48 protein-coding genes and 1 pseudogene are annotated in these 57,671 nt (G+C 59.9%); 22 read left to right on the forward strand and 27 right to left on the reverse strand.

Annotated features, from left to right (window positions below; translation table 11 throughout):
• Both cysS and ACIP66_RS08315 read right to left on the reverse strand, forming a co-directional pair.
• Positions 1-783: pseudogene (gene cysS / locus ACIP66_RS08310) on the reverse strand (cysteine--tRNA ligase); the annotation flags it as partial.
• Positions 784-805: 22 nt separating this feature from the next.
• On the reverse strand, positions 806-2,503 hold the full coding sequence (locus tag ACIP66_RS08315; RefSeq protein ID WP_008082132.1) for a glutamine--tRNA ligase/YqeY domain fusion protein: 1,698 nt from the start codon (positions 2,501-2,503) through the stop codon (positions 806-808).
• Between the two features lie 249 nt (positions 2,504-2,752).
• On the opposite strand from ACIP66_RS08315, the gene ACIP66_RS08320 reads away from it, so the two are divergent.
• Positions 2,753-3,259 carry a peptidylprolyl isomerase gene (locus ACIP66_RS08320; protein WP_053121679.1) on the forward strand — a complete coding sequence of 169 codons (507 nt, stop codon included), beginning with the start codon at positions 2,753-2,755 and terminating at the stop codon, positions 3,257-3,259.
• Complete coding sequence (lpxH, locus tag ACIP66_RS08325) at positions 3,256-4,002, forward strand: UDP-2,3-diacylglucosamine diphosphatase (RefSeq protein ID WP_400647035.1); 747 nt, start codon at positions 3,256-3,258, stop codon at positions 4,000-4,002. The genes ACIP66_RS08320 and lpxH overlap by 4 nt, the downstream gene beginning before the upstream one ends.
• A gap of 168 nt (positions 4,003-4,170) precedes the next feature.
• Here the strand turns inward: lpxH and ACIP66_RS08330 are convergent, their stop codons facing one another.
• The 7 genes from ACIP66_RS08330 to ACIP66_RS08360 form a co-directional block, all read right to left on the reverse strand.
• Positions 4,171-5,700, reverse strand: coding sequence for a DHA2 family efflux MFS transporter permease subunit (locus tag ACIP66_RS08330; RefSeq protein ID WP_053121684.1), 1,530 nt, complete (start codon positions 5,698-5,700; stop codon positions 4,171-4,173).
• A 138-nt stretch (positions 5,701-5,838) separates the two neighbouring features.
• Positions 5,839-7,041, reverse strand: coding sequence for an efflux RND transporter periplasmic adaptor subunit (locus ACIP66_RS08335; protein WP_212544715.1), 1,203 nt, complete (start codon positions 7,039-7,041; stop codon positions 5,839-5,841).
• A 15-nt stretch (positions 7,042-7,056) separates the two neighbouring features.
• A complete protein-coding gene (locus ACIP66_RS08340; RefSeq protein ID WP_400647040.1) occupies positions 7,057-8,526 on the reverse strand; it encodes an efflux transporter outer membrane subunit in 1,470 nt (489 codons plus the stop codon).
• Positions 8,516-8,998 carry a MarR family winged helix-turn-helix transcriptional regulator gene (locus ACIP66_RS08345; RefSeq protein WP_053121689.1) on the reverse strand — a complete coding sequence of 161 codons (483 nt, stop codon included), beginning with the start codon at positions 8,996-8,998 and terminating at the stop codon, positions 8,516-8,518. The genes ACIP66_RS08340 and ACIP66_RS08345 overlap by 11 nt, the downstream gene beginning before the upstream one ends.
• Before the next feature lie 625 nt (positions 8,999-9,623).
• Positions 9,624-13,298 carry a translocation/assembly module TamB domain-containing protein gene (locus tag ACIP66_RS08350; protein WP_400647043.1) on the reverse strand — a complete coding sequence of 1,225 codons (3,675 nt, stop codon included), beginning with the start codon at positions 13,296-13,298 and terminating at the stop codon, positions 9,624-9,626.
• On the reverse strand, positions 13,295-15,022 hold the full coding sequence (locus ACIP66_RS08355) for an autotransporter assembly complex family protein (protein WP_159813937.1): 1,728 nt from the start codon (positions 15,020-15,022) through the stop codon (positions 13,295-13,297). The genes ACIP66_RS08350 and ACIP66_RS08355 overlap by 4 nt, the downstream gene beginning before the upstream one ends.
• 66 nt (positions 15,023-15,088) lie before the next feature.
• The gene (locus tag ACIP66_RS08360; RefSeq protein WP_053121694.1) at positions 15,089-15,739 is read right to left on the reverse strand and encodes an N-acetyltransferase; all 651 of its coding nucleotides are present in this window, start codon (positions 15,737-15,739) and stop codon (positions 15,089-15,091) included.
• A gap of 299 nt (positions 15,740-16,038) precedes the next feature.
• Here ACIP66_RS08360 and xthA point away from each other — a divergent pair, with 299 nt between their 5' ends.
• Complete coding sequence (xthA, locus tag ACIP66_RS08365; protein ID WP_053121696.1) at positions 16,039-16,851, forward strand: exodeoxyribonuclease III; 813 nt, start codon at positions 16,039-16,041, stop codon at positions 16,849-16,851.
• 154 nt (positions 16,852-17,005) lie between these two features.
• Positions 17,006-18,340: a substrate-binding domain-containing protein gene (locus tag ACIP66_RS08370; protein ID WP_400647048.1), complete on the forward strand. Its 1,335-nt coding sequence runs from the start codon at positions 17,006-17,008 to the stop codon at positions 18,338-18,340.
• A 130-nt stretch (positions 18,341-18,470) separates the two neighbouring features.
• On the opposite strand, the gene ACIP66_RS08375 is transcribed toward ACIP66_RS08370, so the two are convergent.
• On the reverse strand, positions 18,471-19,700 hold the full coding sequence (locus ACIP66_RS08375) for an acyl-CoA dehydrogenase (RefSeq protein WP_212551218.1): 1,230 nt from the start codon (positions 19,698-19,700) through the stop codon (positions 18,471-18,473).
• A 185-nt stretch (positions 19,701-19,885) separates the two neighbouring features.
• On the opposite strand from ACIP66_RS08375, the gene ACIP66_RS08380 reads away from it, so the two are divergent.
• The 3 genes from ACIP66_RS08380 to ACIP66_RS08390 all read left to right on the forward strand — a co-directional run bounded on the left by ACIP66_RS08380 (position 19,886) and on the right by ACIP66_RS08390 (position 22,410).
• A complete protein-coding gene (locus ACIP66_RS08380; protein ID WP_007917233.1) occupies positions 19,886-20,821 on the forward strand; it encodes a LysR family transcriptional regulator in 936 nt (311 codons plus the stop codon).
• Positions 20,822-20,972: 151 nt separating this feature from the next.
• Positions 20,973-21,368 carry a MerR family DNA-binding transcriptional regulator gene (locus ACIP66_RS08385; RefSeq protein ID WP_400647051.1) on the forward strand — a complete coding sequence of 132 codons (396 nt, stop codon included), beginning with the start codon at positions 20,973-20,975 and terminating at the stop codon, positions 21,366-21,368.
• A gap of 142 nt (positions 21,369-21,510) precedes the next feature.
• Positions 21,511-22,410, forward strand: coding sequence for a hydroxymethylglutaryl-CoA lyase (locus tag ACIP66_RS08390; protein WP_400647054.1), 900 nt, complete (start codon positions 21,511-21,513; stop codon positions 22,408-22,410).
• Positions 22,411-23,079: 669 nt separating this feature from the next.
• Here the strand turns inward: ACIP66_RS08390 and ACIP66_RS08395 are convergent.
• The gene (locus ACIP66_RS08395; RefSeq protein ID WP_400647057.1) at positions 23,080-24,777 is read right to left on the reverse strand and encodes an AMP-binding protein; all 1,698 of its coding nucleotides are present in this window, start codon (positions 24,775-24,777) and stop codon (positions 23,080-23,082) included.
• A gap of 294 nt (positions 24,778-25,071) precedes the next feature.
• On the opposite strand from ACIP66_RS08395, the gene ACIP66_RS08400 reads away from it, so the two are divergent.
• From ACIP66_RS08400 to ACIP66_RS08415, 4 genes are all read left to right on the forward strand, one after another.
• On the forward strand, positions 25,072-26,235 hold the full coding sequence (locus ACIP66_RS08400) for an isovaleryl-CoA dehydrogenase (RefSeq protein ID WP_053121705.1): 1,164 nt from the start codon (positions 25,072-25,074) through the stop codon (positions 26,233-26,235).
• A 97-nt stretch (positions 26,236-26,332) separates the two neighbouring features.
• On the forward strand, positions 26,333-27,937 hold the full coding sequence (locus ACIP66_RS08405; protein ID WP_400647060.1) for a carboxyl transferase domain-containing protein: 1,605 nt from the start codon (positions 26,333-26,335) through the stop codon (positions 27,935-27,937).
• 118 nt (positions 27,938-28,055) lie between these two features.
• Positions 28,056-28,871 carry a gamma-carboxygeranoyl-CoA hydratase gene (locus ACIP66_RS08410; protein WP_400647063.1) on the forward strand — a complete coding sequence of 272 codons (816 nt, stop codon included), beginning with the start codon at positions 28,056-28,058 and terminating at the stop codon, positions 28,869-28,871.
• Complete coding sequence (locus tag ACIP66_RS08415) at positions 28,871-30,820, forward strand: acetyl/propionyl/methylcrotonyl-CoA carboxylase subunit alpha (protein WP_400647066.1); 1,950 nt, start codon at positions 28,871-28,873, stop codon at positions 30,818-30,820. The genes ACIP66_RS08410 and ACIP66_RS08415 overlap by 1 nt, the downstream gene beginning before the upstream one ends.
• A 40-nt stretch (positions 30,821-30,860) precedes the next feature.
• Here ACIP66_RS08415 and ACIP66_RS08420 read toward each other — a convergent pair whose 3' ends face one another.
• Positions 30,861-31,520: a LexA family protein gene (locus ACIP66_RS08420; RefSeq protein ID WP_400647068.1), complete on the reverse strand. Its 660-nt coding sequence runs from the start codon at positions 31,518-31,520 to the stop codon at positions 30,861-30,863.
• 131 nt (positions 31,521-31,651) lie between these two features.
• On the opposite strand from ACIP66_RS08420, the gene ACIP66_RS08425 reads away from it, so the two are divergent.
• A complete protein-coding gene (locus tag ACIP66_RS08425) occupies positions 31,652-31,990 on the forward strand; it encodes a DUF6124 family protein (protein WP_400647071.1) in 339 nt (112 codons plus the stop codon).
• Between the two features lie 164 nt (positions 31,991-32,154).
• On the opposite strand, the gene ACIP66_RS08430 is transcribed toward ACIP66_RS08425, so the two are convergent.
• Complete coding sequence (locus ACIP66_RS08430) at positions 32,155-32,496, reverse strand: hypothetical protein (RefSeq protein ID WP_400647073.1); 342 nt, start codon at positions 32,494-32,496, stop codon at positions 32,155-32,157.
• On the opposite strand from ACIP66_RS08430, the gene ACIP66_RS08435 reads away from it, so the two are divergent.
• Positions 32,468-33,619, forward strand: coding sequence for a M14-type cytosolic carboxypeptidase (locus ACIP66_RS08435; protein ID WP_400647076.1), 1,152 nt, complete (start codon positions 32,468-32,470; stop codon positions 33,617-33,619). The two genes, ACIP66_RS08430 and ACIP66_RS08435, sit on opposite strands and share 29 nt — an antisense overlap.
• A 92-nt stretch (positions 33,620-33,711) precedes the next feature.
• Here the strand turns inward: ACIP66_RS08435 and ACIP66_RS08440 are convergent, their stop codons facing one another.
• Positions 33,712-34,257 (reverse strand): cytochrome b, encoded by a 546-nt coding sequence (locus ACIP66_RS08440; RefSeq protein ID WP_400647078.1) that lies wholly within the window; start codon positions 34,255-34,257, stop codon positions 33,712-33,714.
• Entirely contained in the window at positions 34,254-35,360 is a 1,107-nt protein-coding gene (locus tag ACIP66_RS08445; RefSeq protein WP_212551225.1) for a catalase family peroxidase, read from the reverse strand. Before ACIP66_RS08445 ends, ACIP66_RS08440 begins: the two co-directional genes overlap by 4 nt.
• Positions 35,361-35,517: 157 nt before the next feature.
• Between ACIP66_RS08445 and ACIP66_RS08450 the strand changes: the two genes are divergently transcribed.
• Positions 35,518-36,024: a sigma-70 family RNA polymerase sigma factor gene (locus ACIP66_RS08450; protein ID WP_053121724.1), complete on the forward strand. Its 507-nt coding sequence runs from the start codon at positions 35,518-35,520 to the stop codon at positions 36,022-36,024.
• On the forward strand, positions 36,021-36,758 hold the full coding sequence (locus ACIP66_RS08455) for an anti-sigma factor family protein (RefSeq protein WP_400647082.1): 738 nt from the start codon (positions 36,021-36,023) through the stop codon (positions 36,756-36,758). The genes ACIP66_RS08450 and ACIP66_RS08455 overlap by 4 nt, the downstream gene beginning before the upstream one ends.
• Positions 36,759-36,870: 112 nt before the next feature.
• On the opposite strand, the gene ACIP66_RS08460 is transcribed toward ACIP66_RS08455, so the two are convergent.
• The 7 genes from ACIP66_RS08460 to ACIP66_RS08490 form a co-directional block, all read right to left on the reverse strand.
• Positions 36,871-37,842: a spore coat protein U domain-containing protein gene (locus ACIP66_RS08460; RefSeq protein ID WP_400647085.1), complete on the reverse strand. Its 972-nt coding sequence runs from the start codon at positions 37,840-37,842 to the stop codon at positions 36,871-36,873.
• Positions 37,839-40,196, reverse strand: a complete 2,358-nt coding sequence (locus ACIP66_RS08465; protein WP_400647088.1) for a fimbria/pilus outer membrane usher protein — start codon at positions 40,194-40,196, stop codon at positions 37,839-37,841. The genes ACIP66_RS08460 and ACIP66_RS08465 overlap by 4 nt, the downstream gene beginning before the upstream one ends.
• A gap of 127 nt (positions 40,197-40,323) precedes the next feature.
• Complete coding sequence (locus tag ACIP66_RS08470) at positions 40,324-41,100, reverse strand: molecular chaperone (RefSeq protein ID WP_400647090.1); 777 nt, start codon at positions 41,098-41,100, stop codon at positions 40,324-40,326.
• Positions 41,101-41,134: 34 nt separating this feature from the next.
• Positions 41,135-41,635, reverse strand: a complete 501-nt coding sequence (locus ACIP66_RS08475) for a spore coat U domain-containing protein (RefSeq protein WP_212545730.1) — start codon at positions 41,633-41,635, stop codon at positions 41,135-41,137.
• A gap of 4 nt (positions 41,636-41,639) precedes the next feature.
• On the reverse strand, positions 41,640-42,176 hold the full coding sequence (locus ACIP66_RS08480) for a spore coat protein U domain-containing protein (RefSeq protein WP_053121735.1): 537 nt from the start codon (positions 42,174-42,176) through the stop codon (positions 41,640-41,642).
• Between the two features lie 20 nt (positions 42,177-42,196).
• On the reverse strand, positions 42,197-42,730 hold the full coding sequence (locus ACIP66_RS08485) for a spore coat U domain-containing protein (protein ID WP_400647093.1): 534 nt from the start codon (positions 42,728-42,730) through the stop codon (positions 42,197-42,199).
• A 78-nt stretch (positions 42,731-42,808) separates the two neighbouring features.
• The gene (locus ACIP66_RS08490; RefSeq protein WP_400647153.1) at positions 42,809-43,312 is read right to left on the reverse strand and encodes a spore coat U domain-containing protein; all 504 of its coding nucleotides are present in this window, start codon (positions 43,310-43,312) and stop codon (positions 42,809-42,811) included.
• 269 nt (positions 43,313-43,581) lie between these two features.
• Between ACIP66_RS08490 and zapE the strand changes: the two genes are divergently transcribed.
• Together zapE and ACIP66_RS08500 are read left to right on the forward strand one after the other, a co-directional pair.
• Positions 43,582-44,712, forward strand: coding sequence for a cell division protein ZapE (gene zapE / locus ACIP66_RS08495; protein WP_400647096.1), 1,131 nt, complete (start codon positions 43,582-43,584; stop codon positions 44,710-44,712).
• A gap of 180 nt (positions 44,713-44,892) precedes the next feature.
• The gene (locus ACIP66_RS08500; RefSeq protein ID WP_400647099.1) at positions 44,893-46,206 is read left to right on the forward strand and encodes a leucine-rich repeat-containing protein kinase family protein; all 1,314 of its coding nucleotides are present in this window, start codon (positions 44,893-44,895) and stop codon (positions 46,204-46,206) included.
• Between the two features lie 102 nt (positions 46,207-46,308).
• Here the strand turns inward: ACIP66_RS08500 and ACIP66_RS08505 are convergent, their stop codons facing one another.
• Positions 46,309-47,013, reverse strand: coding sequence for a YebC/PmpR family DNA-binding transcriptional regulator (locus tag ACIP66_RS08505; RefSeq protein ID WP_053121745.1), 705 nt, complete (start codon positions 47,011-47,013; stop codon positions 46,309-46,311).
• Between the two features lie 221 nt (positions 47,014-47,234).
• Here ACIP66_RS08505 and ACIP66_RS08510 point away from each other — a divergent pair, with 221 nt between their 5' ends.
• Positions 47,235-48,620, forward strand: a complete 1,386-nt coding sequence (locus ACIP66_RS08510; RefSeq protein WP_400647102.1) for a type VI secretion system Vgr family protein — start codon at positions 47,235-47,237, stop codon at positions 48,618-48,620.
• A 118-nt stretch (positions 48,621-48,738) separates the two neighbouring features.
• Here the strand turns inward: ACIP66_RS08510 and ACIP66_RS08515 are convergent, their stop codons facing one another.
• Together ACIP66_RS08515 and ACIP66_RS08520 are read right to left on the reverse strand one after the other, a co-directional pair.
• On the reverse strand, positions 48,739-50,136 hold the full coding sequence (locus ACIP66_RS08515; protein ID WP_400647156.1) for an FAD-dependent oxidoreductase: 1,398 nt from the start codon (positions 50,134-50,136) through the stop codon (positions 48,739-48,741).
• A 67-nt stretch (positions 50,137-50,203) separates the two neighbouring features.
• Complete coding sequence (locus ACIP66_RS08520; protein WP_400647105.1) at positions 50,204-51,529, reverse strand: MFS transporter; 1,326 nt, start codon at positions 51,527-51,529, stop codon at positions 50,204-50,206.
• A gap of 285 nt (positions 51,530-51,814) precedes the next feature.
• Here ACIP66_RS08520 and ACIP66_RS08525 point away from each other — a divergent pair, with 285 nt between their 5' ends.
• Positions 51,815-52,687 carry a LysR family transcriptional regulator gene (locus tag ACIP66_RS08525; RefSeq protein WP_053121752.1) on the forward strand — a complete coding sequence of 291 codons (873 nt, stop codon included), beginning with the start codon at positions 51,815-51,817 and terminating at the stop codon, positions 52,685-52,687.
• A gap of 122 nt (positions 52,688-52,809) precedes the next feature.
• A complete protein-coding gene (locus tag ACIP66_RS08530) occupies positions 52,810-53,538 on the forward strand; it encodes a CatB-related O-acetyltransferase (protein WP_400647108.1) in 729 nt (242 codons plus the stop codon).
• Position 53,539: 1 nt separating this feature from the next.
• Here the strand turns inward: ACIP66_RS08530 and ACIP66_RS08535 are convergent, their stop codons facing one another.
• On the reverse strand, positions 53,540-54,400 hold the full coding sequence (locus tag ACIP66_RS08535) for a LysR substrate-binding domain-containing protein (protein WP_400647111.1): 861 nt from the start codon (positions 54,398-54,400) through the stop codon (positions 53,540-53,542).
• A 112-nt stretch (positions 54,401-54,512) separates the two neighbouring features.
• On the opposite strand from ACIP66_RS08535, the gene ACIP66_RS08540 reads away from it, so the two are divergent.
• Both ACIP66_RS08540 and phnX read left to right on the forward strand, forming a co-directional pair.
• Positions 54,513-55,622 carry a 2-aminoethylphosphonate--pyruvate transaminase gene (locus tag ACIP66_RS08540; protein ID WP_400647114.1) on the forward strand — a complete coding sequence of 370 codons (1,110 nt, stop codon included), beginning with the start codon at positions 54,513-54,515 and terminating at the stop codon, positions 55,620-55,622.
• Between the two features lie 145 nt (positions 55,623-55,767).
• Entirely contained in the window at positions 55,768-56,595 is an 828-nt protein-coding gene (gene phnX / locus ACIP66_RS08545) for a phosphonoacetaldehyde hydrolase (protein WP_159815329.1), read from the forward strand.
• Between the two features lie 122 nt (positions 56,596-56,717).
• On the opposite strand, the gene ACIP66_RS08550 is transcribed toward phnX, so the two are convergent.
• Positions 56,718-57,371, reverse strand: coding sequence for a hypothetical protein (locus ACIP66_RS08550; protein WP_400647118.1), 654 nt, complete (start codon positions 57,369-57,371; stop codon positions 56,718-56,720).
• Between the last annotated feature and the right edge of the window lie 300 nt (positions 57,372-57,671).

The raw sequence follows: 57,671 nt of genomic DNA on the forward strand, positions 1-57,671 counted from the left end.
GCGACTCAAGCCGCAAAGCATCCCCGCGCTGGCGTAGCTCTAGCCGGTGGCCGCTTCGCTCTGGGCGATTTCGTTTACGTGGTGCGGGAACTCGAGGTCGCTGCCGCCGCCATGAATGTCGAAGGTCTCGCCGAGGCAGCAGGTGGACATCACCGAGCACTCGATGTGCCAGCCCGGACGCCCGGCGCCCCACGGCGATTCCCAGCTTGGCTCGCCCGGTTTGGTGGCTTTCCACAGCACGAAGTCCAACGGATCCTGCTTGGCTTCGTCGACTTCAATACGCGCGCCGATGCGCAGGTCTTCGATCTTTTTGCGCGACAGTTTGCCGTAGCCCATGAACTTGGCGACGCGGTAGTACACGTCGCCATTGCCCGGGGCGTAGGCGTAACCCTTGTCGATCAAGGTCTGGATCATGCTCAGCATGCCCGGAATATGATCGGTGGCACGCGGTTCCATGTCCGGCTTGAGGATGTTGAGGCGCGCCTCGTCCTCGTGCATCGCGGTGATCATGCGCTCGGTCAGCGCGTCGTACGGCTCGCCGTTTTCGCGGGCACGATTGATGATCTTGTCTTCAATGTCGGTGATGTTGCGCACGTACGTCAGGTTGTAACCGCTGAAGCGCAACCAGCGGGTCACCAGGTCGAACGCGACCATGCTGCGGCCGTGGCCGATGTGGCAGTAGTCATACACGGTCATCCCGCAGACGTACATGCGCACATTGTTGCCATCCAGCGGTTTGAAGACTTCTTTGCTCTTGGTGAGCGTGTTGTAAATCGTCAGCACTTTTAATTTCCTTGACGCTGAATCACTGGCCCCACGAATCACGCAGGGTCACGGTACGGTTGAATACCGGTTGACCTGGTTTCGAGTCCTTCAAATCGGCGACGAAGTAGCCTTCGCGCTCGAACTGGAAACGGTCTTCCGGCTGTGCATTGCCAAGCGATGGCTCCGCACGACAACCGGTGAGTACCTGCAGCGAATCAGGGTTGATGTTGTCGAGGAAACTTGCGCTGTCTTCGGCCTTCTCAGGGTTCGCCGAGCGGAACAGACGATCGTACAGACGCACTTCGCACTCGACGCTGGCCGCGGCCGGTACCCAGTGGATCACGCCTTTGACCTTGCGGCCTTCCGGGTTTTTACCCAAGGTTTCCGGGTCGTACGAGCAACGCAGTTCGACGATGTTGCCGTCGGCGTCCTTGATCGCTTCGTCGGCACGGATCACGTAGCTGCCGCGCAGACGCACTTCGCCGGCGGGCTCGAGGCGCTTGTAGCCCTTTGGCGGCTCTTCCATGAAGTCGTCACGGTCGATGTAGATTTCCCGGGCGAACGGCAGCGCGCGCACGCCCATGTCTTCTTTCGGGTGGCGCGGCAGTTCGAGGTTCTCGACCTGGCCTTCCGGGTAGTTGGTGATCACGACTTTCAGTGGACGCAGGACGCACATGGCACGCGGCGCGGTGTGGTCGAGGTCATCACGGATGCTGAATTCGAGCATGCCGAAGTCAACCACACCGTCGGAACGGTTGGTGCCGACCATTTCGCAGAAGTTGCGGATCGATTTCGGCGTGTAGCCACGGCGGCGGAAACCCGACAGCGTGGACATGCGCGGATCGTCCCAGCCATGCACGTGCTTTTCATCGACCAGTTGCTTGAGCTTGCGCTTGCTGGTGATGGTGTAGTTGAGGTTCAGACGGCTGAACTCGTACTGACGCGGGTGCGCCGGCACTGGCAGCGCGTCGAGGAACCACTCGTACAGCGGACGATGGCTTTCGAATTCCAGGGTGCAGATCGAATGAGTGATGCCTTCGATGGCGTCCGACTGACCGTGGGTGAAGTCGTAGTTCGGGTAGATGCACCACTTGTCGCCGGTCTGGTGGTGATGGGCGTGGCGGATGCGGTACATGATCGGGTCGCGCAGGTTCATGTTCGGCGAGGCCATGTCGATCTTCGCACGCAGCACGCGGGCGCCGTCCGGGAACTCACCGGCGCGCATGCGGGCGAACCAGTCGAGGTTCTCTTCGACGGAGCGGTCGCGGAACGGGCTGTTTTTGCCCGGCTCGGTCAGGCTGCCACGGTATTCCTTGGCTTGCTCCGGGGTCAGGTCGTCGACGTAAGCCTTGCCAGCCTTGATCAGCTCAACGGCCCAATCGTGCAACTGGTCGAAATACTGCGAGGCGTAGCGCACTTCGCCGGACCATTCGAAGCCCAGCCATTTGACGTCGGCTTCGATCGCGTCGATGTATTCCTGGTCTTCCTTGGCCGGGTTGGTGTCGTCGAAACGCAGGTGCGTGACGCCGCCGAACTCCTGGGCCAGGCCGAAGTTCACGCAGATCGACTTGGCGTGGCCGATGTGCAGGTAGCCGTTGGGCTCAGGCGGGAAACGCGTGACGATCTGGGTGTGCTTGCCCGAGTCCAGGTCTGCCTGGATGATCGGCCGCAGGAAATTGACCGGCACGGCGGGGCCGGACTTGGCATTCGAGGTAGGGTCGACAGTGGGCTTGCTCATAGGATCCTTGACTTACAGGTGCGCGGCCGCAGTGGGGGCCAGACAAAACAAAGCCGCTATCATAGCCGATGCTGTCAAGGGGCTGACAGAGCAGGCCCTATAAAGGCATGCATTTAATCGCCGGGATTTGAAAAACTGCCTCGAAATTCGCGCCTGTCACGCTAAACTGCGCACCTTGGCCCACGCTGGCTGAACCGGTTTGGGGGCTCGATGTCCCAAAACCACGAATTCCTCTAAAGAGAAGCGATCATGACTCAAGTCAAACTGACCACCAACCATGGCGACATCGTCATCGAACTGAACGCTGACAAGGCGCCGATCACCGTCGCCAACTTCATCGAGTACGTGAAAGCCGGTCACTACGAAAACACTGTTTTCCACCGTGTCATCGGTAACTTCATGATCCAGGGCGGCGGTTTCGAGCCAGGCATGAAAGAAAAGAAAGACAAGCGTCCAAGCATCCAGAACGAAGCTGACAACGGTCTTTCCAACGACAAGTACACCGTTGCCATGGCCCGCACCATGGAGCCGCATTCGGCTTCCGCGCAGTTCTTCATCAACGTTGCCGACAACTCTTTCCTCAACCACAGCGGCAAGAACACTCAGGGCTGGGGTTACGCGGTATTCGGTAAAGTGACCGCCGGCACCGACGTTGTCGACAAGATCAAAGGCGTGTCGACCACCATGAAGTCCGGCCACCAGGACGTACCAGCAGACGACGTGATCATCGAGAAAGCCGAGATCATCGAAGCGTGATATTGCTGATTTCAGACTTGCATCTGGAAGAGGAGCGCCCGGACATTACCCGGGCGTTTCTGGATTTGCTCGCCGGACGCGCCCGCTCGGCGAGTGCGTTGTACATTCTTGGCGACTTCTTTGAAGCGTGGATTGGCGACGACGCCATGACGCCCTTCCAGCGTTCCATCTGCCAGGCCCTGCGCCAATTGAGCGACAGCGGCACGGCGATTTTTCTGATGCACGGCAATCGCGACTTCATGCTCGGCAAGGCGTTCTGCAAAGAAGCCGGCTGCACCCTGCTGAAAGATCCGAGTGTCGTGCAGTTCTACGGCGAGCCGGTGCTGCTGATGCACGGCGACAGCCTCTGCACCCGCGACGTCGGCTATATAAAGCTGCGCCGCTATCTGCGTAATCCGATCACCCTGTTTATCCTGCGCAATCTACCGCTGAGCAGCCGCCATAAACTGGCGCGCAAACTGCGCAATGAGAGCAAGGCGCAGACGCGGATGAAGGCCAATGACATTGTCGATGTCACGCCGGAGGAGATTCCGCGGATCATGCAGGAGTTTGGGGTGAAAACCCTGATCCACGGCCACACCCATCGCCCGGCGATTCACAAGTTGCAGATCGGTGATGAAGCGGCGAAGCGGATTGTGCTGGGGGATTGGGATCGTCAGGGTTGGGCGTTGCAGGTGGATGAGAGCGGCTATGCGCTGGCGCCGTTCGATTTCGCCCCACCGCTGGCATTGCCGCACGGCTGAAGATCGCCACCCCCTCACCCCAACCCTCTCCCGAGGGAGAGGGAGCCGATTTGTGGGCTTTTCAAAACCTGAGTTCGACTCGGTATTGCAAGTCGGTGTAGTTCAAACATCCATCTCGGTCAGTCCCCTCTCCCTCCGGGAGAGGGTTAGGGTGAGGGGCTTTTGACCTCAGTGCCCCGAAGCGGCAGGCCCTGCCTTGGCGGCAAACGGTGGCTTCGCCAGCCACACAATCAAAATCAATCCCATAAACCCCCACCCCAGCAGCGTGAAGTAATCCACGGTCGACAGCATATACGCCTGACTGGTCAGCACATGATCCAGCTGCGCATACGCCGGGTTGCTCGCCCCGCCCAACTGGTTCAGCGCCTCCCGCGTCGCCGGCTCGTACGTGCTGATGCTCTCGCTCATATACGCATGATGCTGGTCAGCCCGACGAATCCAGATCCAGGTAGTCAGCGAAGCCGCGAAGCTACCACCCAACGTCCGCAAAAACGTCGCAAGACCGGCGCCATCAGCAATCTGGTTCGGCGGCAAGTCCGACATCAGAATGCTCAGGGTCGGCATAAAGAACAGCGCCACGCCAATGCCCATGAACAGTTGCACCAGCGCGATATGCTGGAAATCGACTTCGTTGGTGAACTCGGCGCGCATGAAGCAGCTCAAGCCAATCGCCAGGAACGCGATGCCGGCCAGTAATCGCAAGTCGAACTTGTGCGCGTACTTGCCGACAAACGGCGACAGCAGCACCGGCAGAATCCCGATCGGCGCCACGGCCAGACCGGCCCAGGTCGCGGTGTAGCCCATTTGCGTCTGCAACCACTGCGGCAGAATGAGGTTGATGCCGAAGAACCCGGCGTAACCCAACACCAGCACCAGCGTGCCGATGCGGAAGTTGCGGTAAGCGAACAGCCGCAGATTCACCACCGGGTGGCGGTCAGTCATTTCCCAGATCACGAACACCGCCAGCGCCACCACGGAAATCGCCGCGCCGATGATGATGAAATTCGACTCAAACCAGTCGAGGTCGTTGCCCTTGTCGAGGATCACCTGCAAGGCGCCGACGCCGATGATCAGCGTGATCAGACCGACGTAGTCCATCGGCTGACGGCTGGTTTCCACCGGACGTTTGGCCAGTTGCGAACGCACCACCATCACCGCAAAAATCCCGATCGGCACGTTGATGAAGAAGATCCACGGCCAGCTGTAGCTGTCAGTAATCCAGCCACCGAGAATGGGGCCTGCAATCGGCGCGACCACCGTGACCATCGCCAGTAACGCGAGGGCCATGCCTCGCTTCGCGGGGGGATAGACCGCGATCAACAGGGTTTGCGTCATCGGATAGAGCGGCCCGGCGACCAAGCCTTGCAGGACGCGAAAGCCGATCAGTTCTGGCATCGACGTCGAGATACCGCAGAGAAACGAGGCCAGCACGAACAGAATCGTGGCCCAGAGAAACAGTTTCACCTCACCGAAACGCCGACTGAGCCAACCGGTCAACGGCAGCGCAATCGCGTTACTCACGGCAAACGAAGTGATCACCCAAGTGCCCTGCTCCGAACTCACTCCGAGGTTGCCGGAAATCGTCGGCAACGCCACGTTGGCGATGGTGGTGTCGAGCACTTGCATGAACGTCGCCAGCGACAGACCGATGGTGCTGAGCAACAGGCTGGGCGGCGTGAAAGAAGCGTTATTGCTCATTGTGAATCCTATGGAACCTGATGGTCGCCGCAGCCCTGTAGGAGTGAGCCTGCTCGCGATAGCGGTGTATCAGTCGAGGAAATTGGGTCTGACACACCGCTATCGCGAGCAGGCTCACTCCTACAAAGTCAGTGCAGGTCAGCGTTGCGCGGTTTTGCTCGCCGCAGCGCTGTTGTCGTGGATCAGTTGCGCGATCATCGCGTCGGCGTCGGCCAGTTGCTGATCGTAGATATTGGTGGTGAACGAGGCCTTTTGCGGTGGCTGCTGCGCCAGCATCGGGCCGCTCTGGTCGTGCAGGTTCACTTCAACGTTGGTCGACAGACCGACGCGCAGCGGGTGCTTGGCCAGTTCTTCGGCATTGATGTGGATGCGCACCGGCACACGCTGAACGATCTTAATCCAGTTACCGGTGGCGTTCTGCGCAGGCAGTAGCGCAAACGCACTGCCCGTACCGGCGCCGAGGCTGTCGACGGTGCCGCTGTATTTCACATCGCTGCCGTACACATCGGATTCAATGTCCACCGGCTGACCGATGCGCATGTCGCGCAGTTGGGTTTCCTTGAAGTTGGCGTCGATCCACAGTTGATCCAGCGGAATCACCGCCATCAGCGCAGTACCCGGTTGCACACGCTGACCAAGTTGCACGGTGCGCTTGGCCACGTAACCAGTGACCGGCGCGATCAAGGTGCTGCGCGCATTGGTCAGGTAAGCCTGACGCAATTCAGCGGCGGCTTGCATCACGTCCGGGTGCGAAGAGACCACGGTGTCATCGACCAGCGCGCTGGTGGTTTTCAATTGCTGTTTGGCATTGGCCAAGGCGTTTTGCGCCGAGGTCAGATCATCGCGAGCGTGGGACAGTTCTTCCTGAGAAATCGCACCGCCAGCGGCAAGGTTCTTCCGGCGATTGAAGTTGTCCTGCGCCTTCTGCACTTCGGCCTGTTGCGCGTTGACCTGGGCTTTCATGCCATCCACGTTGCTGTACAGACCGCGCACCTGACGCACGGTGCGTGCCAGTTTCGCTTGCGCACTTTGCAGGCCGACTTCAGCGTCGTTGGGGTCGAAGTTGATCAGCACCTGACCTTCGTGAACCAGATCACCATCGTCAGCACCGATGCTGACCACAGTGCCGGTGACCAGCGGGGTGATTTCCACAACGTTGCCGTTGACGTAGGCATCGTCGGTGCTTTCATTAAAGCGCCCGATGAATTCGTGATACGCCCACACGCCAGCGCAGGCGAGCAGGACGACAACGGCCAGCACCACCAGCATCACTTTGCGTTTGCGCGGGTTGCCGTTGTCCGGGGTGTTGTCTTGAGCTTGAGTGTTTTCGGCAGTGGCCATGACAATTACCTTGAATTAGTTGTGCGGCGTGGCTGGGGTGGCGTTGGCTGCGGTCAGGGTCTGCCCCTGGAAGCCGCCGCCCAGCGCTTGCATCTGTTGAATCGACAGGTCGATCTGCTCGGCAGTGAGGTTGGCCAGTTGACGCTGGGCCTGCAGCAATTGCTGCTCGATGCTGAGCACGTCCAGGTAGTTGCCGATGCCGGAACCGTAACGCTGGACGACGGTGTTGTAAGAATCCTGAGCAATCTCGGTGGCGTGTTGCTGCGCGCCGATTTGCCGGCCGATATCACGCAACTGATTGATCGTGTCGCTGACATCGCCCAGTGCTTGCACCAGATTTTTGTTGTACTGCGCCACTGCCAGATCGTAATCGGCGTCACGCGCATCGAGATTGGCGCGCAGGCGTCCGCCGTCGAAGATCGGCACCGAAATGGTCGGGGCAATGTTGAAGAAGCGACTGGCCGAACCAAACATCGCGTCACCCAACAAAGATTCGGCACCGGCCGAGGCCGACAGGTTCAAGTTGGGATAGAAGCGGGTTTTCGCCGAGTCGATGTCTTTGCTCGCCGCTTCTACACGCCAGCGTGCGGCGACCAGATCCGGACGACGACCGAGCAGCTCGGCCGGCAATACCGACGGCACTGCGACAGCACTGGCTTGCAGGACTTTCGGCCGGGCAATTTCATTGCCGCGATCCGGGCCTTTGCCGAGCAGTACGGCCAGCGCAATTTTGGCGCTGTTCAGGCGCTTTTCCGCGTCGATCAGGTTGGCCTCAGACGTGGCTTCCAGACTTTGCGTTTGTTGGTATTGATACTGGCTGTCAATCCCGGCGCTCAGGCGACGCTGGCTCAGGTCGAGCATTTGTTTGGTGCGTTTGAGGTCGTCGTTGGACAGGTCATAAACGATGTGCGCCTGACCGAGATCGCTGTAAGCGCGAGCGACGTCGGCAGCGAGGGTCAACTGTGCCGCCTGACGATCGACTTCGGCGGCGCGGGCCTGACCGAGTGCCGCTTCCCAGGCATCGCGCTGGCCGCCCCACAGGTCGAAGTTGTAATTGAAACCGGCACTGACGTTACGCACGGTGGCGTAGGCATCGCCCTGCCCCAGCGGATCCTGATCCTTGGCCAGACGCGAACGGCTGATGCCGGCGCTGGCGTCGAGGGTCGGATAGCGTTCGGCATCGGCGGCATAGGCGGCGGCGCTGGCCTGGTGGGCGCGTGCTGCGGCGATCTGCATGTCCGGGCTGTCGTGCAGGGCTTCGCGGATCAAGCCGTCGAGTTGCGGATCGCCGAGGCTGGTCCACCAATCGCTTTTCGGCCATGCGGCTGGCGACAGGGTCACGCCGTTGAGGGATTGGCCGACTTTCAGGTTTTTCGCATCAAGGTTCTGGCCTTGAGTGTCGAGGCCGCTGTAGTTGGCGCAACCGGCGAGGATCATCGCCGACAGCACCAGCGTCAGGCTGCTGCGCAAGGTTTTACCGCTCATTGTGTTCACCTAACCGCTGGAGAGTGATCGGGTCACCGGCTGCCAGCAGGATTTTCTTGAGGATGTATTCCAGGGTCTTCAACTCGTCCGGAGTGACGGCGCCCGCCAGTTCATTCATCGCGTTGGCGCCGATGTGTGGCAGGCGATCGGCCAGTAACTGGCCTTGCTCGGTCAGGGTCAGTTGCACCTGACGGCGATCGCCTTCGCTGCGTTGGCGAGCCAGAAAACCTTTCTGCTCCAGACGATCGAGCATGCGCGTCATCGAACCGCTGTCGAGCGACAGATGCCGGCACAGTTCGGCCGGGGTATCGACGCCGTACTGGGCCATGATGATCAACACCTTGAACTGCGCGGCGGTGATGCCGTGGGGTTCCATGTGGGTGTCGATGATCCGGTCTTTGAGCAGCGCAGCACGGCCAAGCAACAGGCCGAGATGGCAGTGTTTGAATTCGTCCGGGGTGAAATGCTTCATTTGCTCACCTAATAACTGCCTAGGCAGTGAATGTATGTCGAGATGTTACTGCCTAGGCAGCGAATGTCAACGCAATAGTTAGGTTGCTTAGCAATTAGTTGACCAGTGGGCTTGGTTTTTGTGTTGCCCCGCGCGCACGCCTTCGCGAGCAAGCCCGCTCCCACCTGGATCTCCGTTCGATACAAATTTTGCGTCTGTTGGAGATCCCCTGTGGGAGCGAGCTTGCTCGCGAAGGGTACGACTCGGTTTAGGACGGAGCGCGGTCTAGAAATCGCGCTTGTAGAAGATATCCAGCGAGCTCGCGGCTTGGTTTTTGTGTTGCCCGCGCGGACGCCTTCGCGAGCAAGCTCGCTCCCACCTAGATCTCCGTTCGATACAAATTTTGCGTCTGTTGGAGATCCCCGGTGGGAGCGGGCTTGCTCGCGAAGGGTGCGACTCGGTTTAGGAGGGAACGCGGTTAGAAATCGCGCTTGTAGAAGATATCCAGCGAACTCGCAGCTTGGTTTTTGTGTTGCCCGCGCGGACGCCTTCGCGAGCAGGCTCACTCCTACAAGGGAACGCATTCCAAATGTAGGAGTGAGCCTGCTCGCGATTGAAGCGACTCGGTTTTGGAGGGGAGCGCGCTCTAGAAATCGCGCTTGTAGAAGATATCCAGCGAACTCGCGACGCCGCTCGCCGCTTCGACATACACCTTTTTGCTCAGCTTGTAGCGCAAGGCAATGGTGCTGGCCGGTTCAAACACGCCAACGCCATAACGCAAACTGAGCTTCTCGGTAATGTTGCCGCTGGCCACTACGCTGGTGGCATCGCCGCTGCCCGCCGTGTCGAGCTGAAAGTCCTGAATCCCGAGATCCTTGGCCAGGCTGCTGGTCACCCCGGCACTGCCCATCAAGCCCAGCCCCAACGCCGCTTGCGCGAGCATGTTGTTGTCTTCGCCGTTGGTGCTCAACGGACGGCCGAGTATCAGATAGGACAGTGCCTGCTCCTGGCTCATCGCCGGTTCGGAGAAGATCTGCGTGGTCGGCTGTTCGGCGCTGCCGCTCAGGCGAATACCGGCGATCACGTCGTCGGTCTGGCGAATCGCTTCGATGTCCAGATACGGCTGATCGATGGGCCCGGCGAACAGCAGGCGCGCACGCCGCACGGACAAGCGCTGACCGTAAGCACTGTATTTGCCATCGTTGAGCCACAGCTCGCCACGGGTGTCCATGTTGTCGCCGATGTGCACATGCCCCTGCACATTGGCGGTCAGGCCAAATCCGGCGAAGGCGAGTTTGTCGTCGCCAACCTCCACATCGATGTCCATTTTCATGGCCATCGGCGGTTTACCCGCTTCGGTCTGCGCGCCGACGATGATCGTGTCGTCAGAGACTTTCACCGTCGATGGCGGCAGTTCACGCACGGTGATTTCGCCTTTCGGCACCCGCACTTTACCGGCGATTTTCAGCTCATCGCCGGCCATGGAAATTTTCAGATCCGGCGCCATTTCGAGTTTGGCGTACGGTTCGACAGTGACCGGCAACTGCGTGCCTTTCAGCGCCAGATCGACCACCAGCGCCTGACCCCAGGCGACGTTACCGTTCAAGCTGCCCTGCCCGCTCTTGCCGCTTTTCCAGCCGCCGTCCAGACGCACCGATTCACCGGCGATCAATGCGGTGAGTTGCAGATCCTGCAGCTCCATCGGCAACTCGGCGCCGGACACTTCGCCGTCACTGAGTTGCACCGTGCCGTTGACCAGCGGCGCCAGCAGGCCACCGGAAATCGTGCCGCTGCCGTTCAGGCGCCCGGTGAGTTTCTCGACCATCGGCACAAACGGCCGCGCCACCGACAGATCCAGACCGGTGAGGCGGAACGAGCCGCTCAGCGGTTTGTTTTTCGGCAGTGGATTGAGCTGCGCCTGCACCATCAGTTCGCCGAGCTTGCCGCCGACGAAGTTGAGATCAGTGTCGACGCGCTTCGGTGTGAGTTTGCTGGTGAGCTTGAGCGTCTGGTACGGGAAGACCAGCCACTGATCCTTTTCTTTCATGCGCAAAGTGCCGCCGCTGGCATCGACGCTGATCACACCGTTCGGGCCGCTCGCCGGCAAGTCCAGTTGCAGATCGGCGTTGAGCTTGCCCTGCCAGGCGAAGTCTTTTGGCAACCATTGCGCGAGGCTTTCAATCGGGAACTGCTTGAGGTGGTAGCGCAGTTTCGGCTCAGGCATCAGCCGCTGATCTTCGCCGCACAGGCTCGCGCCGCCGGACAGCCAGCAATGCGCGCCGAAGTTGATTTTGCCGTCAGCCAGACGCTCGAGTTTGGCCGGGTTTTGCAGCTTCCAGTCCTGGCCACCGGCCTGAATATCACCGCTGGCCAAACGGCCGCGCCAGTTGCCCTTGTCCAGATTGCCGTCGAGACCGAGGGCCAGTTTCAGCTTCGGCCCGAGCAGGTCGAGGCTGAGTTTCTGGCTCTTGATGTCGCCTTGAGCGCTGGCGGTCAGCGTGCCCAAAAACGTATCACCGGCCTGAATGCCGCTGCCCTTGAGGTCGATTTTCGCCCGTTGCGCACTGTCGAGGGTGGCGTCGAGGTTGAGGCTTTGCAGGCGATTATCCTGGAACGCCAGTTGCGAACCTTGCAGACCGAGTTTGCCCTGCGGGGCTTTCAGCGTGCCGGCGACATCGACGCGGCCGTTGATCTGGCCGCGCAATTCTGGCCAAAGCTGAGCCAGACGCGCCAGTTTGATGTCGATCTGCCCAGTGAGTTTCTGTTGCAGGCTGCCCTTGCCGTTGATGCTGTTGTCGCCGAGGCGGATTTGCAGGGCATTCAGGTTCCACTGTTCGCCAGCGCCGTCGGCCTTGGCTTGCAGGATCGTCGGTTGCCCGCGCAGCTTGCCTTTGAGGTCGAGGTCAGCGGTCAGGCTCAGGCGCTGGTTTTTCATCTCGCCTTTGCTTTTCAGCGGCCCGGCCAAGGTGCCCGGTAATTCGGCAACCCAGTACGCCGGGTTCAGCGCCGAGAGATCGAGCGCCGTGTCCCAGGCGATGCCGTCGGCGAACTGCACGTTGACGTGCCCTTCAGCCTTGCCCTGCCCGGCTGCCATTTTCAATTGCGGCAAAGCGATCTGCTTGAGGTTGCCGCTGAACGGACTGCTCAGAGTGAACGCGCCCGCCGGGCCATCCAGTGCGGCGGCGAAGTTGCCGAGGTATTGACCGTCGGTGTAGGAGACTTCGCCAGTGAAGGTACGCAAAGCGACTTGCGGCTCGTCGATTTCGTTATAGAGCCGGTGCCACGGGAAATCCTGCCAATTGATGTTGGCTTGCGCCGTGAGGCCTTTGCTCCAGTCAACGCTGCCGGTGAGTTTGAGGCTTTGCTTGTCGTTGGCGCTCAGGTCGAGGCCGGCGATTTGCGCGCCGCTGGCGTCGACTTTGCCCTTCAGCAACAACGCGACCGGGCCTTGATCGGCGGGCAGCGCAGCGTTGCCGTTTAACTGGTAACCGTTTTTCAGGTCGCCTTCGGCGGTCAGCAGCAGTTGATTAAGTTGCAGGGTGTCCGGCAGATCGGCGCTCGGTTTGAACCCGTCGCTGGTGATACGCAGCTTGGCTGGCAGGTTTTCCACCAGCGGTTGCAACTCGCCGCTCAATTGGCCGTCGAGGTAGCCACGACTGTCGGCGTGCAGGTTGAGGGTTTTCAGCAGGTCGCCGTCGATTTTTAGCGCCAGTGTCCATTGGCCCTTATCCGGCGATGGCAACGTCAGGTCACCGGCGATGTTCAACGGCCAGTTACCGCTCGGCGCGAGGGTGCCGGACAGGTTCAGGCTGAGGTCGTCGCGCTGCAATTTGATGCTGTCGATCTGCATGCCTTGCGCCGTCCAGTGCGCCGCCAGTTGCAAACCTTTCAGTTGCTCGCTGCCGTTAAACAGCAGACTGCCGACCTGCACGTCGCCCAGCTCGATCGCTACCGGCAATTGCAAATCCGGCAGTTTGATCGGGCCGCTTTCAGTGGTTTCTTCACTCGGCGGAAATTGCAGGACGACCTGATCAGCCTTGAGCTGTTCGATGCACAGAGTCATGCGCGTCAGGCACAGCGGCGACCAGGCGAAAATCGCCTTGTTCAGCTCGACGCGGCTGGTGTCTTGCTGCCAGAGCAGATGATCGGCGCTCCACTGACCGCCGAGGCGACCCTGAAAATTCTCGACGCTGAGGCCCGGCACCAGACCCAACACCCAACGGCTGCCGGCCTGCGTGCCGAGCACCGTGGCGACGCTCAATACAATCAACAACACCAGCGCCAATAGCGTGAGTGCCGTTATTTTCAAACCACGCTTCACAGCTCAGGCCCCATGGAAAAGTGCAGCCGGATGCCGCCGTCGTCGTCGAGTGCATGGGCCAGATCGAGGCGGATCGGCCCGACCGGCGAGACCCAGCGCACACCAATACCGACCCCGGTCTTGAGGTTCGGCAGTTCGAGTTTATTGAAAGAGTTGCCCTGATCGACGAAGGTCGCGACCCGCCATTTTTCCGCGATCGAGTATTGATATTCAACGCTGCCGGCGACCATGTAACGGCCACCGATGCGATCACCCTCGGAGTTCTCCGGGGACAGGCTCTGGTAGTCGTAACCGCGCACGCTCTGATCGCCACCGGCGAAGAAGCGCAGCGACGGCGGCACCGATTTGTAGCCGTTGGTGGCGCTGCCGCCGACCTGCACGCGACCGAGCAAGCGGTGTTTGTCGAACACCGTGGTCAGGCCTTTGACCAGCGCGGTGCCATATAGAAGGTTGTTATCCGAACCGAGGCCTTCCTTCGCCACTTTGCTTTCGAAGCTCAGGCGATAGCCGTTGTGCGGGTCGATGCGGTTGTCGCTTTTCAGGTACGAGTAGCTGATGCCAGGCATCAGCAAAGTACTCAGGCCTGAGTCGTCTCCGAGTTCGTACTCTTCGCGCTGCCATTTCAGGGAGATCACCCGCTGCCAGCCGCTCGGCAATTTGCTGTGCCATTCCGGTCCGAAGGTCAGCAGCTTGCTCAACGTGTCGGAGCCGTCGATGTCTTCAAATTGATAGCCGCCGGCCCAGCGCAGTTTGTCGGTCAGTGGCGGGTCGAGCGGGATATCGTAGAACAGCCCGACGTTTTGCCGTGGCGCCGAGAGTTCGGCCTCCCAGCCATAACTGTCGCCCTGCGGGTTGACCCAGTGGCGCGTCCAGTTGGCTTTGATACGTGGGCCGACGTCGGTCGAGTAACCGAGGCCAAGGCCCATGGTGCGCGGTTTGCGTGTGTCGAGTTTGACGTCGACCGGGATCACATCATTCTTTGCGGCAGTCGGTGCGGCATCGACGCGCACGCCTTCGAAATAGCCGCTCGATTGCAGGTCGCGGTTGAGTTCGGCGATCAGCTCCGAGTCGTACGGCTCGCCTTCCTTGAACGGCACCATGCGTTGCAGCAGGTCTTCGTCGAACGGCGTGTCGCCTTCGAATTTGACGCGGCCCAGCGCGTAACGCGGGCCGCTGTCGTAGATCAACTCAACATCGGCGACACCCGCGCGCGGGTCGACCAAGAGTTTTTGGCTGGTGAAGTGGCCGCTAAAGAAACCGAAGCGTGAAGCCTGATTCTGAATAATTCTTTTGGCGTCTTCATAACGCCCATGATTGAGCACCGCGCCGGACTTGAGCACGTCGCTTTTCGGTACACGAAAGGATTTGAGGGAGGCAGCCGGGCCGTCGACACGGATGGTGACGTTGCGCAGACGAATCGGTTCGCCGGGATCGATGTTCAGCACCAGGCGCGGTTTTTCGCCGCCCTTCACGTCACTTTCAATCTGCGGCTGGTAGTAGCCCAACGCCTGGGCCGCTTTGCGCGCCTGCTCTTCGGCACCGCGACTGAAGCGCAGCAAGGCTTCTTCGTCACGGTCACCGAGGCTGCCGATATAGCCTTCTATATTGGCCTTCAGTTCATCGTTGGACGGTTTGATCCGCACATCCAATTCACTTTGCGCCAGCGCCGCGCAGCTGGATAACAGCATGAGCACGCCACTGGTAAATCTTCCTGGAAACTTCATAGGCGCGGATGCTATCACGAGCTTGGGAGCGTGATAGATCAAGACTTGTCTCGAAAAGTTCGACGCTTAAGCAGTCGCCGTTTGTAACACTTGCGGATTGGCGTGGAAAAATACGTGTTCTCGTACCGGGCCGACGGCAACCTCGCCGATCTCCTCGTAACCCTGCCTTTTATAGAATTCCAGATAACGTGGATTGCCGGTGTCGAGCACCACGCCTTGCGAGGTTTCATCGACGGCGCACCAGTTGTGCACGGCGGTCAGCAGTTGCTCGCCAAAGTGTTTGCCCTGGAACTGCGGATGAATGCCCAGCAGCGGCAGCATGTGCACTGACTCGGTCGGCACGCACGCGGAAACCGCGTCGTGGTACTCGAGATAGCGGCGGGTGCAGCGGAAACCGGTGCTGAGCACCATGCGCAGGCGCCAGGCCCAACTCTCGGTGATGCCCAGGCGTCGTTGCGGTGGCGCGATCAGGGCGATGCCGATCAAGCGGTCGTTGACCAACAGGCCGATGGCCGGCAAGTCCTGGAGGAAATGCTGTTTGACCAATTCACGCACGGTGGCGCGAACGCGTTGTTCGTAGCCTGGGCGCTCGGCTTCGAACAGGTAGCCGAAGGTCGGTTCGTGGCGATAGGCCTGATAAAGCAGCGATCGGGCTTCGCGGGAATAACCGCGGTCGAGCATATGAATGTCGGCGATGGCGGTCTGGGTTTCAGGCATGACAGTGATTCTCCCCGGGGCGCGTCAAATGGCGGCGCTCTTGTTGGTACGAACCTTTTGGCGTTGGCACAGTTCCCCACAGGTATAGACCAACCTTGGATCTTCATCGACTGGGCGGGCCCAATCGCGAGCAGGCTCACTCCTACATTTGGATGAGTTCCCCTGTAGGAGTGAGCCTGCTCGCGATGGCGCCTTTGCAGACACCAAAAATCCCACAGCCAAAAATGATTTCTCCCACCCCACACTGGCCCATCTCCCCCATGTCAGCTAGCATCGCCCTTTTGCCAGGACTGCCGACCATGAAGATCGTTTCCTTCAACATCAACGGACTGCGCGCCCGTCCGCATCAGCTGGCAGCGCTGATCGAAAAACACCAGCCGGACGTGATCGGCCTGCAGGAAACCAAAGTCCACGACGACCAGTTCCCGCTCGAAGAAGTCCGCGCCCTCGGTTACCACGTGTACTTCCACGGGCAGAAAGGTCACTACGGCGTAGCGATGTTGTCGCGTCAGGAACCGATCGCCATTCACAAGGGTTTCGCCACCGACGACGAAGACGCCCAGCGGCGCTTTATCTGGGGCACCTTCGCCGACGCCAATGGCGTGCCGGTGACGATCATGAACGGCTATTTCCCACAGGGCGAAAGCCGCGACCACCCGACCAAATTCCCCGCCAAGCAGCGTTTCTACAGCGATCTGCAAGCACTGCTGGAAAGCCAGTTCCACAACGAACAACCGGTCGTGGTGATGGGCGATGTGAACATTTCCCCAGAAGACTGCGACATCGGCATCGGCCCGGACAACATGAAGCGCTGGCTGAAAACCGGTAAATGCAGTTTCCTGCCGGAAGAGCGCGAGTGGATGGCGCGCCTGAAGAACTGGGGCCTGACCGACAGCTATCGCCACCTGAACCCGGACGTGACCGATATGTTCAGCTGGTTCGATTACCGCAGCCGTGGTTTTGAGGATGAGCCGAAGCGCGGGTTGCGCATTGACGTGATTCTGGCGTCGCATGGTTTGCTGCCGCGAGTGAAGGCGGCGGGCGTGGATTATGAATTGCGCGGGATGGAAAAACCGTCCGACCATGCGCCGATCTGGCTTGAATTGAGCTAAAAATCAAAAGATCGCAGCCTGCGGCAGCTCCTACAATTGGAATGGGTTCCCCTGTAGGAGCTGCCGCAGGCTGCGATCTTTTGATCTGTCATCTTTTGGTCATGCGCCTGACTTAATCTCCCCGGCAATCCCCTTGGCTTGATTCGGTGCCGGCATGACCCTGCGTGTTCTGTGCGTCTTTCTCTTGAGTGCGTGGCTGACGGTGTCGGCCGCCGGTTTGCCGGTGCCCGACGACGGCCCGGCGTTGCGCATTCAGGGTTCCAACACCATCGGCGCCGAACTCGGCCCGGCATTGGTCGAAGGTCTGCTGCAACAGCAAGGCCTGCTGAAGATCCACCGCGAAACCCCGGGCACCGCCAACGAATTGCGCATTGTTGGCCAGACGGCTGAAGGCAAACGCGTGCTCATCGACGTCGCCGCGCACGGCTCCAGCACCGGTTTCACCGCCCTGAAAAATGCCAGCGCCGACCTCGCCGCCTCCTCCCGCGAGATCAAGGACAGCGAGCTGCTCAGTCTGCAATCCCTCGGCGATCTGAAAAGCGCCGCCGCCGAACAAGTCATCGCCATCGATGGCCTGGCGATCATCCTTCATCCCGAAAACCCGTTGCAGCAACTCGACACCGAGCAACTGGCGCGGATCTTCGCCGGCGAAGTGAAAAGCTGGGAAGACCTCGGTGGTCGCGGCGGTGCGATTCATTTATATGCGCGGGATGATCAGTCCGGCACCTACGACACGTTCAAGGAATTGGTGCTCAGTCGTCGTGGGAAAATGCTGAGCAGCGCGGCGAAACGTTTCGAATCCAGCGAGGAATTGTCCGACTCGGTGAGTAGCGACCCGCAGGGCATTGGATTTATCGGTTTGCCTTACGTGCGTCAGGCCAAAGCCGTGGCGATTGCCGATGGCGCGTCGCAATCGATGCTGCCGCTCAATAGTCTGATCGCCACCGAGGACTATCCGCTGTCTCGGCGACTGTTCTTTTATCTGCCGCCGGACAGCAGCAATCCGTGGGCAAAGGCATTGGTGGCGTTTGCGCAAAGTCGTCAGGGTCAGGAGATTGTTGCGCGCAACGGTTTTATCAGTCAGACCGTGCACGCCATGACGGTCGCGCCGAATGCGCTGATGCCCGAGGGTTATCAATCCCTCAGCCGTCACGCCCAACGTCTGACGGTGAACTTCCGTTTTGAAGAAGGCAGCGCGAGTCTGGACAACAAGGCGCGTCAGGATCTGGCGCGGGTGTTCGACTATATAAAGCGCCATGACAAGACCGATCGTGCGGTGACGCTGGTGGGCTTTGGTGATGTAAAGGACGACCCGGCGCGTGCGGATCTGTTGTCGAAGTTGCGGGCGATGGCGGTGCGACGGGAGTTGGTGAAGAGCGGCGTGGTGTTGCGCGAGGTGCGCGGGTTTGGCGCGCAGATGCCGGTGGCGACCAACAGTGCGGATGAGGGAAGGATCAAGAATCGGCGGGTTGAGGTTTGGGTGTATTGAGTCTGATGGTTATGTACTGAATGGGCTGGCCCTTTCGCGAGCAAGCTCGCTCCCACAGGGAACGCATTCTTCCATTTGGAATGCGGTTTAATGTGGGAGCGAGCTTGCTCGCGAAGGAAACGACGCGGTCTTACTGCCCGCTACGCAGCATTTCCTTCGGCACATACTTGCCGATCTCAAACTTGCCAATCGCCGCACGGTGCACTTCGTCAGGGCCATCGGCCAGACGCAATGTCCGTTGCATCGCATACATATAAGCCAGCGGGAAATCGTTCGACACCCCTGCCCCGCCATGCATCTGGATCGCCCGGTCGATCACGCGCAGCGCGACGTTCGGCGCAACAACCTTGATCTGCGCGATCTCGCTTTTCGCGATTTTGTTGCCGACGGTGTCCATCATGTACGCCGCTTTCAGCGTCAGCAGGCGCGCCATGTCGATCTCCATGCGCGAGTCGGCGATCTTGTCGATGTTACCGCCCAAGCGTGCCAATGGTTTGCCGAAAGCAGTACGGCTTACCGAACGTTTGCACATCAATTCCAGCGCACGCTCAGCCATGCCGACCGAACGCATGCAGTGGTGAATCCGGCCTGGGCCAAGACGACCTTGCGCAATTTCAAAGCCGCGTCCTTCACCCAACAGTACGTTTTCGTACGGCACACGTACGTTGTCGAACAGCACTTCGGCGTGACCGTGAGGCGCATCGTCGTAGCCGAACACTGGCAACGGACGAACGATTTTCACGCCCGGCGTATCGACCGGCACGAGGATCATCGAGTGCTGCGCGTGGCGCGGTGCATCGGGATTGCTCAGGCCCATGAAGATCAGAATCTTGCAGCGCGGATCGCAAGCACCGGACGTCCACCATTTTTTGCCGTTGATCACCCACTCGTCGCCATCACGCACGGCGCGGGCGGCCATGTTGGTGGCGTCGGAGGAGGCAACATCGGGTTCGGTCATGGCGAACGCCGAGCGGATTTCGCCGCGCAGCAGCGGTTCCAGCCAGCGTTGTTTTTGCTCTTCGTTGGCGTAACGCACCAGCACTTCCATGTTGCCGGTGTCCGGTGCCGAGCAGTTGAACGGCTCCGGGCCGAGCAGTGAGCGGCCCATGATTTCCGCCAGTGGCGCGTATTCGAGGTTGGTCAGACCGGCACCCAGTTCCGATTCAGGCAGAAACAGATTCCACAGGCCTTCGGCTTTGGCCTTGGCTTTGAGTTCTTCCATGATCGCCGTCGGCTGCCAGCGATCGCCTTCGGCAACCTGGCGCTCGAACACGGCTTCGGCCGGGTAAACGTAAGTGTCCATGAACGCGGTTACGCGCTCACGCAGTTCTTGCACCTTGGGCGAATAAGCGAAATCCATGAGCAGCTCCCGATGGTTAAGGCAGTTCTTCAGCAGAGGTTGTTTAGGTCATGCAATCGATGCTAGAACAGCGCTGATAATTTACCTAGCCTATTCTCGGCGTGTATAAACATTCATCACCGATATATGATCGGCTGATTGCCAGCCCCCCAAACACCGCACTAAATAACAAGAGAAGCCGCGTTATGAATCTGAGCAAGGTCGACCTCAACCTTTTCATCGTCTTCGACGCGATCTACACCGAAGCCAACCTGACCCGCGCCGGGCAGATTGTCGGCATCACCCAGCCGGCGGTGTCCAACGCGCTGGCACGGCTGCGCGAAACCTTCAACGACCCGCTCTTCGTGCGCACCGCTCAGGGCATGGTGCCGACGCCGATGGCGCAGAACATCATCGGTCCGGTGCGTAACGCGCTGTCGCTGCTGCGCGTGTCGGTTCAGGAAAGTCGTATTTTCAACCCGGCGCAAGCGGTCAAGACCTACCGCATCAGCATGACTGACCTCACCGAAGCAGTGATTTTGCCGCCGCTGTTTCAGCGCCTGCGCCGTCTGGCGCCGACCGTGATTATCGAAAGTTTCCTGTCGAAACGCCGTGAGACCACCAAGGAACTGGCGGCCGGGCGTCTGGATTTCGCTGTGGATGCGCCGCTCAACACCGACCCGCAGGTGCGTCACGTCAAGCTGATGGAAGACCGTTATGTGTGTGCGATGCGCAAGGGCCATCCGATGGCGGGCAAGGAAAAGCTGTCGCTGGATGATTATTTGTCGCTGACCCATATCCATATTTCCAGCCGCCGCAGCGGTCTGGGCTATGTCGATCTGGCACTGGGCAAAATGGGCATTCAGCGCAAGATCGCCCTGCGCTCGCAGCATTATTTGATGGCGTCGCAGGTGATGCAGCAGACGGATATGGTCATGACCGTGCCGGAGCGCTTTGCCCGTCGGCATGAGCTGCAGGCATTTAATCTGCCAGTGAATGATGTGCCGCCAGTGGAGACGCATCTGTATTGGCATGAAAGCACTGACCAGGATCCGGCGAATCGCTGGATGCGCGAGCAGATGATTGAGTTGTGCCAGCAGGTGACGGCGCAGGAGAAGAAGCTGGATAAGCAGGTGGTTTGAGGAAAGATCAAAAGATCGCAGCCTTCGGCAGCTCCTACATTTGGAATGCGTTTTACTGTAGGAGCTGCCGAAGGCTGCGATCTTTTTCTTGCTTGACGTAAACGTCAACCTGCCATTAGCTTAGCGCCAAGACCTTTTTCCGAGCGCTTCCATGAGCAGCCAGACTTATAGCATTTCCGACCTCGCCCGCGAGCTGGACATCACCACCCGGGCGATCCGCTTTTATGAAGAGCAAGGCCTGCTCAGCCCTGAGCGCCGTGGCCAGGAACGCATCTACTCGCCGCGCGACAAGGTCAGCCTGAAACTGATCCTGCGTGGCAAGCGCATCGGCTTCTCCTTGGCCGAATGCCGCGAACTGATCGAACTCTACGACCCGTCCAGAGGTAACACCAAACAGCTCAACAGCATGCTGGCGAAAATCACCGAGCGCCGCGAGCAACTGGAGCAACAGTTGCTGGATATCGAACAGATGAAACTGGAGCTTGATACCGCTGAAGAGCGTTGCGTACAGGCGCTTGAACAAACCCTCAAGAGCCAGCAGGCCTAAACGTGCCTTTTGTAGGAGCAAAGCTTGCTCGCGAAAGCACCCGTTCATTCACATTGATGTCGACTGACCTGACGCTTTCGCGAGCAAGCTCTGCTCCTACAAGGACTTTGACATTTCAGATAATGACAACAGGTCAACCGCCATGTCCCTCCCCTCCCAAGTACGCCTGATCGAAGTCGGCCCGCGCGATGGCCTGCAGAACGAAGCACAACCCATCAGCGTCGCCGACAAGGTGCAACTGGTCGACGCGCTCAGCGCCGCCGGCCTTGGCTATATAGAAGTCGGCAGTTTCGTTTCGCCCAGGTGGGTGCCGCAAATGGCCGGTTCCGCCGACGTGTTCGCGCAGATCCAGCGCAAACCCGGCGTGACTTATGGCGCACTGGCGCCGAACCTGCGCGGTTTTGAGGATGCGATTGCTGCCGGGGTCAAGGAAGTCGCGGTGTTCGCTGCCGCGTCCGAAGCCTTCTCGCAGCGCAACATCAACTGCTCGATCAGCGAAAGCCTGGCGCGCTTCGCCCCGATCATGGAAGCGGCGAAGCAACACGGCGTTACCGTGCGCGGTTACGTGTCCTGTGTGCTCGGTTGCCCGTACGAAGGCACCGTCGCACCGGAGCAAGTGGCGATGGTCGCGCGCGAGCTGTACGCGATGGGCTGCTACGAAGTTTCGCTGGGCGACACCATCGGCACCGGCACCGCTGGCGCGACTCGCCGTTTGTTTGAAGTGGTTTCGGCGCAGGTGCCACGGGACAAACTCGCCGGACATTTCCACGACACCTACGGTCAGGCGATGGCCAACATCTACGCCAGTCTGCTCGAAGGCATTTCGGTGTTCGACAGCTCTATCGCGGGCCTCGGCGGCTGTCCGTACGCCAAAGGTGCGAGCGGTAACGTTGCGACTGAAGATGTGGTGTACCTGCTCAACGGCCTCGGTATCAAGACCGGAATCGACCTGGACGCCTTGATTGCCGCGGGTCAGCAGATCAGCGCGGTGCTCGGTCGCCCGAGCGGTTCGCGCGTAGCCAAGGCCCGCAGCGCACAGTGAGGGGGGATGGTGTTACCGCTGTGTCCGGTATGTGGGCTTAAGCGAGTAACACGGAAACAAATTGTCTGGATTGGCCTGATCGAAAAATCCTACAAAATCACAAACCATTGATTTACAAGGCTTTTTAAAAGTTGGCACGCGTAATGCTATCTCTATGGCATAACAAGAATAAAAAGCAGCAAACCAATAAAAATAAGACGTAACGACTCTGACATAACAAAAACAACACGGCAGAGACGCAGCTAACAGATTTTTTTGGAGAAGGTGTGCTTTTCAGGGTGCTCTCAGGAGTGACCCGCAACCGGGCAGAGAACAATAAAACTACCTTCAGGTAGCTCCCGAATCGGTTGGATCGTTTAACGAGAAAGCAGATCAGCGCTCAAAAAAATACGTTTGCTCTTGACCCCGGATGGGGGTCGCCAAAAACAGCGGTAAAGGGCCACGGTTGCCAAAAACAACAACAGACCGACCCTCAATAATAAAAAAGAGCACGCGACGACAAAATTAAAGGGGAGCCTCGGCTCCCCTTTGTGCTTTCTGTGATTCCTCTTTCCAACACCGTTTATCCCCTGTGGGAGCGAGCTTGCTCGCGAAAGCGGTGTGTCATCAACAAAGATATTGGCTGACCTGACGCCTTCGCGAGCAAGCTCGCTCCCACAGGGGTGGTGGTTACCGTTCGATTGTTTTTAACTCTTCGATGCTGATTTCACGCATGCGGAATTTCTGAATCTTCCCCGTCACCGTCATCGGAAACTCTTCGACGAACTTGAAGTGCCGTGGCGTCTTGAAGTGCGCGATGCGTTCCTTACACCAGGTTTGCAACTCCAGCTCGGAGGCGTTGTGGCCGGGGTGAAATTTGATCCAGGCGACAATCTCCTCGCCGTAACGCGAGCACGGAATGCCGATCACCTGCACGTCCGCCACCGCCGGATGGGTGAAGAAAAACTCTTCCAGCTCACGCGGATAAACGTTCTCACCGCCGCGAATGATCATGTCCTTGTTACGCCCGGCGATGTTGACGTAACCCTCCTCGTTCATGCTCGCCAGGTCGCCGGTGTGCATCCAGCCAGCCTCATCGATAGCTTCAGCGGTGGCTTGCGGGTTTTGCCAATAGTCGAGCATCACGCTGTAACCACGGGTGCACAGTTCGCCGATGGTGCCGCGCGGCACGAGGTTGCCGGCCTCGTCGATGATCTTGCTTTCCAGTTGCGGCTGGGTGCGGCCGACGGTGGTCACGCGCAGTTCCAGTTCATCGTTGGGGCCGGTTTGCAGCGACACCGGGCTGGTCTCGGTCATGCCGTAGGCGATCTGCACTTCGCTCATGTGCATCTCGCTGATGACCCGGCGCATCACTTCGATCGGGCAGGTGGCGCCGGCCATGATCCCGGTGCGCAGGCTCGACAGATCGAATTCGGCGCGTTGCGGCTGATCCAGCATGGCGATGAACATGGTCGGCACGCCGTAGAGGCCGGTGGCTTTTTCTTCGGCGACGGTTTGCAGGGTCAGCAACGGATCGAAGGCGTCGTTGGGGTAAATCATCGTGCTGCCGTGGGTGACGCAGCCGAGGTTGCCCATGACCATGCCGAAGCAGTGATACAGCGGCACCGGGATCACCAGGCGATCGTGCGGGGTCAGGCCGATGCTTTCGCCGACCATGTAACCGTTGTTGAGGATGTTGTAGTGGCTGAGGGTCGCGCCTTTGGGGAAACCGGTGGTGCCGGAGGTGTATTGAATGTTTACCGGTTGATCGAAGTGCAGGCGGTTGCTGCGTTCGTTGAGTTGTTGCGGGGAAATGCTCGCGGCCATATCAGTCAATTGCGACCACGGCAGGAAACCTGATGGCGGTTGCGCGTCGAGACTGATCACGCCGCGCAATTCTGGCAAATGTTCGCTGCGCAGTTGGCCAATGGATTGATCGGCCAGTTCTGGTACCAATCCTTGCAACATGCCGTGGTAGTTCGACGACTTGAACGCGCCGGCGCAGACCAGCCATTGGCAGCCGGATTGTTTGAGCACGTATTCCAGTTCGGAACTGCGGTAGGCCGGGTTGACGTTGACCAGGATCACACCGATTTTCGCCGTGGCGAACTGGGTGATGCACCACTCAGCGCAGTTCGGTGCCCAGATGCCCAGGCGATCGCCGGCCTGTAAACCCAGGGCGAGCAGCGCTCTGGCGTGCACGTCGACGGCATCGGCCAGTTGCCGCCAGGAATAACGCAACTGCTGATGGCGCACGACGAGCGCTTCGCCGTCGGGATATTGCGCGACGGTCTGATCGAACTTCTGCCCGATGGTCATCGCCAGCAAGGTTTTGTCCTGTGAGCCACGGGTGTAGCTGCGCTGCGGGTTTGCACTGGGTTGATCCATGACGACCCCTATTGTCTTTATTTATGGGTTGCCGACGGTCACTTGTAGGAGTGAGCCTGCTCGCGATCTCGATCCATTAGCCAACACTTACGTCGACTGACACGACGCGATCGCGAGCAGGCTCACTCCTACAAAAACTAATCAGCTTTCAATCTTGAACTGCCCCTACTCTCGCTCAAGTTGACGTTAACGTAAAGGGTGATTGACAGCCATTCGTCACAGGCTTACGTTAACGTAAAGGTGAGAGCCGAGTGACCGCCCTCCCCACCCTACAAAAAAGCCAAAAGGTGACCCATGAGCTATCCATCCCTGAATTTTGCCCTCGGTGAAACCATCGACATGCTGCGCGATCAGGTTCAGTCCTTTGTCGCCAAGGAGATCGCTCCGCGTGCGGCGCAGATCGACAGCGACAACCTGTTCCCCGCCGACATGTGGCGCAAATTCGGTGACATGGGCCTGCTCGGCATTACCGTGCCGGAAGAGTACGGCGGCGCGGGTCTGGGTTACCTCGCGCACGTCGTGGCGATGGAAGAAATCAGCCGTGGCTCGGCCTCGGTGGCGCTGTCCTACGGCGCGCATTCGAACCTCTGCGTCAATCAGATCAATCGCAACGGCAACCACGAACAGAAAACCAAGTACCTGCCGAAACTGATCAGCGGCGAGCACGTCGGCGCATTGGCGATGAGCGAACCGAATGCCGGTTCCGACGTGGTCTCGATGAAATTGCGCGCCGACAAACGCGGCGACCGTTACGTCCTCAACGGCAGCAAAACCTGGATCACCAACGGCCCCGACGCCAACACTTACGTGATCTACGCCAAAACCGATCTGGAAAAAGGCCCGCACGGCATCACCGCATTCATCGTCGAACGCGACTGGAAAGGCTTCAGCCGCAGCAACAAGTTCGACAAGCTCGGCATGCGTGGTTCCAACACTTGCGAGCTGTTCTTCGATGACGTCGAAGTGCCGGAAGAAAACATCCTCGGCGTGCTCAACGGCGGTGTGAAAGTGTTGATGAGCGGCCTCGATTACGAGCGCGTCGTGCTCTCCGGCGGCCCGACCGGGATCATGCAGTCGTGCATGGACCTGATCGTGCCGTACATCCACGACCGCAAACAGTTCGGTCAAAGCATCGGCGAGTTCCAGCTGATCCAGGGCAAAGTCGCTGACATGTACACCCAACTCAACGCCAGCCGCGCTTATCTGTATGCCGTTGCGCAAGCCTGCGAGCGTGGCGAAACCACCCGTAAAGATGCCGCTGGCGTGATCCTCTACACCGCTGAGCGCGCCACACAAATGGCCCTCGACGCGATCCAGATTCTCGGCGGTAACGGTTACATCAACGAATTCCCGGCGGGCCGTCTGCTGCGCGACGCCAAGCTGTACGAAATCGGCGCCGGCACCAGTGAGATCCGTCGCATGCTGATCGGTCGCGAACTGTTCAACGAAACGAAATAAATTTCGTCAGCTGCGAGCTGCAAGTTTCAAGCTGCAAGAGAACAGCTTTAACTTGCCGCTCCAAGCTTGCAACTCGTAGCTGCTTACGGAGTAAGCCATGATTCTGCATACACAGCTCAATCCTCGTTCAGCGGAGTTCGCCGCCAACAGCGCGGCGATGCTCAAACAGGTCGACGCCCTGCACACCCTGCTCGCCCAAGTGGCGCAGGGTGGTGGCGCGAAAGCTCAGGAGCGTCACACTTCACGGGGCAAATTGCTGCCGCGTGAACGCATCAACCGTTTGCTCGATCCGGGCTCTCCGTTTCTGGAAATCAGCCAACTGGCCGCCCACGCTGTGTATGGCGAAGACGTGCCGGCGGCCGGTGTGATTGCCGGGATCGGCCGGGTCGAAGGCGTCGAGTGCATGATCGTCGCCAACGATGCGACGGTTAAGGGTGGCTCGTACTACCCGCTGACTGTGAAAAAACATCTGCGCGCACAAACCATCGCGCAGCAGAATCGTCTGCCGTGCATCTATCTGGTCGACTCCGGCGGCGCCAACCTGCCGCGTCAGGACGAAGTGTTCCCGGATCGCGAGCACTTCGGGCGGATCTTCTTCAACCAGGCCAACATGAGCGCGATGGGCATTCCGCAAATCGCCGTGGTCATGGGCTCGTGCACTGCGGGCGGCGCTTACGTGCCGGCGATGGCCGACGAAGCGATCATGGTGCGCAATCAGGCGACGATTTTCCTCGCTGGCCCGCCGTTGGTGAAAGCCGCGACCGGTGAAGTGGTCAGCGCCGAAGACCTCGGCGGGGCCGACGTGCATTGCAAGATTTCCGGGGTTGCCGACCACTACGCAGAGAGTGACGAACACGCCCTCGCCCTCGCCCGCCGCAGCGTCGCCAACCTCAACTGGCGCAAGCTCGGCGAAGTGCAACAGCGCGCACCGATAGCGCCGCTGTATGCCAGCGATGAGTTGTACGGCGTGGTTTCGGCGGACGCCAAGCAGCCGTTCGACGTGCGCGAAGTGATTGCACGACTGGTCGACGGTTCGGTGTTCGATGAGTTCAAAGCGCTGTTCGGCACCACGCTGGTCTGCGGTTTTGCGCATCTGCACGGTTACCCGATCGCGATTCTGGCGAACAACGGCATCCTCTTCGCCGAAGCCGCGCAGAAAGGCGCGCACTTCATCGAACTGGCCTGCCAGCGCGGCATTCCGCTGCTGTTCCTGCAAAACATCACCGGCTTCATGGTCGGCCAGAAATACGAGGCCGGCGGCATCGCCAAGCACGGTGCAAAACTGGTGACCGCTGTGGCGTGCGCCAAGGTGCCGAAGTTCACCGTGATCATCGGCGGCAGTTTCGGCGCCGGTAACTACGGCATGTGCGGACGCGCTTACGATCCGCGTTTTCTGTGGATGTGGCCGAATGCGCGCATTGGTGTGATGGGCGCTGAACAAGCGGCCGGCGTGTTGGTGCAGGTCAAACGCGAGCAGGCTGAACGCAGTGGCCAAAGCTTCAGTGCCGAGCAGGAAGCCGAGATCAAGCAACCGATCCTCGACCAGTACGAAGAACAGGGTCACCCCTACTATTCCAGCGCACGGCTGTGGGACGACGGCGTCATCGACCCGGCGCAGACCCGCGATGTGCTGGCCCTGGCCTTGTCCGCGTCGCTGAACGCGCCAATCGAACCGAGCCGCTTCGGCGTGTTCCGGATGTGATTCGATCCTGTAGGAGCAAGGCTTGCCCGCGAAGGCGATGTGTCAGTCACATCAATGGTGGAATGACTACTTTCGCGGGCAAGCCTTGCTCCCACAAGAACCGTGGAGACGGAAGAATATGAGCGACTTCAACACCCTCGAACTGCAAAGCGACCCACGGGGTTTCGCCACCCTGTGGCTCAACCGCCCAGAGAAAAACAACGCGTTCAACGCCGAGATGATCCGCGAACTGATCCTCGCCCTCGACAAGGTCGCCAGCGACGCGAGCCTGCGTTTCCTGCTGGTGCGCGGCCGCGGTAAGCACTTCAGCGCCGGCGCCGATCTGGCGTGGATGCAGCAATCGGCCGAGCTCGATTACCACACCAACCTCGACGACGCCCGCGAACTCGCCGAGCTGATGTACAACCTCGCCAAGCTGAAAATCCCCACCGTGGCCGTGGTGCAAGGCGCGGCATTCGGTGGCGCGCTGGGTTTGATCAGTTGCTGCGACATGGCGATTGGCGCCGACGACGCGCAGTTCTGTCTGTCGGAAGTGCGCATCGGTCTGGCGCCAGCGGTGATCAGTCCGTTCGTAGTGCAAGCCATTGGCGAACGTGCGGCCCGTCGTTATGCCCTGACTGCCGAACGTTTTGGCGGCCAGCGTGCGCGAGAGATCGGTTTGTTGTCCGACAGCTATCCGAGCGCTGAACTGGAGCAACAGGTCGAACAATGGATCAACAATCTGCTGCTCAATAGCCCCGCCGCCATGCGCGCCAGCAAGGATTTGTTGCGTGAAGTCGGCAACGGTTCGCTGACCCCGGCGCTGCGCCGCTACACCGAAAATGCCATCGCTCGCATCCGCGTCAGTCCGGAAGGTCAGGAAGGTCTGCGGGCCTTTCTGCAGAAACGTCCGCCGAGCTGGCAAGCCGAAACCACCACCAAGGAGCCGCGTTGATGAGCGCACCTGTTTTCACCACCCTGCTGGTGGCCAACCGTGGCGAAATCGCATGCCGCGTGATGCGCACCGCCAAAGCGCTGGGCCTGACCACCGTCGCCGTGCACAGCGCCACCGACCGTGAGGCGCGGCACAGCCGTGAAGCGGATATCCGCGTCGATCTCGGCGGCAGCAAAGCGGCTGACAGTTATTTGCAAATCGACAAACTGATTGCGGCGGCCAAGGCCAGCGGCGCGCAGGCGATTCATCCGGGTTACGGCTTTCTGTCGGAGAACGCCGGGTTCGCCCGCGCGATTGAAGCGGCCGGGCTGATTTTCCTCGGCCCACCGGCCTCGGCCATCGACGCGATGGGCAGCAAATCGGCGGCAAAAGCGCTGATGGAAACTGCCGGCGTGCCTTTGGTGCCGGGTTATCACGGAGAAGCGCAGGATCTCGAGACCTTCCGTGCTGCCTGCGAACGCATCGGTTATCCGGTGTTGCTTAAGGCTACGGCCGGCGGCGGTGGTAAAGGCATGAAAGTTGTTGAAGAGGTCAGCCAGCTCGCCGAAGCACTCGCCTCCGCTCAGCGTGAAGCGCAGTCGTCGTTCGGCGATTCGCGGATGCTGGTGGAGAAATATCTGCTGAAACCGCGTCACGTCGAAATTCAGGTGTTCGCCGATCAGCATGGCAATTGCCTGTACCTGAATGAGCGTGATTGCTCGATTCAGCGGCGGCATCAGAAAGTTGTCGAAGAGGCGCCAGCACCGGGCCTGTCCGCTGAACTGCGGCGGGCGATGGGCGAAGCGGCTGTGCGTTCGGCGCAGGCGATTGGTTATGTCGGCGCCGGCACGGTGGAGTTTCTGCTGGATGCGCGTGGCGAATTCTTCTTTATGGAGATGAACACGCGCCTTCAAGTTGAACACCCGGTGACCGAGGCGATCACTGGTCTGGATCTGGTCGCCTGGCAGATTCGTGTGGCGCGGGGTGAAGCGCTGCCGATCACTCAGGAGCAGGTGCCGCTCAATGGGCATGCGATTGAAGTGCGCTTGTATGCCGAAGACCCTTCGAATGATTTTCTGCCGGCCACCGGGCGTCTGGATTTGTATCGCGAGTCGGCTGAAGGGCCTGGGCGTCGAGTGGACAGCGGGGTTGAGGAAGGTGATGAGATTTCGCCGTTCTACGACCCGATGCTCGGCAAGCTGATTGCCTGGGGCGAGGATCGTGAACAGGCGCGCCTGCGTTTGTTGAGCATGCTCGATGAATTTGCGATTGGCGGGTTGAAGACCAACATCAACTTTCTGCGACGGATCATCGCGCATCCGGCGTTTGCGGCGGCGGAACTGGATACCGGGTTTATTCCGCGCTATCAGGCGCAATTGCTGCCAGCGCCGAGCGAATTGAGTGACGGGTTCTGGCAGGCGGCGGCGCAGGCGTTTGCGCAGAGTTTGCCGAGCGTTGTGCGGGCGGATGATGCTGCTTCACCGTGGTCGCGGAACAGCGGATTGCGCGCGGGTTTGCCTCGGGAAATTACCCTGCATTTGAGTTGCGAGGGGCAGGATCGGGCGTTGACACTGGGGGCTGGCGGCGATGCAAAACTGCTGGGCGATTCGCTGGTTGTTGAACACGAAGGCGTGCGTCGTACCTTGCGGGCGATTCGTCAGGGTGATGCGCTGTATCTGCAATGGGAAGGCGAGTTGCGTCGCGTTGAAGCGTACGACCCGATCAGTGCAGTGGAAGCCAGCAACAATCATCAGGGCGGTCTGACGGCACCGATGAACGGCAGCATCGTGCGGGTCTTGGTCGAGGCCGGGCAAACGGTTGAAGCCGGTGCGCAACTGGTGGTGCTGGAAGCGATGAAGATGGAGCACAGCATCCGTGCGCCGCATGCCGGGGTGATCAAAGCGCTGTATTGCCAGGAAGGTGAAATGGTCGGCGAAGGCAGCGCTTTGGTTGAACTGGAAGCAGTGTGAATAAACAGACCGATCCTACGCCTGGCGAGGATCGGTCTGACTAGAAGCGCGCCGTTGCCTGCACCACCACGCCGAGGATTCGACACTCCTCGGTGAACAAGGCTTTCGGCCACGTCGGATTGAGCGGTATCAGGTAACGCTGGCCGCCCTCTTCGTCGAGCTTGCGAAAAATCGCTTCATGGCTGTCCGACCACTGGGCGATCACCAGTTTGCCGGGCACTGCCTCTGCCTCCGGATCGACCAGAATCAGCATGCCTTCGGGGATGCTCGTGCCTTTGGGCGCGGTCATCGAATCGCCTGACACCCTCAGCCAGAACGCGGCGCCGCGAGCGTGATAATCCGTCAGCTCGAAGCGTTGCCTGTCCTCGTGTTTGCCGTAGGGCTGCGGCGCGCTTTCCCGCGCTTGCAGTGGCGCGCTCCAGTCGCTCAACGGGTAGCGAAAGTAAGGGTTGTATTTCTGCGTCAGCGGCATGTCGTCGTTCGCCACGGGCTGCGGCTCGCGAATGACCATCGCCACTTCGAGAAAATTCATGCCCAGCGCTTGCAGCACGCGGTTCATCTCCGCGACGCCCGGTTCACGACGTTTGTTCAGCCAATGGCCGATGCCGCCCTGGGACATGCCAACACGCTCTCCGAGCTCTGTTTGAGTGATTTTGAGTTCACTCATTTTGGCCTTGACCAACTCAATCCATTTATCCATGTGCGGCACCTTACGCGTGACGCCTTCGGCCAGCAAAACACAAATTGTCGTATTTAAATTCTGGTCACAACTACGCATCGTACTATGCTGACAGCACGGACAGTTAATCAAACAAGGAGTGACCTTTCATCATGAACATCAGCAGCCAAGACTTGCCCGACCTGCAAATGGACACCACGTTCACCTCGCCCCAAGGCAACGCCGCCGCGCAACGAGCGCTCGACTATTACTTGAAACCAACTGTGTCGACACCCGAGGTCGATGAGCGTTTTTTCGACGTCAACCGTCATGTCAGCGGCGAAGAAGCACTGGTACACGCCTCCGACCTATTGCGCTGCGCCGCCGCCACCGCTTTCAAAGCAGCAGAAAACCTGCAAGGCGCGAGTCGCGATCTGGCATTTTCAGTGGTGCACATGGTGGATATGGCGCGGGCGATGGTCGACCACTCGCTGGATGGCGATGAAGTCTGAGGAACGGGGGTTCGAACGGACAGGAAAGAATTTTCCAATCGCGCAGATAAAAACATTTGACTTGCAAATGATAATGATTATTATTGCATACAGCTGATCGCGAGATCAGTCGATGGACCAGAGACCTTAGGTCGGTCTTCTGGACTATCTCCTCATCAGGCTAATCACGGTTTTTGACCCGGATTTTTCCGGGTCTTTTTTTTACCCGTTTTTCGGGCTTGTGGCTTCAGGCTAATGAAGTCTTTAGGTGCTGCAAATTCGATGGCGCGGATAATATCAAAAGAATATCGATTGGCAAGCCAAGCCCGGCCGCATTGGGGCAAACTAACGACAAATAGCACTTGAGAATCAATCGCATAATCTCTAAGCTGCCTCCGCGTCATGGAGGACGCCCCCGCCACAACCCCGCAATTCCCCTCGGTTTCAGCCCAATCTTGTGTAAAGTATCGGCCATAACAATCCTGATCAGGAACCGATATGACCGTGGCCAAATCTTCGTTCGACATCAGCGCCAATTTCGACAGCGGCAACATCCAAGTCATCGACATCAGCAATCCGCTCAGCCCGGTTCTGGCTATCCGCCCGGACACGCGCAGCGCCCATTTTCAGTGGTTCCACTTCAAGGCCAGCGGCTTGCACGTCGGTCAGGAACACTGGTTCCGCCTGAACAACGCCAGCCAGTCCTCGTACAACAAAGCCTGGGATGGCTATCAAGCCGTGGCCTCCTACGATCACGTCAACTGGTTTCGCGTGCCGTCCATTTTTGAAGGCGATTGCTTGCGCTTCTGCCTCGAAGCCACGCAGACCCACGCCTGGTTCGCCTACTTCGAACCGTACAGCCGTGGCCGCCACGACTGGCTGATCGAGCAGGCGCTGACCAAGGCCGGCACCGAATTGCTGGCCACCGGCAAAAGCGTCGAAGGCCGCGACATCCAGTTGCTGCGCAAAGGCAGCGGCGCTGAAGGCCAGCGCAAAGTCTGGATCATCGCCCAGCAACACCCCGGCGAGCACATGGCCGAATGGTTCATGGAAGGCATCATCGAACGTCTGGAACGTCACGAAGATCCGGTGCTCAACAAGCTGCTGGCCAGCGCCGATCTGTACCTGGTGCCGAACATGAACCCGGACGGCGCTTTCCACGGCCACCTGCGCACCAACGCCATGGGCCAGGATTTGAACCGCGCCTGGCAGAACGCCAGTCAGGAAGTCAGCCCCGAGGTACTTTTCGTACAGCAGCAGATGGAAAAGTATGGCGTCGATCTGTTCCTTGACGCACACGGTGACGAGGAAATCCCTCACGTGTTCACCGCCGGTTGCGAAGGCAATCCGGGTTACACGCCGCGCATCGAGAAGCTTGAAGAGCACTTCCGCAGCCACCTCAAGCACACCACCAAAGACTTCCAGACCAAGTACGGCTATGTTCGCGACGAACCGGGCCAGGCCAACATGACCCTGGCTTGCAACAGCGTCGGCCAGAAATACGACTGCCTGTCGCTGACCCTGGAAATGCCGTTCAAGGATCACGACGACCATCCCGACAAAGAAACCGGCTGGTCGGGCAAACGCTCGAAACAACTGGGCAAAGACGTGCTGACCACCATCGCCGACATGGTCGACACCCTGCGCTGATCCCCTCCTCCGCTTAACCAAAAGATCGCAGTCTGACTGCGATCTTTTGCTTCAGGCCGTAGCTTTACGCGCCGGCCCGCCCCCTGACTCGCTCAATGACGATCGCGACCGCGCAACATGCTGTCGAGCACCTCATCGCGGCGCACCCAGCCATGAAACAACGCCGCCGCCAGGTGCAGCAGCACCGTCAGAAACAGCAGGTACGCCAGATAACCATGGGCCTTGCGCAGCAACGCAAACAACTGCGCATCGGCCGGCACAATCGACGGCAACTGCAGCGCGGTGCTGAGCATCACCGGTTCACCCGAGGCGCTGATCATCGCCCAACCGAGCAGCGGCAACACCAGCATCAACGCGTACAACAACAGATGCGAAGCCTTGGCCGCCAATACCTGAAAGTCCGGCAGATCCGCTGGCAAAGGGGGTTGGCGCGTGGTCAAACGCACCAGCAGACGCACGACAACCAATACCAGAATCGCAATGCCCAACGGCTTGTGCAGATGGATCAGCCATTCATGCCGCTCTGAAACAGACGTCACCATGCCCGCGCCAATAAACAGCATGGCGATGATCATCAGCGCCATCAGCCAGTGCAGCAGTCGCGCCAACAATACGAAATGCGTCGGTTGAGTTCTCATGGGCGAGCCTCCTGTTTGGCGGCGGGCAACTGGCTGACTTCGCTGGTGCGACGCAGGTAAGAATCGGCGTAACCGGCGGAGCGCGCGGCGAGCAACGGATCGGCGGTGCCTTGAATCCCGGCCGGCAACACCAGCGGGTCGTAGTTGATGTCGCGGCACTCGCCACTGAGCTGTGGCTGGGTTTTCTCCAGCACCAAAGTGCCCGCATTGACCACTTTGCGCCCCGCCGGCCAGGTTTTACTGGCGTCGTTGACCGGATCCTCAGGATTGGCCAAGGTGATATTCAACTGAAACCGCAGGGGTGCGGCGGCCAGTTTTTGCACCAGATCCTTCTCCAGAAAATCGCCGCCCTCAGGTGCCGTCGCCCCCGCTGCATCCTGCGCCAACGGCGTCATGCTCCAGCGCACGGCCTGCTTTTTGCCGCTGGCGTCGACCAGATAAAACGCGTTGATGCTGTTATAGGTTTCCGTGGCGTAACTGGCCGACGGCTTGGCGGTCTTCACCCACGTCAAAAACGGCACCGCTTCCGGGTGCGAGGCGAAAAAGGCAGGCACCTTGCTCGGATCCGGTTTGCCCGTCGCGGGATCCGGCGACTGCGCCTGTTGCAATTGATAGAACGCCTCGGGCGTGCCAACCGGGAACACCGGCATGCTGTTCATCCCGGTGCGCCACTGCTGCCCGTTGGCCTGAGTGAAACGCAGCGCCAGACTGCGAATCGGCACGCTGCTGTCCGGCGCATAAGGGTTGCCCGCCGGCAGTGCGAAACGTCCGACCACCGGGGTACTCGGATCATTGAACACCTGGGCGGTGGAGAACACCCGCGCCTCGCCGCTGCTCTCGAAATGGCCGATCACGCAGACGCCTTTGGCATGATTACGGCGAAATCCCGGATGCACGCCGTTGTTCTTTTCCAGCACATCGACCAGCGCTTTCGGCGTCAGACGTTGTGGGTCAAAGTTGCCATGCACGTAGGCAAACGCCCCGGCCACGGCGGCGACCACGACGGCGATGCCGCCCAGACGCAAGATCAGGCTCGCGGCACTCAAGGGCGGGCGCTGCGGCCTTTCGGGCGGGGCAGCGTTGGGGGATGAGCGATCAACCATGAACGACTCCAGGGCCATCGGCCACGAGTAGGAAGAATCAGCAAGACGCGCCCCGTCGGGGTTTATTCCACGGCCCGGTATTTATTTTTCCGAACGTGGAATAACCTGCCACGGCAGACGTCTCCCTAGTCCACAGCGTAGTGACTAGCAGAACTTCATGAGCGAATTCGACGAACAGTTGAGAGAAATCATTCCCAGATTGCGCCGCTTTGCCGTGTCGTTGACGCGCAACAGCAGCAGCGCAGACGATCTGGTGCAGGCGAGCCTGGAGCGCGCCCTGTCGAGTTGGGGCGATAAACGTGCCGACGGCGACTTGCGTGCCTGGCTGTTTGCGATCCTCTATCGGCAATTTCTCGACGCCCATCGCCGCTCCCGGCGCTATGCGCGGATGCTCGAATTTTTCACCGGACGTGACGACGCCGAACCCTCGGTCGAACGCACGGTAATCGCCCAATCGACCCTGCAAGCCTTCGACCGACTGCCGACTGAACAGCGCGCCCTGCTGCTGATGGTCTCGGTCGAGGGCCTGACTTATAAAGAGGTCGCCGAGATTCTTGGCGCCCCGATCGGCACCGTGATGTCGCGCCTGTCCCGCGCCCGCCAGGCCTTGCGCCAACTCAGCGACGGCGAAATCAGCAGCCCTTCTTTGCGGATACTCAAATGATCAGCCTGCCTCCCAGCGAGCGTGATTTGCACGCCTACATCGACCACCAACTCAGCGACGCCGACCGGCGTGTGCTGGAGACCTGGCTGGCCGCTCACCCGGATGAAGCCGCGCAAGTGCGCGCCTGGCAACAGGACGCCCAGCAACTGCGCGCGGCCCTCAGCGGCGCGTTGCAGCAACCAGCCAATCCGGAGCTTGACCCGGCAATGATTCGTCAGCGCCGCCAACGCCAGTCACGGCGCCATCTGGCCAGTGCGGCGATGTTGCTGATCGCGGTCAGCATCGGTGGTTTCAGTGGTTGGCAGGCACGGGAAATGACCCTTGTGCGTTCTTCGATGTTGCCGATGACCGACGCCCTTCAGGCCTATCGATTGATTGCCCAGCAAGGCATGTTGCCGGCGGATTACAAGGTCGACAGTGACGGCGACATGCAGCGTTGGCTCGACCGCTATTTCACTCAGGCCAGCCGTTTGCCGGATCTGAAAGCAGCCGGGTTTGAACCGGTCAGCGGGCGCCTGCTGAGCACCGACGAAGGCCCGGCGGCGATGGTGCTGTATGAGGATGGCAGCGGGCACAAAGTGAGTTTTTACGTGCGCCCGCCGGGGCCGAAGAACACCTTTTTGCCGCGCGGTAGCCGCAGTGATGGGGATTTGCAGGCTGAGTACTGGTCGGGAGGTGGCTATAACTATGCGGTGGTGAGCCCGATCGAACTCAAGCCATCACTGCCATTCTGATGTCGTGTAGGAGCTGCGGCACGATGCGATCTTTTGATCTTGCTTTCAAAAAGTCAGGGGCAAAAGATCGCAGCCTCGTTTCACTCGACAGCTCCTACAGAGGTACGCTGCTTCAGAAACCGACGTCGAGCACTACGTTATCCAGATACGTGCCCGCCGGCGGCGTGGTCTGGTCGGTGTAGATTTTTGCGTTGTAGTTGAAGATCTGGCTGCCTGTGCCCAGTCCGTTGCCGGGGTTGACCTCGGCATCGGTGCTCGACCGACGTGCCGTGCCGACACTGCCCCAGCGCGTTGTCCCGGCGCTTTTGAAGATGTCGTAGGCCAGATAATTGCTGCCGGAAATCATCCGCCGCCGCCCCCCCACGCTTACTGCATTCTGCCCGTCGCTCAAGCCCACGGTGTAAGCGCTGCCCTTGGTGCACGCCAGATTGATGGTCTGCCCGCTCACCGGAGTGAACGCACTAATCACTGGTGCGCTACCGAAGGCGATGTTCGGCGCGGTGATTGTGCAGTCATTGGATACAGTCAGGTTCACCGTCAACGTGGTCGTAGCATTATTGATATCGCGGCCGATGCAGATCGCCCCAATGCCAATCCCCGAACAGTAATTCCAGTTCCAGAAAATGCTCAGCGTCTCGGTGTAGACCCCGGCGGCGACGTTGCTGCCAATGGTTGTGCCCAAATACAGCGGCACGGTTTTCGGCGTCGTGCCGTTGAGCAGGCCCAAGGCATCAATGATGCCGTTGCGGGCGAAGTCATAAGCGGTGCCACGGGTCAGCGGGTAGCTGGTGCTGTTGTTGGCGTAAATCGTGTAACTGATGACATCGCCGGTCGGCCCGACCAGACCGCTTTGGGTCGAGGACACGGTGCCCCAGAAGTGGTCGTTGCTGGTCAGCAAGGACAGCAGCGATCCGGTGCAGCTCAACCCGCCATTCAATGTCGAACTGGGTTGAGCGGTGGTGCGCACGGCGATCGAACTGATCGAACCGAATGACGCTGGGGTCGTCCCCACCACCGAGCACAACGCCTGCGCCGCCCCCGGCAGCATCAGCGCGAGCCACAAAAACATCCGTGCAACAGTCATTGGCACACCAGCGGGCCGATCAGCGGCACCTGGTTCTGCTGCATATCGACCGGGAATTGCACTCGACAGGTGCTGCCATCGGCCAACGTCACTTCCAGGGAATTCCGCGCTTCGAGATTTTCCAGATAGACCAGGCCATCCCAGCCCACCACCGTCCGCGCACCACTCTGCTCGTGCAGCACACCCGCGCCCAACGGCAGTTCGCGTTTCTGCGCGTCGACCAGCACGATGCTCGCGGCAATCACCCGCGTCAGCGGAAACTCCAGCAGATAACCACTGCCACGCCGCACGGCAATACGCTGTTCGACGTTCGGGCTGCGCACGTTTGGCGGCAGGTTGAGCGGATCGATCTCGTATTTGCCGCGGTAATAGGCGCTGCTCCACGGCACCAGCAAATGGCCGTTCTTGTCCGTCTCGCCGACCTGCTGATTTTCGTAGCGCACCGGAATGTTGGAAAAGCCTTCAGTGCTGACCACAACAAAAGCATCGTCGATGCGGTTGGCGGCGAACACTTGCTTGTCCATCCACACCAGCGAACCACTGGCATCGGCCCAACGGGTTTCGGCGTCGGACGAACCGTAAATCCCGGCCTGCAACTGCACCGATTGTAGACGCCAAGTCACGTCGGCCTGTCGATAGTCCGGGCCATCGCCCTTGGCGTAACCCAGATTGAAACCTACGCCGCCCTCGGTCGGCACCGCGCGGCTGTAGTTGACCCGCTGCTGGCTCTGCCCGGTTTTGCTGCGCTCGGTGCTGATCGCCAGGCTGCCGCGCAGGTCGAACGGAACCACCACTTGCGCCTGCAGCGCCCAGTTGCTGTCGCCGATTTCGCGGTTGGCTGACAGGTAGAAACTGCTGTTGCGCCACAGCGGTTTGCTCCAGCTAAGGTTGAGCAATTGTGTGCGTGAATCGTCCGCCGCGCGCACATCGAAATAGCCTGCGCCGAGGCTGCCCCAACGGTCGAGGTTAACGCTGAGGGTCGCCTGTTCACTGCGCCGACTGAGGCTGATGTAGGGCGTGTCGACCACGGTCAGGTCAGCGTATTGATCGTGGCGTTGCAGGCGCTGATAAGAAAAGCTGAAACGCTGATTGCTGTACTGATAGCCGAGGCTCAACTGCTGACCGCCCTCGCCGTCGAAACGACTTTGACTCATGGCGCTGTTGAGCACGCCGAAATTGCCCAATCGCAGATTGCCGCCGAGGCCGCCGAGGGTCAGCGAGTCGGAGGCTTCAGCGTGGCTTTCCAAGGTAAAGCTGTCGCTGACGCCGTAGCGCAGGCTGCCGGAGGTTACGCCCGGGCCGTAGTTGAAATCCTTCAAAGCGTAATCACGCCGCAGGGAACCGGCGGCCACGGAAAAATCGCTCAAGCCTTTTTGCAACAAGCTGCTGGTGACATAGAACGGCACCGTGGTCGACACCTGTCGACCCAACGCATCCGTGGTCACCACCACGGCTTCGCCCGCGCCGTTGATAAATGGAATGTTGGTCAGCGTGTACGGCCCCGGTTGCAGTTCGGCACTGCTGGATTTGTAGCCGTTGATAAACAGATCGACCGAGGACGGCACCGCCGCTTCGCCGGCAAATTGCGGCAACGGATAGGTGACCAGATCCGGGCGCACGGCGAAGTCCCGCGAGAACTGCACGCCACCGAGACGCACCGAACTGCTCCAAGGCAAGGCGCCGCTGATCACGTCGCCGGCTTCGTAAGTGAGCATTCGCTCGTCGTCGGAATAACGCCAGGTGGTGTCGTAGCGCAGGTAACCGTTGTCCAGTGTGCTGACTGAATCACCGGACAATGTGCGTCGATATTGCCCGGTGTTGGACAACGTGCCCCAACTGTCGAACAGGCGCACTTCGTTCCACGCCGCTAAATAGGTGCCGGCATCGTCGGTGTCGTTGAGGTAGAGGTCATAGTTGAACAACGCGCCGAAACTGCTCAGCGCCGGAGTGCGTGGATAGGCCTGGCGATTACCGATGAACTGTTCTGGGAGCCACTCCGGCGGCACGTTGAGCAGCAAGCGTTGACCGACGCTGTCGTATTCGCTGTGCAGACCGGGCAGGCTGTCGAGGTCGACTTCAGTGCTGATGTTTTCAGGCAGTTTCATACCGGTTTCACGCAGTGCCGTGGCGGGTAAAAACAGGCGGCCGCCGCGCTGCTGCACTGCCACCACTTGCCCGGTATTCATCTGGTTGACCACCAGTTCGAGAAACAACTGTGCATCGCTGACGGCCTCCATGCCGCTGGGCGGTGGCGGCAGTTCGCCGGCCCCGGACGGTTGAACGAACACCAGGCAGCACGCGCCGGTGAGATGCCACAACGGACGCTGAATACGGCGAGCCCATCCTCGGCTCATACGCGCTTTACGTCCGTCAATGGACTGAATCCTCCTGATACTGCGGGTGGCCATGACCACTTTCATTGTGGTCAGTGAACCCTGTGGCACTGGTGAATCCCTTTGCCATGACACCGAATCAGCCCATTCACTTCGCCGGGGTAATGCTCTGCACCTGCGCCCCGCCATTCACCCGCACCTGCAACGCCGAATCCCCCGCCAGCCCTCCCGGTGCCGGCCAGCGCATCACCGCGCCCGGTAGCACGTAGCCGAGCAAGCCTTCCGCCAACGGTTTGTTCTGCCCGCCCTGTTTGATCGCGACATCCGTCAACCGCGCATGCACCGCACCTTGATTGCGCACCTCGACATACGGCCGGCCGTCCACCGCCACCGTGCGCCAGGTCAATTGTGGCAAACCAATCCCCTTGGGATCGCGCTGGCGGGTGCTGTCTTCTTTGCTCCACAGACCGGCGCCGTAAGCGAACAGCGGCACCGAATAGCGCATCTGAAAACGAATCGCCGCCGCTGTTTTGCCACCTTCAGCACTGGGCGGTTGTGCGGACGGGATTTCGTCGATGATGATTCGGTAGGCCAGTTCCTGCCCGGGCGGCACGTCCTTGGTGCGGGTCAGACGCACCAGTTGTTTCTGACCCGGCTCGATCTTCGCCACCGGCGGGCTGCCGATCACATCGCGCTGGTTCTGGTATTGCTCCTCGTACCCGTTCTGGCTCCAGCCGAACACGCGAATCTGCAGGTTGGCGGTTTCAGTGCCGCGATTTTCCAGCCACAACGCGCTGGCCTGTTGATCAGCCTCCAGCACCGGATCGATCGGCCAGATCAGCACCGAACTGGCGGCGTGCGCATAACCTGCCCCGAGCGTGAACAGCGCCAACACCGCGCGCCGAATGAACGTAACTGCCCCCATAAACCTGCTCCTTGTCGGCACATCAAACCTCGCCTCACCACGACAGTTGCACCTGCAACACATCGCTGTACGTCCCCCCAGGCTGATTGCCCGGCAATTGCACCTGACCGTAAATCGGCAGGCGGATGTTGTTTGCATCGCTGTACGCCACAGCCACACTCTGGCCAATGCCCAGACTCTGGCTGTACGCCGCATCGCGGAACAGCGTGTACGCCACCCGCGCGCTGCCGCTATTGACCTGCATGTGCCGGCCACTGCTGTTGTACTGGCCGCCGTCGACGCTCATGTTCAACGTCACCCCCGGCGTGCATTGCAACTGCACGCCGCCAGTCAGTGCGACCTGCACCGTGCCGGTGGCCAGCGCCGACCGTGAACCGAAATTCAGCCCGCCATAGTTCGACACCCCGCCCACCACCAGGCACCCCGCCGTGACCGTGGCGCTGACCTGAAAGCTCTGGCTGGTCGCCGCCGTCAGCGGCAGCGGTGCACTGCCCGCACAGAGCAGGAGCAACGCGATGCCGCCATGGCGAAACATGGCATCAGAACGTCAGTTCAACAGCAACGGTGTCGGTGTAGGTGCCGGCCGGCAAACCGGCCTTGCCCACGGCCTGACCGTAGATATTAACGGTCTGCGCGACACCGGTACTCGCGGCGAGATTGATCGTCCCGTCGATCGCCAACAGCTGCGAGTGCCCGGCATCGGTGTAAAAGTCGTAGGGCACGTAATTCGCCACGCCGTCGTACAACGCACGGGTGCCACCCGGCGACATGCCGTCATGGGCACCGGCGCGCACTTTTACCGTCGGCGTGGTGCCGCTGGAGCACAGAATCGACAGCGCCCCGCCGCCACCGCCCAGCACTTGCCCGGTGGCCGTGGTGAACAGGCTGTTGGCGGTGCCGAAGTTCAAGGCACCGAAGTTCAGACCGGTGGAGCCACCGGCGCCGTTGACCTGACAGCTGCTGATCAGGATCAGGCTGGAGGTGATCTGGCCAGTGACCGTGGTGGCGGCGTTAGCGCTGGAAACCAGCGCCAGACCGAGCAGCGGCAAACCTATCCTTGATGCAAACGTACGCATGGTGTCCGTCCTCTACGGGGTTACCAGTCGAGCGTCACCGTCAGGGTGTCGGTGTAGACCCCTGCCGGAACCGCGCGGGTATTCGCCACCACCGAGCCAAATACCGGAATGGGTATTTGTGCAGCGCTGGTGACAGCGAAATTGTGTTGTTGGCCGATGCTGTAGCTCTGCGCGCCCGAGGGGTCGAGAAACAGCTGATAAGGGAGGGTCTGGCGGCCGTTGCTCAGGCGCCGGGTGTTGCCGTCGCCATGGGTGCCGCCGTCGATGGTGACGGTGAAACCGGTGACCGAAGGGTTGCAGGCGACATTGAGTTTGCCGCTGGTGTCGCCGTCGAGGGCTGCTTTGATCGGCGCGTTCCAGGTCGGCCCCTGCTGACCGAAATCCAGCGTGCCGAGATCGCTGACCGGACTGGCGGGGTTGGAGGTATTGGTGACTTCGCAGCCGGCGATCAGGATCAGCCGCGCGTGGATCTGCCCGCTGACCGCTGCTTGCACATCGTCCGCGAGCAGCGCCAGCGTACCTGCTGCCATGACCATCCAGTATTTGCCTGCCATTGCGCCCGTCCCTACTCCTTCAGCGACTGCATCCATTGCGCTCATCATTGAGCACTGCGTTGTTGCTGTCCGTTGCGATCACCAGGTGACCGTGACTTTCACTAAATCCGAATAGCGGCTGACCTTCGGCACTTGCGCCAGCCGCTCGATCCGCGCATACAACGGCAACTCCACCGTGCCAGTGTCCGGCACCCGCCCGCTGACCGCTACGTCCACCACCAGCGGCACTCGCCGCGCCGCATCCTGATACAAGCGGTAAGGAATCGGCTTGCTGCCCTCCGATCCGGCCATGTATCGCACCTCACCGACACCGCCGTGCAAACCGCCGTCAATGCGCATCTGATAAGGCGTGTCCGGGTTGCATTCCAGCCGTGGCAAGCGTTGATTGGTCAGCGCCGCACTCAATGGCCCGTCAGGGTCGTCGAGGCGCGCGGTGCTACCAAAGTCGAGCACGCCGAGCTGCTCGATCCCGGCCTCGCGTTGCTGGCCGATCAACTGGCAGCCGCGCTGCACGTCGACTCGCACTTCGACCTGTAGATCCGCCGCGTATGCAGGTGCAGCAAGCACACCCAGCAGGCCCATGACCACTCGTTGTTTCACTGCGCCATTCCTTGTCAGCACTGGCTTGCGCTGTCGTGACTGTGTTTCAGGTTAGCAACGCACGGCGATTGCGCCAGTCAATTGGATCCATGGAGCGGTCGGGTTATGTTTCGAAAGGTTGGCAACACGCGGAAAATGTTCTGTCACCGAACGGCCTCGACAGCCCGAGGTAGAAGCCGTTGACGTCGCCTGGTTACAATGTCGCGCCGCACTCCGGGGAGGCGGCATGACCGATACGGAGTGACCGCAGAGTGCCCGCCCGACCGCCGAAACGATCACACCTGAGCCAACGCTGGCCGGTGCTGCGCCGCTTGTTCGGCAAGGGCATTGGCGCCAGCGCCGGGCACGAGGCGAGCGCACAGTCGATCCGCGATTATTTCCGCAACAAGGCGCACCAGCAGGGTTACACCCTCAGCCACAGTCAGCAGCGCGTCATCGATTGCATGGCGCAACAGGCCAGTCTGCTGTTCGGCGCCACCGCACAAACTCCGCCGAGCCTGTACCTGCACGGCGCGGTCGGGCGTGGCAAGAGCTGGCTGCTCGACGGTTTCTTTCAGGCGCTGCCGATCACGCAAAAGCGGCGGCTGCACTTCCATCAGTTTTTCGCGCAATTGCATCAAGGCATGTTCAGCCATCGCGAGCAGGACGATGCCCTCGCTGTCACCCTCGATGAACTGCTGAAAGATTGTCGGGTGTTGTGTTTCGACGAGTTTCACGTGCATGACATTGGCGACGCGATGCTCATCACCCGGCTGTTCAAAGCGCTGTTCCAGCGTGGAATTCTGCTGTTGGTGACCTCTAACTATCCGCCCGAAGGCTTGCTGCCCAACCCGCTCTATCACGCGCGTTTCAAACCGGTGATCGAGTTGATCAATACGCGCATGCAGGTCATGGAAGTCGGCGGCCCGCATGATTACCGCAGTCTGGCGCGCAATCATGAGCATCAAGTATTTACCCATGGGCATTATGTCTGGCCGGGTACGGCCGATCAGCGCATGGCCCTGAACCTGCCGGCACAAGATGCCCCTCCATTGTCGCTGGCCGTCGGTACCCGGCATTTTCGGGCGCGACGGTGTGAAGACAGAAGCGTGGCTTTTACCTTCGATGACCTGTGCGAGCAGCCGACGGCGGTGATGGATTATCTGGAGTTGTGTCGGCGTTTCGACCACTGGGTGATTGATGATTTGCCACTGCTGGGCGACTGCTCGATTGCGGCGCAACAGCGCTTCATTAATTTGATCGACGTGCTTTATGACCAGGATAAACACCTGACGTTGATAGGCCGGTCGTCGTTGTGCGAAAGCCTGGGTGGCGATGCGATTGATCTAGGGCGCACGCGTAGCCGGTTGGGGCAGCTTCAGGTTATCCCTCAACTAGCCTGACGCCAGCCTCTGTAGGAGCTGTCGAGTGAAACGAGGCTGCGATCTTTTGACCCTCGGTTTGCCAAATCAAAAGATCGCAGCCTGCGGCAGCTCCTACACCTGCATTAGCTTCTGCCGTTATCATGTCGTCCATTCCCAAGCGCCTCGTGTCTTGGCCCTCTTTCTAAAGTGAACACCTACATGCACACCCTTGCTCAATTGCGCGCCGGCGAGTTGTCGGGCATCACGCGGCTGGATCTGTCGTGCGGGCTGACCGAGTTTCCGCGCGAGATTTTCGAGCTGGCCGACACCCTCGAAATCCTCAATCTCAGCGGCAATAACCTGAGCAGTCTGCCGGATGATCTGCACCGTCTGACCCGCCTGCGCGTGCTGTTCTGCTCCGACAACCCGTTCACCGAACTGCCCGCCTGCCTCGGCCAATGCGCGGCGTTGACGATGATCGGTTTCAAGGCCAACCGCATCGTCAACGTTCCCGGTGTCGCGCTGCCGCCGCTGTTGCGCTGGCTGATCCTGACCGACAACTGCATCGAAACCTTGCCGAGCGAACTGGGCGAACGCCCCTATCTGCAGAAACTCATGCTGTCTGGCAATCGTCTGCAAGCGCTGCCGCCGTCGCTGAGCCAATGCCACCGGTTGGAGCTGTTGCGCATCTCCGTCAACCAGTTCAGCGAGTTGCCGCAATGGCTGCTGAACTTGCCGAGCCTGACCTGGCTGGCCTACGCCGGTAATCCGCTGGAAACCGAAGCCGATGCTGCCGCCCTCGAAGCCACGCCACTGATCGACTGGTCAGCGTTGCGTCTGGGGGAGAAGCTGGGCGAAGGCGCCTCCGGGGTGATTTATCGGGCGGTTTGGCGGCGTGCTGATCACACCGAGGAAGCGGTCGCGGTGAAGTTATACAAAGGTGAGATGACCAGCGACGGCTCACCGCTGCACGAGATGAACGCGTGCATCACCGCCGGCCTGCACCCGAATCTGATACGCGTTGAAGGGAGAATCGACGGCCACCCCGACGGTCAGCAAGGCTTGGTCATGCAGTTGATCGATCCGAGCTTTCTCAATCTCGCCGGGTTGCCAAGTCTGGCGTCGTGTTCGCGGGATGTTTACGCCGATGACCTGCGCTTCACGGCTGACGTTGCGCTGCGCATTGCCAAGGGCGTTGCCTCAGCGGCGGAGCATCTGCATGAGCAAGGCATCACCCACGGCGATCTCTACGGGCACAACATTATGTTGAACGACCGAGGCGATTGTTTATTGGGGGATTTTGGCGGGGCGTCGTTCCATGCCACGACGGATAACGCGCAGACACGGGCGCTGCAACGCATTGAAGTGCGGGCGTTCGGGGTTTTGTTGGGGGAATTGCTGGCGCGTATCGACTCGGGGTTGAGTGAAGAGCGGTGTTTGCAGCTGGAGGAGCTGGAGCGGCGTTGCTGTCAGGCGGATGTGCTGGCGCGGCCGGGGTTCAGTGAAGTTTTGCGGGATCTTGAAAATTTGTGACCGCTGCGCGGTCAATCGCGAGCAGGCTCACTCCTACAAGTGAAATGCGTTCCAATGTAGGAGTGAGCCTGCTCGCGATGAGGCCATCAGTGGCGACGAAAATCAGCCAGCCAGCCCCACAAACATGTCTTGCACGTCATCATGGTTATCGAGGCCTTCAAGGAACGCCTCAACTTCAGCCATCTGCTCATCGCTCAACCCGGTCACCGGGTTTTTCGGCTGGTAGCCAAGCTTGGCCGACAACACGGTGAAGCCTTGCTCCGGCAGGGCTTTCTGCACGGCATCAAGGTCAGTCGGGTCGGTCAGGAACAGTGTTGCGCCGTCTTCGCCCGGCTCGAAATCCTGAGCACCGGCTTCGATCGCGGCCATTTCTGGATCGGCGTCCGGGGTGTCCGGCGACGCTTCGATCATGCCAACGTGATTGAAGTCCCACGCGACCGAACCGGAAGCGCCCAGTTGGCCCTTGCGGAACGCGACGCGGATTTCGGCGACGGTGCGGTTGACGTTGTCGGTCACGCACTCGACGATCAGCGGCACTTGGTGCGGGGCGAAACCTTCGTAGGTCACGCGATGGTATTGCACCGCTTCACCGAGCAGACCGGCGCCTTTCTTGATCGCGCGATCGAGGGTTTCTTTCGGCATCGAGGCTTTCTTGGCCTGTTCAACCACCAGACGCAAGTGTGCGTTGGTGGTGGTATCGGCACCGTTACGCGCAGCAATGGTGATTTCTTTCACCAGTTTGCCGAAGATTTTGCCCCTGGCGTTGGCTGCCGCTTCTTTGTGTTTAACCTTCCACTGTGCGCCCATTACTCACTCTCTTGATCTGTGGCGCCGAGACATCTATTGGCCGACGCGTGGCGCCAAGTTTATACGGCCTAAAGTCGGCAATCGACCAAAAATATTGATTGGCGAATCGACATCTTCACCACAACGTGTAGGGCGATTCTGAAAAGCTGCCTTGCGGTGACTATTCCGCGCTGCGGTTTCGTACCCTCTGCCGTCCGTATTGACCGACAGAACCTGTACGAATGCTCAATGACATGGAAAGTCCCTTCACCCTGACCCTGATCGATGGCGGATTGTGCCTGCCGGTGGTGCGTTTCAGCGGTGATGAAGCGCTCAATCAGCCCTTTCGCTTCGAGGTCGATGTCATTGGCCTGGCGCCCGCCGTTCTGCCCGACAGCTTGCTGGAGCAACCGGCGTATTTACGCCTGAGCGAGCAGCACGGTGTGCATGGCCTGATCCACAGTGTCCGTTGCGAACATCGCGGCACGCACCGGATCGGTTATCGATTGGTGCTGGTGCCTTATCTGCAACGTCTGGCGCAATCGCTTAAACGCCGGGTGTTTGTGCAGTTGAGTGTGCCGGCGATCCTTGCACAATTGCTCGCGGAGCATGGGCTGCCAAAGAACAGCTTTCGCATCGAAATGACCGTGGGCCACTACCCCGTGCGGGACTTTTGCATTCAGTACGAGGAAAGCGACCTGGCGCTGCTGCAACGTCTGTGTGAAGAGGAAGGCATTCATTATCACTTCGAGCATCGGCCTGACGGGCATGTAGTGGTGTTTGCCGATGACAGCCTAAGCCTGCCGCAGGAACCTACGCTGCTGCCCTTCAGTCTCGACGATGACACGCCGTCGCCACGGGTCTGCGCGCTGTTTCAGCAACATGACGCCGCGCCAATTCGAGCGCTGCACAGGGTGCGCAATCGTGGCCAACAGGCGTCGGGCGAGGACTCGGCCAATCAAACCGTGCCTGTCCTCGCACCGCAGATGTTGTCCCTTGAACAACGTCATGCCGAACAGCGCAGCCGCCGCCATCTGGAGCGCCAGCGCTGCCAGTACCGCTCGATTCACGGTCGCTGCGACAGCCCCGGATTGCACAGCGCCGACCTGCTGCAAGTGACCGAACATCCGATCAATGCCTTCAATGAACAATGGTTGATCACGTCCGTGCGCCATCAGGGTCAGCAACCTTGCATCCTTGATCCGGCGCCGAGTGTTTATCGCTATCACTGCGAGTTCACGGCTTTGCCATGGTCGACGGATTTTCGCCCGGCGCTGAAACAATCACGGCCGAGCATTCCGGGGATTCACTTGGCGCGAGTGCTCGGCACGAAGGGGCAGCCATCGAAACTGGATGACAAGGGGCGCATCAAGGTGAGTTTGTGGCCGAGGCCAACATCGCCTGATTCTGAGGGGATTTGGCTGCCGATTGCGTTGACCAACGCCAATGGCCGCATTGCCGCGCATGAGTTGCCCCGTGCGGGCAGTGAGGTCTGGGTTAGTTTTCTCGACAGCGATCCGGATCGACCGATTTTGTGTTTGGGAGCGCAGCGCGAATCCGCGCCGGTTGAAGCACCGCCAGCACGCGACAGCAGCCTCTTACTCGACTGGCTGATCAACCGCTCCTGACCACAAATCCAGACCTGTAGGAGCTGCCGAAGGCTGCGATCTTTTGCTGTTGATTGTAAAAAACAAGATCAAAAGATCGCAGCCTTCGGCAGCTCCTACAGGGGTTGTTTTCAACCCTTCAGGCTTTGTCGGCTTTGCCGGCGGCAGCGGCGAATTTCGCCAGGCGCACGTCCAGATGCCGTGGCCGGTGGCCGTGATCTTCGGCGCGTTCTTTGCGTCGGATGGCGTTGCGCACCATCAACGAGCCCAGATAACGAATCGGCTCCGGCGGGAAATACCCCAGCGGCCCGTTCACAATCGGCGAACGCGTCCAGGCGTTATCCAGCCCCTGTACCAGCGACGCCAGAATCTGCCCGCCCATATGACAAGGCCCAACCCCGCTGCCGGAATAGCCAAATCCATAAAACACATTACCGCTGCTGCTCATCTGCCCAAAAAACGGCAAACCGGTCACCGAGCGATCCGACGGCCCGTTCCACGTCGCATCGACTTTCACATCGCTGAACGCCGGGAAGAAGTCATTCAGACTGCGCTTGAGCAACCCGGCATACGGCGACGGCTGATCGAACACCGGCAGCATCCGCCCGCCAAACGCAAAGGTGTTGCCGCCCTTGCCGAGCATGATCCGGCCGTCCGGGGTGTTGTGGTAGTAGTGCACGAAAATCCGCGAATCGAGCACGGTGACGCCGCTGGTCAAACCGATCTCCTGCAACAGATCCGGGCGCGGTTCGGTGATCAGCATGTCGCTGGAAACAATCGCCACGCTGCGTTCGAACTGCGGAAAGGCCCGGGCCATCCATGCGTTCATCGCCAGCACCACGCGGTCGGCGATGATGTTGCCGTTGGGTGTCTGAATGCGCGCCGGGCGCCCTTCCTCCAGCCCGGTCATTGCTGTGTTTTCATGGATCGTCACGCCCAGTTGCAACGCCACACGCCGCAATCCGCGCACCAGTTTGCCCGGTTGCACACTGGCCGCCGCTGGCGAAAACCAGCCTTCCAGATGTTTGCTGGAACCGGCCATGCGCTGCACATCCGCGACCGGCCGCTGGGTGAACGAGTTGATGCCGTTACGCTCCAGCGCCGCGATCACCGCATCGGTCGAGCCGACTTGCGCACGGTTGGTCGCGGTGTACAGCGTGCCGTCGAGGCGGTAATCGGCATCGACGCCGTACTGCTCGCAAAACTCGCCGATCGCATGAATGCTGCGCTCGGATTCCTTGACCAGACGCACCGCCTCCTCGACGCCAAACAGGCGTTCCAGGGTGAAATATTTCGCCGACCATGACAGCGCACAACCGCCGTTACGCCCACTGGCGCCGGCGCCGCAGATGTCGGCTTCGATCAGCCGCACATCGAGTTCAGGGTTCTGTTGCTTGAGCATGATCGCCGTCCACAACCCGGTGTAACCGCCGCCAACGATGCACACGTCGGTGCGCACTTCGCCTTGCAGCGGCGGGCAAGTCTCGGACGTATCAGCCTGCAAGGCCTGCTCCAGCCAAAACGGTCTCATGGGAATTCTCCAGTCAATGGGCCACGGCGCAGCCTGCCGCGAACGTCGCAGCAGGCCACGCGGCAGCGGGTTGTCAGGTACGCAGAGGTTTGATGGTCAGCGGGCAATTGGGGATTGAGGCGCGCGGCTCCATGACGCCGACCGGGCGGCTGTTCCAGTGCGGGATCAGCACCAGCGCCGAGAACAGGGCGCAACCGGCGAAGACGATGAACACCGTCACCGAGTCGAAGTAACCCGGCAGCAAACCGCCGAGCACCGCACCGACCGAGCCGCAACCGTTGACGAAACCGGCCGCCGTGGCGCCCGCCTTGGCTTTACCGAAATCGATGGCGGCTGCACCGCTGATCATCGAGTCCGGGCCGTACAGGGTCAGGCCCATGACAAACAGCAGCGCGACCACCAGCAACACACTGCCGGTGTGCAGCGCACCCATGAACAGCGCCAACGTCACGGTCAGCGCCAGCAAACTGATGACGCAGGCCGGCATGCGCCGCGCGCCGAAGAGTTTGTCCGAGGCCAGACCGATCAGGATCGGCCCAAGCAATCCGGCCAGTTCGAACGAGGTCGGAATAATCGCCGCGCCGACCTTGCCGACACTCGGCATCTGCTCAAACACGATCACCGGGCCCCACAACAGAATCGCGTAACGCGCCGGTTTCAACATGAAATACGCCAGGCCGAGCACCAACACCGTGCGGTTGCGCAGGATTTCCTTGAGCGGCTCCCACACGCTGAGTTTGCTGTTGGCTGCGGTTTCCTCAGCGGTCAGTACCGGCTCCGGATCCACTTCCGGCAGGCCGACGTCTTCCGGTTTATTGCGCTGGAAGATAAAGAACAGTACCGCGACCACTGCCACCACCACCGCGCTGGAAATAAACGCCGCGTGCCAACTGCCGATCAACGTATACGCCCACCAACCGGCGAACGGCGACGCGACCAGACCGCCAAACGCGTAGCAGGAACTCCACAAGCCAAGCACCCGCCCGCGTTCCTTCGCAGGAAAGAAACTGCCAAGGTTTTTACACAACCCCGACCATCCGGTGGACTGCGCCAGGCCTTGTATCAGCATGCAAGTGGCGAAAATCGGAAGTGTGGCGTAACTGCCCATCACCAACGCGGCTGCGGCGGAAATCAGCAAGCCGCCGAGCACCACGACCCGTGGGCCAAAGCGGTCGGCGAGCATGCCCCAGGTGAATTGGCCCACGGCATACGCCGCCAGATAGATGGCGTCGAGGTTGGCCATGGCCATTTTGTCGAGCATGAAGGTCGGGTCTTCGGCGATGCCCAGTTTGGCCACCGAAAAGGCTTTGCGGGTGAAGTAGAAAGCGGCGTACGCAAGCCAGGTAATCGCGAAAATCTGCACGCGCCAACGTGCGATGGTGCCGATGTGCTTGTTCATTGTGGTTCTGACCTCAGGGTGTGAGTGTGCCGGCAGAATCGTTAAGCAAAACGCCTGTGTTTTTATTGTTGAGCACTGCGATACCACCCTTCCCTCTGGCGGTACCGGTCAGATGAGGCCTGCTGTTGCACGCACAGGCTCATGGCCAACGCCGCTGCTCGACCGAGCAGTCAGCGATGGCGTGAGCCGATCAAAGCAATTACTGTTTAATAAATAAAATCGATTTATCGTATTTCACTCATAAGCTCAGCTTGTTACTGAACTGATCTCGCACCTGGAGTCGCCATGGCAGTCTCCCACGCTCAACTCAAAGCCTTCCACGCCGTCGCGGTGCATGGCAGCTTCACCAAAGCCGCCGAGCGGCTCTACCTGACGCAACCGGCGATTTCCGACCAGGTGCGCAAACTGGAAGAACGCTTTGGCGTTTTGCTTTTTCACCGCAATAAACGTTCCGTGCGCCTGACCGATCTGGGCGAACGCTTGCTGGCGATCACCCAGCGGCTGTTCGTGATCGAAGCCGAAGCGCAGGAATTGCTCCAGGAATCCCAGGCCTTGCAGACCGGCAGCCTGATTCTGGCGGTGGATGCGCCGGTGCATGTACTGCCGCAGATTGCGCGGTTCTGCGAGCGCTATCCGGGGATCAGCGTGAAGATCGAGACCGGCAACACCGACGAATCGCTGTTTCGTCTGTTCAACTATCAGGCCGATCTGGCCCTGCTCGGGCGTGATGTCAGCGATGAACGCTTGCTCTGTGTTCCGTTGCGTAACGATCCGATGGTCGCGTTTGTGTCGCGTAATCACCCGTGGGCCGAGCGCGAGTCGATCTGCCTGGCGGATCTCGATGACACGCCGTTGGTGTTGCGTGAACACGGTTCGGTAACCCGGCAAACCCTGGAAGAAGAAATGGCCCGAGCCGGGTTTCGCATACGTCCGGCGATTCAGGTCGAAGGCCGGGAAGCGGCGCGGGAGGCCGTGGTGGTGGGGATTGGCGTCGGCGTGGTGTCAGCCGCGGAGTTTGGTGCGGATTCGCGGGTGTGCGCGTTGCCGATTATCGACTGCACGCGACGCCTCACGGAAACGTTGGTGTGCCTGCGCGAACAGAGTTCGCGGCGCGTGGTGGCGACGTTTCTGGAAATGGTGCGCGAGAGTCTGGCGTAACGTCGGAATTTTCGTATTCAGTCGGATCGAGATCGTCGGCTACACTGGCGCCTGAGCTCCTGTGACAAATTATTTCCCGACCCCTTTCGCAGAGTTGCGATCACGGAATCGAAGAACGCATCGTGAAAAAACTAATCAATTCCGTTCGAGATCATTTCTGGAAGAAATGGATTCGCCAGCACGATTGCAAAGTCGCCGGTGGCATTTCCTCGTTGCACAAGCGATCCAGGCTGACGCTCGAGGAGCACGTGTCCATCGGCTATGTGGTGATCGAGTCGAAACACCTGAACATCGGTGCGCACACCTACATTCGCAGCGATTGCGTGCTGTCCGCCGTGTCCTCGATTGGCCGCTTTTGTTCGATCAGCACCCGCTGCTTTATCGGTCAGCAAAAGAGTTCTCACCCCACTGACTGGCTCAGTTCCCATCCCTTCCAGTACACCGACACCGCCCTGACGTTCGACCCGGTGGTGGCCGACGTCACCATCGGCCACGACGTCTGGATCGGGCACAGCGCGATGATTCTTGAAGGGGTGCAGATCGGCACTGGCGCGATTATCGCGACGCGTGCGCTGGTGACGCAGGATGTGCCGCCCTACGCTATCGTTGCTGGCACCCCGGCGAAGATCATCAAGTACCGGCATGACCCGCAGACCATCGAACGGTTGCTCAAGAGTCAGTGGTGGAATCTCGATGTGAAGCTGTTGCAGACGCTGCCGTTGAACGATCCGGCTGCCGCGCTGGATCTGCTCGAAGGCATGCAGTTGAAGCAGGCGGATTACCCGAGAATCGAGGTCACGCGCAAAACTACAGCGATCCTGCCGGCGCAAGCGCAGTTGGCGATTGCTTGATTCAGGCCGGTGCCAAACCGAAAAAAGCCTGAATCAAGCGCAATTCCCGACGGCGCTCCATGCAACCGATCATGTGCCGGTTGACCAAGCCGTCGCCGACAATCGGAATCGCCACCACGCGCGGGTCATGGCTGACTTCCACCGATGACACCACGCCGACGCCCAACTCGGCGGCCACCGCTTCCGTTACCGCCTCGCGGCTGTCCAGCTCCAGCAGCACACGCGGATGGATTGCGGCCTGCGCACAGGCCTCGTCAAACGTTCGCCGGGTGATCGAACTCGGTTCACGCAGCACCATGATCACTTGATCCAGCTCCTTGAGTTTCACCTCACCGCTGCGCGTTGCCCATGGATGCGCCGCCGGCACCAGCGCACAAATCCGCGACTCGCTCAGCGCTTGCAGGTGCAGGCCTTTGCGCGGTTCGACTTCGGTCAGCACCGCGACATCCGCGTGCTCGGATAACAACGCCGCGAGGGTTTCCTGAGCATTGCCCAAACGCAGATTCACCGTGATCCCCGGGTAACGCGCGCGCAGGCTCGCCAACATCGGCATGACCATGTGCGGACCGTCCGCCGCCACTTCGAGGCGCCCGGTGAGCAATTGCCGATTGGCTTCGAGCATGGTCTGCGCCTCTTCCGCGAGGCCAAACATCGCACGGGTGATCGCCGCCAGTTTGGTGCCCTCCTCGGTCAGTTCCACCCGTCGCGCGGTGCGCCGCAACAGGGTGATCTGGTAGTGCTCCTCCAGCGCCTTGATGTGCCCGGTGACCGCCGGCTGGCTGATGAACAACCGCGCAGCGGCACGGGTGAAGCTGCCTTCGCGGGCCACAGCATCGAAGGCGCGCAGTTGGAACAGGTTCATAGATAACTCTCACTGATGGCTGGCATAACAACAAACAATTTGATTGATGCAACGCCGAATTGCAACGTATGCCCCGTAGCTTCATCCCACAGCGCTATCCGAGGACACACGAATGAGTATTGCCGAACCCATCCTGCTCACTCCCGGCCCGTTGACCACTTCGGCCCGCACCCGTCAGGCGATGATGGTCGACTGGGGGTCATGGGATGACCGCTTCAACCAACTGACTGCCAGCCTCTGCGAACAATTGCTGGCGATCCTCAACGGCGCCGCCACTCACCATTGCGTGCCGTTGCAGGGCAGCGGCACCTTCGCCGTCGAAGCGGCCATCGGCACCTTGGTGCCGCGCGACGGCAAAGTGCTGGTGCTGATCAACGGCGCTTACGGCAAACGACTGGCGAAAATCTGCGAAGTGCTCGGCCGCTCGTTCAGCACCTTCGAAACCGCTGAAGACGAACCGACCACCGCCGCTGACGTCGACCGCTTGCTGCGCGCCGACAGTGATATCACTCACGTCGCGCTGATTCATTGTGAAACCAGCACCGGGATTCTTAATCCGCTGCCGGAGATCGCCCACGTCGTCGAACAGCACGGCAAACGCCTGATCATCGACGCCATGAGCTCCTTCGGCGCCCTGCCGGTGGACGCACAGAAAGTGCCGTTCGACGCGCTGATAGCCGCGTCCGGCAAGTGTCTGGAAGGCGTGCCGGGGATGGGTTTCGTCTTCGCTCGCAAGGAAGCGCTGGCCGCTGCGGCTGGCAATTCGCACTCGCTGGCGATGGATCTGTTTGATCAGCACGCTTATATGCAAAAAACCGGTCAATGGCGTTTCACCCCGCCGACCCACGTGGTCGCGGCGCTGCACGAAGCGCTGCTGCAATACAACGAAGAAGGTGGTTTGCCGGCACGCCATGCGCGTTACGCCGCCAACTGCCAGGCGCTGATGGAAGAGATGGGCAAGCTTGGCTTGCGCAGCTTTCTGCCGGCAGCGATTCAGGCGCCGATTATTGCCACGTTCCATGCACCGAGCGATCCGCGTTATCAGTTCAAGGATTTCTACGAACGGGTCAAGGCCAAGGGTTACATCCTTTATCCGGGCAAGCTCACTCAGGTTGAGACCTTCCGTGTCGGCTGCATCGGTCATGTCAGCCCGGACGAAATGCGCCAGGCCGTTGCGGCTGTTGGTGAAGTGCTGCGCGAGATGGAAGTGCTCGAAATCTAAAACCCACCACATATCCCCTGTAGGAGTGAGCCTGCTCGCGATGAGGCCGTGTCAGTCGACGACGATGTTGAATGAACAACCGCTATCGCGAGCAGGCTCACTCCTACAGTTTGAATTGCATTGCCAACATAGGAATTTAATTGCCATGAACTACGTCAATCCAAGCAAGCTGCAAGCCGCGATCCTCGACTGGGCCGGTACCGTGGTCGATTTCGGTTCGTTCGCGCCGACGCAGATTTTCGTCGAAGCCTTCGCCGAATTCGATGTGCAGGTCTCCATCGAAGAAGCCCGTGGCCCGATGGGCATGGGCAAGTGGGATCACATCCGCACCCTCTGTGATCAGCCGCAGGTCGCCGAGCGTTATCGCAAGGTTTTCGGCCGCACGCCGACCGATGACGACGTCACCGCGATCTACAACCGCTTCATGCCGCTGCAGATCGAGAAGATTGCCGAGCACTCGGCGCTGATACCCGGCGCGCTGGAAACCATCGCCAATCTGCGTCAGCAAGGGATCAAGATCGGTTCCTGCTCCGGCTATCCGAAGCAGGTCATGGACAAAGTCGTCGAACTGGCCGCCACCAACGGTTATGTCGCTGACCATGTCGTGGCGACTGACGAAGTGCCGAACGGTCGCCCATGGCCGGCCCAGGCACTGGCCAACGTGATTGCCTTGGGCATCGACGACGTCGGCGCCTGCGTGAAGATCGACGACACCGTGCCGGGCATCCTCGAAGGCCGTCGCGCCGGGATGTGGACGGTCGCACTGATCTGCTCGGGCAACGCGCTGGGCCTGGATTACGAAGGTTTCCGCGCCTTGGGCAGCGATGAACTGGCCAGCGAACGCAAGCGCATCCACGCGCTGTTCGAGAGCTCGCGTCCGCACTACATGATCGACACCATCACTGATTTGCCGGAAGTGATTGCCGACATCAACAAGCGTCTGGCCAAGGGTGAGATGCCGCAAAACGATTAAGGTAGATTGAAAAAAACCGCCAACTGATAAAAAGTTGGCGGTTTTTTTATTGATCACATTAAACACCTGATCGGTTTCAAGCTGTTAAACCTGAACAGTCTTTTAAATCAAAACAGTAACATTCAATCAACAACGGGATTGCCATCTGCATCATATTTCAATCCATCGGGATGACGAATCGAACCGTCCGCTAGTTGCTCGGTGCCGTCAGCCCAGACGATACGACCATCTGGATATTCCACGGTGTCATCCGGCCACACGATGCGGCCATCAGGATGCTCGACCCGGCCGTCAGCATGCTGAATGATCCCGTCGGGGCGGGTAACTTTGTTTTTTCCGGCATCGACGATGCTGCCATCGCTCAGTGTGGTCGATCCATCCGGCTGGCGAATACTGCCGAGGGCGCTGATCAGGTTAATCAGTGCCACCGGATCAATGTTGATGTTCAAGGTAGGCCACGGCATTGGCGGACGGGCATTCACGGGTGGTTTGGTGCCCGGTGGCGCTGGTTTGACCGGTGGTTTGGTGCCAGGCGTCCCCGGAGTGACAGGTGGCTTCACGGGTGGTTTGACCGGCGGCTTCACAGGCGGTTTGACCGGTGCAGGTTTGACTGGCGGCTTGACCGGAACCACGGGTGGCTTGACCGGAGGTGTGGTGGGTCGGGTTACTGGCGGTTTGCTGCCCACGGGCTTCGGTCGAGATATCGGTGGCTTTGCCATCGCTTTTTTTACAATGTTTTTACTATGTTTGTGATTCAGAAGAATACAAAAAGTCATATTTAAGTCCTTTTAAGCAAGTTATCAACAGCATCACTTATTAAATCAAGCGATTTGAAAGCAACAACTGCCCGCAACATTAGCGGATCAAACAACGCCGATCAAACTCTGTGCAGATTCAAGATATAAACAACAACCGGTTACACCCGCAGCACTAAAGTCCGCAAACCGCAAACACTAATAACTTTGTAAAAACAGCACATTAAAACTTTTGTTTCGTTCAGCAGAAATGCCCAAGTGGGTTTACAGTTAAGGCATGCCGTCAGAGAAACGGTGCGATGAAACCCTGAATCGAGAGGA

It is taken from the genome of Pseudomonas sp. NPDC088429, from assembly GCF_044753305.1.
GTDB lineage: Bacteria > Pseudomonadota > Gammaproteobacteria > Pseudomonadales > Pseudomonadaceae > Aquipseudomonas > Aquipseudomonas rustica.

Excerpts from the sequence above, each read along its gene's own strand:
- ACIP66_RS08315 (WP_008082132.1), bottom strand. The coding sequence starts at position 2,503 with ATGAGCAAGCCCACTGTCGACCCTACCTCGAATGCCAAGTCCGGCCCC.
- ACIP66_RS08320 (WP_053121679.1), top strand. The coding sequence starts at position 2,753 with ATGACTCAAGTCAAACTGACCACCAACCATGGCGACATCGTCATCGAA.
- ACIP66_RS08330 (WP_053121684.1), bottom strand. The coding sequence starts at position 5,700 with ATGAGCAATAACGCTTCTTTCACGCCGCCCAGCCTGTTGCTCAGCACC.
- ACIP66_RS08335 (WP_212544715.1), bottom strand. The coding sequence starts at position 7,041 with ATGGCCACTGCCGAAAACACTCAAGCTCAAGACAACACCCCGGACAAC.
- ACIP66_RS08340 (WP_400647040.1), bottom strand. The coding sequence starts at position 8,526 with ATGAGCGGTAAAACCTTGCGCAGCAGCCTGACGCTGGTGCTGTCGGCG.
- ACIP66_RS08345 (WP_053121689.1), bottom strand. The coding sequence starts at position 8,998 with ATGAAGCATTTCACCCCGGACGAATTCAAACACTGCCATCTCGGCCTG.
- ACIP66_RS08355 (WP_159813937.1), bottom strand. The coding sequence starts at position 15,022 with ATGAAGTTTCCAGGAAGATTTACCAGTGGCGTGCTCATGCTGTTATCC.
- ACIP66_RS08360 (WP_053121694.1), bottom strand. The coding sequence starts at position 15,739 with ATGCCTGAAACCCAGACCGCCATCGCCGACATTCATATGCTCGACCGC.
- xthA (WP_053121696.1), top strand. The coding sequence starts at position 16,039 with ATGAAGATCGTTTCCTTCAACATCAACGGACTGCGCGCCCGTCCGCAT.
- ACIP66_RS08370 (WP_400647048.1), top strand. The coding sequence starts at position 17,006 with ATGACCCTGCGTGTTCTGTGCGTCTTTCTCTTGAGTGCGTGGCTGACG.
- ACIP66_RS08375 (WP_212551218.1), bottom strand. The coding sequence starts at position 19,700 with ATGGATTTCGCTTATTCGCCCAAGGTGCAAGAACTGCGTGAGCGCGTA.
- ACIP66_RS08380 (WP_007917233.1), top strand. The coding sequence starts at position 19,886 with ATGAATCTGAGCAAGGTCGACCTCAACCTTTTCATCGTCTTCGACGCG.
- ACIP66_RS08385 (WP_400647051.1), top strand. The coding sequence starts at position 20,973 with ATGAGCAGCCAGACTTATAGCATTTCCGACCTCGCCCGCGAGCTGGAC.
- ACIP66_RS08390 (WP_400647054.1), top strand. The coding sequence starts at position 21,511 with ATGTCCCTCCCCTCCCAAGTACGCCTGATCGAAGTCGGCCCGCGCGAT.
- ACIP66_RS08395 (WP_400647057.1), bottom strand. The coding sequence starts at position 24,777 with ATGGATCAACCCAGTGCAAACCCGCAGCGCAGCTACACCCGTGGCTCA.
- ACIP66_RS08400 (WP_053121705.1), top strand. The coding sequence starts at position 25,072 with ATGAGCTATCCATCCCTGAATTTTGCCCTCGGTGAAACCATCGACATG.
- ACIP66_RS08405 (WP_400647060.1), top strand. The coding sequence starts at position 26,333 with ATGATTCTGCATACACAGCTCAATCCTCGTTCAGCGGAGTTCGCCGCC.
- ACIP66_RS08410 (WP_400647063.1), top strand. The coding sequence starts at position 28,056 with ATGAGCGACTTCAACACCCTCGAACTGCAAAGCGACCCACGGGGTTTC.
- ACIP66_RS08415 (WP_400647066.1), top strand. The coding sequence starts at position 28,871 with ATGAGCGCACCTGTTTTCACCACCCTGCTGGTGGCCAACCGTGGCGAA.
- ACIP66_RS08420 (WP_400647068.1), bottom strand. The coding sequence starts at position 31,520 with ATGGATAAATGGATTGAGTTGGTCAAGGCCAAAATGAGTGAACTCAAA.
- ACIP66_RS08425 (WP_400647071.1), top strand. The coding sequence starts at position 31,652 with ATGAACATCAGCAGCCAAGACTTGCCCGACCTGCAAATGGACACCACG.
- ACIP66_RS08435 (WP_400647076.1), top strand. The coding sequence starts at position 32,468 with ATGACCGTGGCCAAATCTTCGTTCGACATCAGCGCCAATTTCGACAGC.
- ACIP66_RS08430 (WP_400647073.1), bottom strand. The coding sequence starts at position 32,496 with ATGTCGAACGAAGATTTGGCCACGGTCATATCGGTTCCTGATCAGGAT.
- ACIP66_RS08440 (WP_400647078.1), bottom strand. The coding sequence starts at position 34,257 with ATGAGAACTCAACCGACGCATTTCGTATTGTTGGCGCGACTGCTGCAC.
- ACIP66_RS08445 (WP_212551225.1), bottom strand. The coding sequence starts at position 35,360 with ATGGTTGATCGCTCATCCCCCAACGCTGCCCCGCCCGAAAGGCCGCAG.
- ACIP66_RS08450 (WP_053121724.1), top strand. The coding sequence starts at position 35,518 with ATGAGCGAATTCGACGAACAGTTGAGAGAAATCATTCCCAGATTGCGC.
- ACIP66_RS08455 (WP_400647082.1), top strand. The coding sequence starts at position 36,021 with ATGATCAGCCTGCCTCCCAGCGAGCGTGATTTGCACGCCTACATCGAC.
- ACIP66_RS08460 (WP_400647085.1), bottom strand. The coding sequence starts at position 37,842 with ATGACTGTTGCACGGATGTTTTTGTGGCTCGCGCTGATGCTGCCGGGG.
- ACIP66_RS08465 (WP_400647088.1), bottom strand. The coding sequence starts at position 40,196 with ATGAGCCGAGGATGGGCTCGCCGTATTCAGCGTCCGTTGTGGCATCTC.
- ACIP66_RS08470 (WP_400647090.1), bottom strand. The coding sequence starts at position 41,100 with ATGGGGGCAGTTACGTTCATTCGGCGCGCGGTGTTGGCGCTGTTCACG.
- ACIP66_RS08475 (WP_212545730.1), bottom strand. The coding sequence starts at position 41,635 with ATGTTTCGCCATGGCGGCATCGCGTTGCTCCTGCTCTGTGCGGGCAGT.
- ACIP66_RS08480 (WP_053121735.1), bottom strand. The coding sequence starts at position 42,176 with ATGCGTACGTTTGCATCAAGGATAGGTTTGCCGCTGCTCGGTCTGGCG.
- ACIP66_RS08485 (WP_400647093.1), bottom strand. The coding sequence starts at position 42,730 with ATGGCAGGCAAATACTGGATGGTCATGGCAGCAGGTACGCTGGCGCTG.
- ACIP66_RS08490 (WP_400647153.1), bottom strand. The coding sequence starts at position 43,312 with ATGGGCCTGCTGGGTGTGCTTGCTGCACCTGCATACGCGGCGGATCTA.
- ACIP66_RS08500 (WP_400647099.1), top strand. The coding sequence starts at position 44,893 with ATGCACACCCTTGCTCAATTGCGCGCCGGCGAGTTGTCGGGCATCACG.
- ACIP66_RS08505 (WP_053121745.1), bottom strand. The coding sequence starts at position 47,013 with ATGGGCGCACAGTGGAAGGTTAAACACAAAGAAGCGGCAGCCAACGCC.
- ACIP66_RS08510 (WP_400647102.1), top strand. The coding sequence starts at position 47,235 with ATGCTCAATGACATGGAAAGTCCCTTCACCCTGACCCTGATCGATGGC.
- ACIP66_RS08520 (WP_400647105.1), bottom strand. The coding sequence starts at position 51,529 with ATGAACAAGCACATCGGCACCATCGCACGTTGGCGCGTGCAGATTTTC.
- ACIP66_RS08525 (WP_053121752.1), top strand. The coding sequence starts at position 51,815 with ATGGCAGTCTCCCACGCTCAACTCAAAGCCTTCCACGCCGTCGCGGTG.
- ACIP66_RS08535 (WP_400647111.1), bottom strand. The coding sequence starts at position 54,400 with ATGAACCTGTTCCAACTGCGCGCCTTCGATGCTGTGGCCCGCGAAGGC.
- ACIP66_RS08540 (WP_400647114.1), top strand. The coding sequence starts at position 54,513 with ATGAGTATTGCCGAACCCATCCTGCTCACTCCCGGCCCGTTGACCACT.
- phnX (WP_159815329.1), top strand. The coding sequence starts at position 55,768 with ATGAACTACGTCAATCCAAGCAAGCTGCAAGCCGCGATCCTCGACTGG.
- ACIP66_RS08550 (WP_400647118.1), bottom strand. The coding sequence starts at position 57,371 with ATGACTTTTTGTATTCTTCTGAATCACAAACATAGTAAAAACATTGTA.